We start from the raw sequence: 53,727 nt of genomic DNA on the forward strand, positions 1-53,727 counted from the left end.
CCGTTTCGCGGTGACGACTGATGGGCGGATTGGTCTCGGTGCGGAGTATGCGGGGTTTGCTGAGGCGGTTGAGCGGACTCTTGTTTTGCGTGGGTTCAAGGTGACCATCGACGCGACAGCTCTGTCTCATGATCTGAGTCCTGAGCTTCTCGGCTGGTCCGCGGGGCCTCTTTCGCGGACCACCGCCCATGAACTGACCCTGATGCCGGGTCAGAGTTACATGTTCATCCTTGCCCGGGGTATGGCCGACTTCCATTTCGCAGTGACCACCGACGGACGGATCGCGCTCGATCCGCGGTACTCCCGTTTCGCCGTGGCTTCCTGGCGCACGCTGACCATTTCCGGCTTCGTGGTCACCGTGGACGGGCGGGCTTTGCCACATGATCTGATGCCGGAGTTGTTGGGCTGGTCCGCCGGTGTCCTGTCAGGCAGCGTCGCCCATCAGGTCACGCTCATTCCGGCGGCTGTCTACGTGCTGACGGCGGTCGGAGTGCCGGGCGTTCGCTTCCAGTTCAGTCTCGGTGTCGACGGGGTGATCGCACGGCTCGACGGGCCTGACGCATTGATTCTTTCCCTGGCGGTGCCACTGGCGCCCCGGGGCAGCCCTTTCGCACTGCGCCGCGCGCTCGACGTGGCTCGCCTGGAGCACGACATCAAGGTGATCGACGTGGATGCCAGGGAGGTGACGCTGGGCAGGATTCACGAGTGGCAGCGCATGGGGGCCCCGACGCATCATCCGAACTTCGGTGGCACGATCCACGGTTTCGTGCGCGGGGCCGAGAAGAACCAGGACCGGCGGCGCGAAGAACTCGCCGTCCTGCGCACCCGGCTCGACGGCGCCGCTCAACAGCTCACCACCGCGCTCGACGCTGAGGCTCCACTGTTCGGCGAGCGGACCAACGTGCCGATCGCGCTCCTGCCCGTGCGCATCGAGACGAAGTGGGCCGCCGACAAACGCAGCATCAAAGTGCGGGTCTACCCTGACGACATCCATGTCGACGCGTTCGAGCCGGCTCTGACTCCCCACGAGCTCGAAGGGGCCCGCGCCTACTGGGCCGATCCGGGCGACCGGGCGTGGCAGACACTGCTCCGGACGGTGGCCGCACCGCGCGCGGCATGGGCCACGCGTGCCACACGCCCGGGCGCGCCCGCCCCTCGGTTGAGGGATCCGGCACGCAGGCAGGCTCCTGAGGTGTCCACGCTGCCCACGCAGTGGCGCTTCCTCGGGTTTGTCGGCGGGCAGGCGGTCGTCGACCAGACCGGCATGGCCATCCCCGACCCGCTGCCGCTCGGCCTGCTCGCCGCCGACGAGTCCGCGCCCGATCACGAGCATGCGCAGTGGGCGATCGACTTTGACGCCGCGGTGGCCGCCGGGATGGGGGCCGTACTGGCCCTGCCCGCGGGATGCGACCACCTGGACGAGCTCTTCGTCATCGGGGTCAGCGACCTGCCACCGGAAGCCGGGGCGGAAAGGCTGCGCCGAAACCTGCACGGGCACGCGTTCACCGACGGACTGGGCTTCCTCCCGCCCGGCAGGCCGACGAACAACACGCCGGAGACCCGCTCCGCGTGGTCTTCCCGTCCGGTACCGATGCCGCCAGGCCCGCTGCCCGCGCCGACGGACCGTACCGACGCCGCCCGACTGGCACGGGCACTCGGACTGGGTCCCGCAAGCGGAGCTGGACCGGGGCCGGAAACCGGCGACGCGGCGTTCCTCGCGGAGTGCCCGGGTGCCGGGCATGACGGCGACGGCCCCATCGCCGCGCTGTCGCAGCTGAGCTGGTGGGCGCTGGCATTCGCGTTCCAGATCGAATCGCTCATGCTCGACAGCGGCAGCCCGCTGTCGGAAGAGGAGCGCAAGCAGGTCAACGCCCGGTGGCAGAAGGTGCGGGCTCATCTGGCCGAGCACGTCCGCAGCCGCGGGCCGCTGCCGACCGTCCGGCTCGGGCGGCAACCGTACGGGTTCCTCCCGGTGACGGCCGTCGACGAGTGGGTTCCGGACCGGGCGAACGACGCCGACGCGCTGATCCTGCCCTGGCTGCAGCGGCTGCGCCATCACTGGAGAGGCGCGCTCGCGCCGGGCTGGATCCCGCGCGTGACCGACGGCACGCCGGCCGACCGGATCGCCGCGGACATCCTGTCGAGGCTTCCGGTGTCGAACGACTTCGTGATCCGTCGCGAAACGACGTCCCGGGGCGGACACGAGAAGTGGGACGGCGTCAGCAAACGCGCACCCAGTCCCACCGTGGCGGTTGCCGGCGTCCGGACGGGAGTGCGATGGACCATTCCGTCCGAGCTGATCAGCAACCTGTCCTGGACTTCCGACACCACGGAACCGGACTACTCCCTCGTACCGAAACGCCTTGCACCGAACGCCGACAAATATCCAGACCTCTTCGACGCCAGCCACCGGCATCTCGCTGACGCCGTGGCGGTACTCCGTGACCAGCTCACGGACGAACAGTACGTGGAACGTTGGCCGTTGACCGGTGAGGGCTTGCCTTCCCCCGACCGCAAGCCGACCGTCTTCGGGCACTTCCGCTTCAGCACGGCGGCGCAGAAGCCCAGCGACTTCGTTCCACTGATGCTGAACGGCGACAGCCGGGATGTCTTCCACACCCATAGCGGCGGCTTCTTCGGCGACGAGACGGACATCGCCTTCACGATCCCCCAGGCCGTCGACCGGCTGGTCTTCACACGACGGCAGGGTGGGCCGACGGCCGAGGCCGACGCGGCCACGATCACCGTCTCCGTACAACCGGGACTGCCGGCGGCCGATGCGATGGTGGCAGGCATGAAAGCCCTCGCTGCAACGGCCCCGCATGAATTCCTGCCGCTGGCCCATGAGTTGCTCGACGTCTACTCGCACCGCTGGGACGCGTGGGCGACCTCCTTGGCCACCAAGAGGCTCAGCGAGACCCGGGCGGCCGGCACCGCCGGCATCCGCCTCGGCGGCTACGGCTGGGTGGAGAACCTCTACCCCGGTTCGGCGAAGCCGTCCGACGGGTACGTGCACGCCCCCTCGCTGCACCACGCGGCCACCGCGGCCGTACTCCGGTCCGGCTATCTGGCTCATCGCGACGAGGCTCCGCCGCCCGTCGACGGGCAGCCCCAGCCCCCGGCCGACGGCGCGCTCTCGCCGCTCGCCGTCGACCTGACCTCCCGGCGGGCCAGGACCGCCCGCTGGCTGCTCGGCGGGGTCCGGCGCGGTCAGAACCTGGGCGCGCTGCTCGGGTACCGCTTCGAGCGGGCCTTGCACGATGCGGATCTGGACCGGGAGAAGGACAAGTTCCGGCAGACGTTCCCCGCACCGGTCGCCCCCGAGCCCGCAACCGGGCAGCCCGACCCCGAGCTCTGGGCGCGCAGTTCCGAGGCGATCGCCGCCCGGAACGTCGTCGACGGCATCGCGCTCGCGCGGGCCCACGCGGCCGGCACGGTGGACACGCTGCTGATCGCGCGCGGGCGGCCGGCCGCCGACCCGCTGGTCCTTCCCCTGCTGAACGATCTGGTCGACGCGCTCGACGCGGTGAGCGACCTGCTGCTCGCCGAGAGCGTGCACCAGCTCGTCGGCGGGAATCCCATGCGGGCAGGCCTGGCCGCGGACACCCTGGGCAGCGGTCAGCACGTACCTGATCGGTTCGACGTACTGCGCACCCCGCACCGGGGGCGGGCCGTCACCCATCGCATCGCGGCTGTGCTGCCCGCCGCCCCATCGCGTCCTGCCGGGTGGGGTGCGGACCTGTTCTCCGAACTCGAACCGCGGGTGGACGCCTGGGCGGCGGGTCTCCTCGGGCCTGCCGCCGCATGGAAGCTGGCCGGTACGGTCAAGGAAGGACCGGTGTCGAGGCCGTTCGACGTCACGCTCGAACGGATCGGGTTCAGCGCGCTGGGACTGGTGCTGGATGCCGCCGGCAGCACGCACCGCAGGCTGTACGCCAGACTAGGCCTTCTGTCCCAGATCTCCGCGACGGAGGTCGAGTTCACCCGGGGCTGGGAGGAGCTACGCGCAGTCGCCGGCCGGATCCAGGGCCTGCTGGCGGGGGCCGGCCCCCTGCTGCCGGCACACGTCTTCGACGACCAGCCCGATCTGCCGGCCCCCGACAACGAGGAAGTACGGCGGCGGGTCGCAGGCTTCGTCGCCGGCCTCGCTGACGCCGGGCTGCGGAACAACCTCGGCATCGAGGGCGACCTGACCCGCCTCAAGGCACTTGCCGCGGACGCAACCGCTCCCGGCTGGCTGGGAAACGTGACCCGCGTCTTGGGCGAGCTGCTCGGCACCGCCGTTCCGCTCACCGCGCTGCTGCCGGGCGCCGCGCTGCCCGCTTCCGCGACGGGCACGTCCGGCGCGGCCGTGGCCGACTGGGTGCGCCGCTTCGGCACGGTCCGGCCGGCGGTCCGGACCTGGCACGAGACGATGCTGCTGGCGGGCGCCCGTGCCGGAAGGCCCTGCCGGCTGTCCGCGTCGCAGCTGCCCCGGGGCGGCGCATGGATCGGCGGGACCTTCGACCCCCTGAAGCGGCCCCCGGCCCGTCGGCACCTGGTCTGCCACACACCGGCCGATCTGCCCGCCGACAAGCCGATCGCGGGGATCGTCTTCGACGAGTGGGCCGAGGTGCTGCCCGGAGCCGATGCATTGGCCGCGACGAAGACGGGCCAGGACCCGGTCCCGGTGGAATCGGAGATGACCGGAGTGGCGTTCCACTTCGACCGGCCCGACGCGAAGGCGCCGCAGGCCGTCCTGATCGCCGTGCCACCCAATCCCGTACGCGGCTGGACCGCGGACGGACTTGCACTCGCGGTGCGCGACACCCTGGAGCTGGTCAAGATGCGCGCGGTCGACCTTGCCGATCTTCCGCTGATCGACGACATACTCCCCGCCTGCCGGGTGGGTGACTTCGGCAGCACGGCGCTGGCGTCGATGCTGGAGGACTTCTGGATCGAGCTGGCAGAGGAGTAGCCGATGCCCCGCACAGCGTTTGAGCACAGCGGATTCTTCCGGTTCCGGCTGGAGCCGCTCTCGCGTACCCATGAGGTGGCCTCCGGGCTCGCGGCCCGCGTCCACGATCCGGCATGGGCTCTCGTCCGGCAGTGGCAGTTCGGCGAATTCGCCGGCCAAGACGCCGGCTCGCCCGTGCTCGCACAGATCGACGGACATAGCACCCGCATTTCCGCTTGGCGGCCGGCAGGCCAGGGGGATCCGCCGACACCGGAGGGTCTCAGGCCCTGGGTGACGTACGACCCGACGACCGGTCCGCTCGATGCGCTCGTCGAGTCGGAGGACGGCGGCGGGCCGGACGAATACCTGCGGGTGGAAGGCGGCGCGCATTTCGTCCGGCTGCTGGACGAGGCGGGACTGACGGCCAAACTCCCGCAGGTCATGGCCGTATACGCGTTTGAGCCGATGCCGGCGGAGCCGGTGAGTCTCGTCACGCTGCTCGCGCCCGACGTCCCCGATGCGGCCTCACTGGCCAAGGATCTGGACGGCGACGGGCTGCGCGTGCCGGGGCTGGCCGCCGTCGGCGAACAGTGGATCGGCTGGTGGCACGGGGTCGCGTCCGTGACAGCGCCCTCCGGACCCGGTACGCCCGATGCGCTCGACACCTTCGATCCGCACCGCTTCGAGCACAGCGCGGACTTCTCGTTCGGCGACCGGGTCTTCCATGCCGAGGAGTACCTCGGTGACGGCCTGGACTGGTTCAGTGTGGATATCGACCCGGCCGCCTCACCGGCACCGGTCGCGCCCTCCGCTCCCGTCAGGTCGTTCCATCACGAGGTGGTCCCCTCGACCGTACGCTTCGGCGGAATCCCTGCCGACCGCTTCTGGGAGATGGAGGACGCCCAACTGGACTTCGGGTCGACGGACGTCTCCGCACTGGACACCGGCCGCCTGCTGATGATCGCGTTCGCCGAGGTCTACGGCAACGACTGGTTCCTGGTCCCGCTGGAAGTGCCGGCCGGTTCGCTGACGACGCTGAAGCCGATCGTCGTCACCGACTCGTTCGGCGCCACGCACACCGTCGAACGCGCCGGGCGCGACAACCCCCACTGGAACCTGTTCACGGTCACCGGCGCCGACGACGGACTGCTGCTCCTGCCGTCCGGACAGGGCGCCGTCGGCGAGCGGCTCGAATCGGTGATGCTCGCGCGCGACGAACTGGCCAATCTCGCGTGGGCCGTGGAGACGTCCTTCACCGATGCCCGGGGCGAGCTCGTCGACCGCAGGGCGCGCTGGCTGCACCCGCAGGGGCCGCCGCCCAACCCGGTCGGTTCGTACGCGGTGCAGACGATCGTGCCCGACTACTGGCTGCCGCTCGTGCCGCACGCGATGACGGCGGCGTCGATCCGGTTCGCCCTCGTGCCACTGCTGCAGCCCGGCGCGGACTCGAAGCCGCTCGGCAGTCTGCTGCACACCGGCCACTGGGTGCACGAGGAGGAGGTGCCGAGGGAGGGGGCGCTGGTCACCCGCCGCCCGGTGCTCGCGCGGTGGTTCGACGGCTCCTGGCACGTGTGGGTCCGCCGCGAGAAGAACCCCAGCGGCGGTGAGAGTTCCAGCGGACTGCACTTCGATGTGGTCCGGCCGTCCGAGACATGGCCGTAGGCGGTACGAACCACAGCCGCGATGCAACGGTTACGTCACGCAGGCGGTTCGCCCACCATCGCGGATTACGTCACGCAGGCGGTTCGCCCACCATCGCGGATTACGTCACGCAGGCGGTTCGCCGACCATCGCGCTCGCCGAGAAGGCCAGTTGGAACGGACGCTGGAAGAGGATCCGCGCGAAATCCGAAGCGTCCAGGCCTTCCCACCCGGGAGGGTCCTGGCCGGGGGCGAGGGCGGGCGGGCGTCCGCCGGTCACCCTCGGTACGACGAATCCGTTCACGGTCGGGACCTCGTCCCAGGTGAGGTTGGGCCAGGAGTCGAACGGCGGGGACTGGGGCGTCCGTACGTCGAAGCCGAACTGGGCGCCGCGCATGGGTTCGCGCATCACGAACATCCAGTGTTCGGCGACGGCCTGTGTGGCGGTCAGGTCGGCGAACCCGTACAGGTTGGTGCGTTCGTCCACGGGCAGTACGAACCTGGGTTCCTTCCAGGTGACGTCCGGGCCTTCCACCTTGCGGTCCACGGACTTGGCGGCGAGGACGACGGTGCCCGGATACCGCTGCAGTACCTCGCCGCGGATCAGGACGAAGAGAAGGCTCGTGTCCCGGTCGGGGTCGTGGTCGCCCAGTTTGTCGTTCAGCCCCCAGCGGGCGATCTCGCCGTAGCCGGGGGCGGCGCCGCCCGGCGGCCAGAAGCGGGAGAACGGTGTGCCCGCCTCGTCCGTCGGATACTCGCGCCACCGGAGCTCGCGATTGAACTCCTGGTTCAGTCCGACCAGCATCGCCTCCACGAAGGCCGGGTTGGGTTCGAGGAGCGTCGAAGAGTTGTCAGGGAAGGCCGAGATGCCCGGTACGGCCCATTCGGGCCAGCGGGTCAGCAGCTCCGCCCCGACCGGGAACCCGAACTCCGGGTGGGTCATGATCGGGCGCAGCGGGCGGGCGTCCTGGTCGGTGCGTTCGCCCATCACCACCTGGCCGAGACGTGACGTCATGTGTCCCATAGCCTGCGGGACCGGGCGGATAGTGCTCCGGATGCGCGTGACGAGTGTGCCGGACGTCATGCCCAGACCGGCTGCGGCCAGTAGGGGTGTGGCTCGCTCCTCGGCGCTGATCTTCCGACGGATCCCGCGCAGGGCCCCCTGCCGCGCCGGCGGCCGCGCCGCCGCACGAGGCTCACCCGGCTGTTCCTGTTCCTGCTTCATGACGAAGAGGGCTTCGAGCTCCTGTCTCGGGTTGCCGAACTCGGGGAACATCGGGCTTGCGATGCCTTCCTCGCAGAAGTCGACGGCGACCATCCACAGCCCGAACAGCACGTCGTTGAGGGTTTGGGATGCGAAGGCGGCCGACGGGTCGCCGGCACGGGCTTCCGATGCGGCCATCGGCCCGTGTACGACTTCGCCGGCCGGCGGGATCGCGGAGCCGTCGACCCCGGCAAGCCAGGTCGACGGCAAGGAGAGCTTCGAGGCGTCCAGGGCCCGGCTGAGGAAGGGCGCGGCGGCCGGCGCGCTCTCGTCACTCGTCGGGACCGCTCCTGGCGCTGGCGCCGTGGCCGCCGCCACCTGCATGGCCCGGCTGCTGCGGCGGCGGAGCGCGCCGCCGGGGCGGGTCAGCCGGACGAAGGCCGTCGTGGCGACGCCGTCCGGGACGGCTGAATGGCGCAGCAGGCTCGCGACGGGCTGTCCGCCCGTGCCCTCCTCCTCGGTCTCGACGACGTCACGATAGAGCGAGGACAGTTCGGTGAGCGGGGCGGTCCGCATGGGGTCGAGGTGTTTGGCCTGTGCCGCCCGGGCGGCCTCGGCGGCGAGTTCCGTTGCCGCGATGGCCTGGTTCGCCTCGTTGACCTCCCCGACCTGCTCCCAGGCGCGGGCCATCAGGAATTCCTGTTCCAGCTGGACGTAGCGGGCGCCGATCGCGGCCGCGATGCGATATTTCACCTGTGTGTTCAGCTCGTTCATCCAGCCGTCCGCGGGAACCTGCTGCGCGCCGGTGTGGTGGCTTCCGTAGAGGGGTGCGGCGACGGCTTTCTCGTCGCGGTCCGGCGGCATCCCCACCCGGTCGGGCTGCCGCCTGGCCGCCGGCGCGTCCAGGTGGTCGGTGATCAGCTCACGGAACTTCTCCATGCTGGCCGTGTCGCTCCACACGTCTTTCGCGGTGTCGGTGTGCGGCAGCCGCAGGGCGCCGTGGACGGGCACGGTGACCTGCGCGGGTGCCACGCCCTGCAGCACGTCCTCGTCCTTGAGCGGCCACGGGTGGCGTACGTCCACGGTGCGGGAGCCGAAGCCGTCGAGGCTGTCTCCCTCGACCGGTGCGACCTTGCGGGCGAGTTCTTCGAACGATCCTTTCGGCCCGGTGCGAAAGCGCCACGAGTGATAGACGGGCAGCCGGGCATGCGGCTGTCCGGGCGACCATGCCGGGGCGGTGCCGTCCGGCGGCGGTGTGTCGCCGAGACCGGCGGCGACGCCCGCTTTGGTGGCCGGGACCACGCACGCCAGCCAGCCTTGGTCCGGATCGAGCGCGCGCGGGCAGATCAGCCGGGCGACGACGTCGTCGACGCCGCTGCGTACATCCCGGGTGACGGCGCCGTCGGGGGTCTCGCCGTCCTCCACCCGCGCCTCGGCGTGTACCCACGCCCAGGCGTCGCCCAGGTCGGGCAGTGCGGTCGCGGGGGCTTCGACTACGGGCAGCGGGACACCCTGCTTCAGGTCGCCCTCGTCTTCGCGCAGGACGAGCAGGGCCAGCCATGGCACCTTCCGGGCGGCTGGGAAGCTGAGCAGCCACGGGAGGCTCGCGTCCGAGAACTCCACATGGGCGAGGTAGTTGGCCGGGCTGTTCGGGCATCCCGGCGGCGGTTCCTCCCGTACGACCACCGCGCGGTCGAAGCCGATGGTGTCGCCGGGGCCGAGGAGCTGGAGGGCTGGGCCGGGGCGGTCGGGGAAGGTCTCGTCCTCCATGCCTTTGATCGCCCGGGTGATACGGACGGCGGGGCTGAACGACGGCCTGGAGCCCGTCACCGATGTCGCGTCGGCTGCGGCGCCGACCTCTGCGGACGAGATGAACCAACGGCGGGTCATCGCAGGATCTCCACCTTCATCGTGTCGATCGGTCGTTGCGCGGCCCGCCACCGGTCGGCCCTCTCGGCCGCGCGCACAGGGCGGGCGAAGCCTTCGAGGACGAACGCTCCGGTGCCGGCCAGGGCTTGGCCGTTCTGCGGCGGTGGCCCGGTGAACCAGCCCGGCTCGACCTTGTAGCCGGTCTCGTAGCTCTCGTCGACGAGGTGCCGTGAGCCGATCCGGACGTCGGTGTCGGAGAGCCGGACGCCGCTCGTACAGTCTTCGAAGGCAGGGCGGGACAACTGCTCTTCGTCGTTCATCGCGAAGAATTCGCCGGGTACGAAAGGCTCCGTGAGCGGTCCGAAGGTATCCATCGGTTCGTCAGTCGCACGCTCGACAGGGGTGATCCGCCACGACTGCTCGGGCACACCCACCCGGTGGAACCGGGTGATCGGCTTTTCGAGCGGAACGACCTTCTCGCTCACGCGGAAGGTGGCATCCGGCGCTGCCACTTCGCCGCGGGCCAACAAACCGTTGGCCACCTCGGTGTACCGCAGGCCACTGCGGTCCGCCAGGCTGCGCTCGGCCGTCCAGGCGTCCGGTTTCGCCAGGGCGTCGCGCAACAGTGGGAGGATGTCCTCGGCCCGGACAGCCGACGCCGGGAGTTCGCCCCACCGCTCGTCGAAGTCCAAGGACACGTCCCAGAACAGCACGGAGATGGTTCCCGTGCCGAACGCGTGCCAGGGCGCGGGCCCTTCCAGGGTGAAGTCGAGCCCTACGGAAGCCAGTCGTTCGCCGAATGCAAGGACGGCGACCCCGGCGTACACGTGCACGGCGAAGGACAGCGTCGGCTCCCACACGAAGAGCGCGTCGAGGCCGAGGTAGCCCTCCACACCGCATCCGGCGATCACCGCGTCGAGGTGCAGCTTCGCGCCGAACTGCAGCGAGTTCGAGGTCAGCGCCAGGTATGCCTCCGCGCGCAGGCTGATGACTCCGTTACCCAAGTCCATGGACAGCCGCTGCAGTTGGGGTACGCGGGGTGGGCGGGCGTAGCGCGGGTGGAAGCCGCCGGCGGACACGACGAACACCGCCTCGCGTCCACCGCGCAGCAGCAGGAAGAACTCACCGGCGACGGGCAGGCCGACGATGCGCGACCCGGTGAGGGTCGCCAGCAGCTCGACCGACGGCACACCGGGATCGATCTTGCCGAAGACGTTGGCCTGGAGCCGGATCAGCGGCACGACGGGATCCGGCAGGGCGATCGTCAGCCGGCCGACCAGGAAGGCCCGTACCGGGTCGGGCATGTCCAGGATGAGCGCGGCGGACAGGGAGACGATCCGGCCTCCCCAGGTGATGCGCACCATCGGGCCGATGACGAACCGGCTCCTCGCGACCGGGAAACAGGCTTCCAGGGAGCCCGCTATCTCGTCGGCACGGGCGACGGCGTTGCCCGGGAACAGGATTCGGTCGGCGTTGCCGTCGAGGACCAGCCCGCGCAGACGCTCCTCGTCAACCCGCCGGTTGACGCCGACCAGGCCGCCGACCGCGTCGAGCGCGAAGCCGAAGCTGAGCTGGATCCCCGGGTACCCGAACTCCGCACCGAGCAGTACCAGGAACGACAACTGCTTTTCATTGACGGGGAGTTGCAGCAGTCCGATCGCCTGTACGCGAACCACGCCGAGGTCGACGTCCAGGACGCCCGCGTACGCACCGCTGCCGGCTTCACCGCGCTGCTGCACCGCCCCGCCGCCGTCGACCGGGCCCGCAGCGAGCCCGATGCCCATTCCGGTGGGGAAGTTCGCCGAGATGCGCAGTGGGTCGACACCGATCCGGTCGGCGTCGAAGCTGACGGGCAGGCTGAGCCCCAGGCCGTCGAGGTCGGCGCTCAGCGGGAGGGCGGCCGGCTTCGCGAACAGGGACAGCGTCGGTCTGAGGACGACTCCGGTGCCGTCGTCGTCGAGTTCCAGTGCGAAGCGCCGGGCGGTTGCGCCCGGAAGGTTCAGGCTGACGGGGAGTTCGAGGCGGGCGCCGCCGTCCTCGAACCGCAGGCCGTCCGCGCGGCTCGCCCGGATGGCGAAGTCGGACTTGCGAGTGGTCGTGGCGCCGCTGTCGCCCAGGAAGGACGAGAGCGCGGGCGGCAGTACGGCTGCTTGGAAGCCCAGCACGCCGAGTTCGACGGTGAAGGGGACCTGGGGCGACGCTGTCGCCGTGAGGTGGAGGGCGTCCATCGAGATGTGCGGCCCGTCGGCCGGGCCGCAGGTGATCTGAGCACGATGGGCCAGGGTGATCGTCGCGGTCCCCGCCGGTGTCACGGACGCGCCGCCGGGAGAGAAGGACGCGGTCCAGGCGTCCTGGGACTGCGCCTCGGCGGTGACGCTCCAGAGGCCGTCGGGGTGTGCGCGGCTGAACGTCACGCCCGGGGTGACGACGACATCGACGGTCGGGCCGGTGTCGTCCGGCCCCGGTGACACGGCGAGCACCGCGCGGGAGCCGCCGTCGGTCAGCACCAGGGCCAGACCGCGTGCCGCTCCAGGTGCGCGTTCCCATCCATGGGCGCGGACGGGCGATCCGGCGTCGGTGACGTCGCCGAGTGCGTCGCGCAGCAGCCGGAGCAGGGAGTGGCTGTCAGGGAGGGCGGCCAGCGGCTCCAGGAGCCTGTCCTGCAGTGCCGGGTGCTCGCCGGTGAGCACCTGAAGGCCTGCCAGCGGGTCCCGTAGGGTACGGGCCGCGTCGTCGGCCAGCTTCCAGAACAGCGCCGAAACTGTCTTCAAGAGGGTGTTCGGATCCATCGCCGCTCGCCTTCCCAGCGGAACCGCGGGAAACGCCGTGCTCTTTCGACAGTAGGTCCCCCGCCCGACCACGGCGAGTCCACGGCCGGCGGTCGCGGATCGTGGCCGGTCCGCGACCGCCGGCGAGCAGCACGGGAAGTCGCGCTTCCGGGGGTTCAGAGAGGGATTTCACGAAGTCAGCCCGACGTTGCACGCCTCCAACGGCAGCTCGGCGCAGAGACCCGTGCTCATGCACGAACCACGACCCGCGGTGCCCCCACACAAAGGCGGCCACGAGTGGGGAGACGGGGACGCGGTGGGAGTTCCCCCGCCGCTACCTGCCCGAGGGAAGCATGGACCAGCTCTACCCCGCCGAGCGCCCCGGCTGGTCGGCGCGCAGCAGATTTTCGTGAACGGCGCCGCCTCCGGCGCGCTGGTCTGCTGGTTCCGTGTGGACCGTACGTCCCTCGTGCGACTGGTGAACGTACGGTTCCCGCTCGTCGAGCGAGTCTGTCGCGCCTGACTCAGTAGGGCACGATGACGACATGGTTCACATCGCGTTGTTCCACTCCGTTCTCGGTCTGCGTCAGTCCGAACTTCTCGCCGCCGAGCGGCTGCGCAGGGCCGGGCATGAGGTCGTGACGCCGGACCTCTTCGGCGGCGAGAAGGGGGCGACGCTCGACCAGGGATTTCAGCTGCTCGACACGGTCGGTTGGCAAGTCGTGGTCGATCGCGCTCGGCGGGCCCTCAGGGATATGCCGGACAACACCGTGCTCGTCGGTGTCTCCATGGGGGTAGGTGTCGTCGCCGATGTCTGGCCCGAGCGCACAGCCGCCGCCGTGGTTCTCCTGCATGCATCTGCCGATCTTCCTCCATCGATCCGCCCGGGCACGAGGGTGCAGTTGCATGCCGCTGAGCCGGACGACTTCGCGCCGCCCCAGCACGTTGCCGCGCTCCGCCAGGCGGCGCTGGAAAGGGATGTCGACCTGGAGATCTTCCGCTATCCGGGTGTCGGCCACTTCTACACCGACGGTGAGCTTCTCGACCATGACCCGGCTGCAGCCGAGCTGACCTGGCGCCGAGTGCTGGACTTCCTCTCTGAGGTGTCAGGCCGCGAGTGATCTTGATTGCAGATGCGGACGGACTCTACGCGGGTTGAGCGCCGCCGCTCACGGGAGACCGTCAAGCGGTCCACCCCGGCCGGATGGGCGCCGAGTTGGTGGTGAACGCCCTGGCGCGGGCGGGCTGGCTGGCGTCGGCTGCACGGCATCGTGAGAGCCTGGCCGCGGACCGGGTCGATTCCGGAGTCCAGCGGGACGTACTTCCGCGGCACCGAACCCAGCCGCTCTACCGCTTCTTCGAGGTGGGTCTCATCCCTCGGCGAGGAAGGCTGCCTTGATGTCACTGCGGGCTCGTCTCGGGCCGAGCTTGACCTTGAGTGCGCTGGTGAAGAATATTTCTTCGATGAAACGAGTCCTGGTCGCCGGGAGCACGGGCGCAGGAAAGACCACGCTGGCCCGCGCGATCGCCGGGCGCTTCGCTATCCCTTTTCACGAGATGGATGCACTGGCCATCGTCGGCCCCCACTGGGAGGAGAACCCACGCCTGCTTGAGGAGGTCTCGCGGATCAGGTCCGGCTCCTCTTGGATCTTCGACTCCTTCGGCTACCCGCAAGTCCGAGACCTTTTGTGGTCCCGAGCCGACACGGTTGTCTGGCTCGACTACTCCCGCCCGGTGATCATGCGCCGCATATTGCGCCGGTCAGCGGCCCGGACCCTGCTCCGCCGCCGGATCTTCGGCGGGAACATCGAAACCTTGGGCGACTGGTTCAAGGCCGATCACCCCGCTTGGTGGGCCTGGTCGCAACACGCGCATCGCAGGGTCGATATCGCTGTCCGCTGCGCTGCCCCCCGGTTCGCCCCCCTCGACGTCATACACCTCGCTACCCCGCAGGAGGCACGGTTGTGGCTCAACGACACCACAGCAACTGGTGACAGGGCGAACGGCGAATCCGGCGACAGCGAGAGGTAGTTGCCTCGTCGGTGACAGTGGATTGCTTCAAGGTTGATGCGCGGATACCAGGTCAGCTCACCCCATGGGTGACATCGCCCATCCTGCGGCTCAGCTCCCTCACGAGCTTGAAGCGGCAGCTATTGCGATCCGGTGCTGAGCGGCCCGCCTTGGGGCACGGGGTGAACTTGCCGCGGCCGCTGGTGCGATGACGTTCGCTGGCCTCGTTCGGCGGATACATGAACGTGCTCAGCTGCGTACGAATGATGTGCCCTCAGCACTTGACGTGCTGAGGGTTGCTGCTGGGCAGCCTGCTGCTGGCGCCTGTTCGGGGTATCGGGGCGTCTCACCGGGGTCTTTGATCCGCAGCGATGGAGGAGCTTCGGCGACTTCGCGGGCTGTTCGAGTCCGAAGCAATGAGCTTGTCCGAGATTACGAAGAAGACGGGACTCAACCGCCGCACGGTCCGCAAATAGCTGACCGCCGAGGCCCCGATCTCTCCGCCTCGACGGCCATCGACCTGGCACGCTCGTGTACGGATGGTCGACGAGGTTGCCCCACTGATCGACGCGATGCTTCGCTCGGAGATCCTGATCAAGGGGGCCGTAGTCCACGAGAGGCTGGTGGCGGAATATGGCATCACCGGCAACTACCAGCGGGTGATGCTCCCAGTCCCACCGCCATCCTCGACCGCCTCCTGCGCCATTGTGACGTCATCTCCATCAACGGCCCCAGCTAAGGCAAGCCGACTCGCCGCCATCGAGCGTGACGCCGAGGCAGCCTGATCAGGGCCGGGACTGCCTCAGCGAGCCTGCACGGAACCCGCTGGTCCCAAACGCGTCCAGCGGGGCGGCAGAGCCGCTCGAAAGCCTTTGGTCTTGGGGAAGGACGGTGCGCGAGGCCGGCCGGGCGATCGACGCCGAGCGGCTGCGTGGAGCGAGTCAGCGGCACCAGCCCAGGTGAAGGGACGGTGTTCCAACCATGCCGTATTTTGCCGGTGGTGCCAAGGTGCCAGCAGTGCGACGGGGCAGAGAAAAGCCCGCCTCGGATTGGTGAGGCAGGCACGGTCGCGGTCTGAACCATGAACCCGTCATCGCCGCCCGGTGTCGATGGTCCCGCAGAATCGTGCGGGACCATCGAACACGGTTAAACTTACTTCGAATTATCTGGGTCCCCCAGCAGGTAGAAGTCCCATCCCTGGGCGTTGTGCCCACCCCCGACTTGCGGAGCGCCGTTACAGATCCCCTTCTGGGGGTATCCGTTGAAGAAGAGACTGAAACACTGATTGCAGAAACGCCAGTCGTTCTGAGTGGTGTTTACGGCGTCAGGAATTTGAACGGCCATACTTCCTCCTATTGATGAAAGCAGATCCGGCGAGTTATTTGCTCACTCAAGCCGCTTCTTGCCCGCATCCGCCCGGGAGTTCTCCCCGCAGGCCAGACGCGATTTGTGCAGGCGCGAACAGCATTGCTGCCGATCCCTTGTGCAGACGGGCGCGCCACTACGTCGTGCGGACTAGCGCAGGTTTTCTGGGTCGGTGACTAGGAAGAAATCCCAGCCCGCTGCCTTGTGTCCCTCGCCCTCGAAGTGCCCACCAGCGCAATTCCCCTTGCTCTCATAGCCATCGAAGTAGATGACGAAGCACTCCTTGCAGAAGCGCCAACTGGACTGAGTGGTATTCGCGGCATCCGGGATGGTTACAGCCATTGTTCCGCCGATCGACGTGAGGGGGTGGGCGATTCAACGTAACGCAGTTTTTCTTGCAGATCCGCAACTGGCCTTCGACTTCATTGAATTCACGCCTACGGCTCACATCTGCGCGCAGTTCGCTTTTGGTAATCATTTTCAATATCGTGCCGTACAGGTGGAATGGATTGCTAAAGCTTCGCGTGGCATCGGTTGGTTCCTGGCCGACCGCCCGATGGGCGGGCAAGGCTTATCGAGAAGACCGACGCGAGGTGCGGCGCTCCGGGCCGCCGGGGGCTGGATGGTAGTGCCTCAGCTGCTCGCAGCATCCGACGCGGGCGCACACCTCGGCACGAGGTCTCCGATACGACCTTCCTGAACGGAGCACGCTTCCTCGAAGGCGTGCACGTCGTCCAGTGCCAGGCGTCGGCGAGGGTCTCGACGAGGGCGTGGAGGAAGTGCACGGCGAAGCCGCCGTGCACGCAGATGTCGTCGCCGGCGTGGCGGACGATATGGACGAAGGTCCCGCCCAGGCGCAGGACGCGGCGGATGCCGCCGAGCCGGTACGCGGTCTTCCAGGACGTCCAGCTCCGCATCGGTCAGGCTCGACACCGCCTGGAGGATCGTGTTGAGGAGCTGTCCTTACACAAGGAGATCCTGCTCCGATCCAAGGTGTCCGGCTTCGGCTTCAGCTTCGTCCCTCAGTCACACTGAACTCACGGCGGACGTACAGGTATGAACCGCGTCACCAGCCGCGAACGGCGAGGATCTCACCCCGGGACGGGCGTGCAATTACCACGGCTGAGCTGGCGAGCCGTCAGCCTCCAGCCCGAATCGCCTCCACCGTTTCGCGCCGTCGGTGTCTCCGGCCCGCTCGCGTGCCCGCGCCAGCCGTACGAGGGCATCCCGGCCGCCGATGTCGGCGGCGCGTCGGGCGAGTCGTTGTGCGCCGTCGAGATCCCCAGCCTCCTCGCGCCGCCGTGCGAGCCGCACCAGGCGTTGATGTTTCCCGCATCGGCGGCGCGTTGGGCGAGTCTTTCTGCGCCGTCGAGGTCCCCAGCTTCCCCGCGCCGCCACGCCAGCTCCACCAGGGGGCCAGTATCTCCGGCGTCGGCGGCGCGTTGGGCGAGTGGTTCCGCGCCGTCGAGATCCCCGGTCCGCCCGCGCAGCTGCGCCAGCTGCGCCAGGGCGCCCGTGTCTCCGGCGTCGATGGCTCGCTGGTACAGATGCTCCGCGCCGTCGAGATTTCCGGCACGCCCGCGCCGCCAGGCCAGCTCCGCCAGGGCGCCCGTGCCCCCGGCGGCGGCGGACCTCTGGTACAGGTCTGCCGCGATGCGGTAACGACCCCGCCGATCGGCTGCTTCTGCCAGGGCTTCCAGGTCTGATGTGCCGGCTGCGTGGTCCCGAGCCGCAGCCCAGAAGGAGTCCGGCGGGAAGGTATGGAAGCGGATGGTGCGTGCGTGGTGGTCGAGGTAGTCGCTCAGGCGGTGGATGTCCGGGACGGCGAGCACACCACCAGGGCTGGGGACCGTGACCAGCCCAAACGCGGCGATGTCCGTGCACGTGGCCGGGGTATGCGGCGGCAGGCAGCCCTCGCGGTCATGCGCTCCGCGCGGGGCCGGCCAGACCGTCCGGGATGACGGCCACGTCATCGCACTGGAGCGGGCGGTGCTGGCCCGTTCACCGACCGGGCCCCTTGCAACCACGGTCAGCGGAGGGGCGAATCAGCCGCCTTGGGAATGTTGTGAGAAGTAGGAACGCTCGGGTGGCTCGCGTGGATTTGCTGGCTAGGGCAGCCCGACTGGGGCGGCCCTCAGCGGCTGACCGTTCAGTTCGAAGCAGTTCTCTTCGTCCCACCACGTCCCGCCTTGCGTGGTGAGGTAGGGATGCAGGCCGCGGACGCCTCCGCCTTCAGCCAGTGCTTGAGCCACCGCGTGGAGAAGGCTCGACAGATCAGGCCAGGAATCGGTGAAGTCGCCACCGCCGCTGTGACCTGCCCAGCCGAGACGCCCGGCCTCTGGGCCAGGACGCAGGTCGATCACCTGGGTCGCGCCATCGGCGCTCTCAGCCCAGGGAACCCAGAGTGGATGCCACCAAGGCTCGTCGTCCCATGGGCGAGCGGTCAGGCCATCGTTCTCCGCCGCGACGGTCATGCAGGTCTGCCAATGTTCCACGATGCCGCTGACTGCGAGCGGGGACTGCTCCGGTAGGACGGATGTCCAGGCGCTTACGCCGTTGTGGCATCGCAGAGACTCAGCGAGATCACCGGGCAGTCGGGCGCCAAGAATCCGTTCCGCGTGGCGGATCTCGTCCGAGGTCGCTGGTGGATTGAGGAGCGCGAAATCGGCGGCCACGTGTGTCGCCAGCCAGGCGTCGATCAGGCGCCAGGATTCCGACGGGGGCAAGATCTGCTGTGCCATGGCGCCATCCTGCCCCACACATCTGACAAGTGGGATCGAGACCCCTGCCGGCCGATGCAAGGTGAGCCAGTGACCTGCTGTTCGGCTCGGGAGAGGGGGGCTCGATGCGGTGAGGGATTCGCACTCGTCTGCCACTCCCGTGCTGCCGAGGCCCCTCACCGTAGACTCCTCTGCCAGCAGGGGAGACTGACAGCGTGAGAACCGAAGAGGACACGCCGCGCACCGAACGGGTGCTTCTCGTTGAGAGCCGCGCCAGTAAGGAAGCCCTGGCGGCCTTTGGCCAAGGTTTCATCCAAAGGTCTGCGAACGAGGAAGCGCTCTTCATTTCGTTCAACTACGCGGACGTTCCCGTGGGCAGACAGTTCGATCGCTGTTTTGGGCGTGCAGACCAGAGCGACGTTGTCGGGCTGACAGTCACCGTCGTCGCCGTCACTCAGCAGTTTGGGGCCGGCTGGGACAAGATTCCACACGGCTGGAAGACTCTCACTCTTCTGAGGTTTGAGCCGGAAATACCCTCGCTGATCAGACACTTGCCAGAGGCTTCCAGCTGGTATGAGCAACCCGTCTCTGTCTATATCTCGGACAGGGCTACTTGGGAAGCGCGAACCGCGAACGAGTAACGAGGGCGATGAACTGTTCGGAGAGCGGATCGAGGGAGATGTCGTGGGTGTCCTGCTGGACTGAGTCGGCCCATGGGTAGTCCTGGCCTTTGAACGGCTTGCTGCGGACAAGGCCGAAAGCAATTCTCCAGTGGCTGACCTGCGACGACAACTCCGTTTACGTCCCGCAATTCCGCCGCGATGTGCTGGCTACGGCCTCCTGGCTGCGTTCGGGCGCAGGCTCTCCCATGCCGTTCGCCGGCATGGCGGCCGAAGCGACGCACCGGCGTCTCATGCACCGTGCGAGAGATCACGATGTGGCCGAGGCCGACTACGGGCTGCGTAGCGAATTCCAGACCCTGCTCTGGGGGCCCACCACCGACAACGTGACGGCCCACTTGTTCCGTGACGAGGGCCGTTTGGTGATCACGCTGGAGTTCTGGCGTCAGGAACACTTGCTCAACCATCCCGAGGATGCGGGCGTGGTCTTCGTGGCGGAGATCCCGACTGAGGAGTTCGTCGGAATCCTTGAGGACGTGGTCGCCTTCCTCGACGTCGCGGGCTGAGGAGTTACGCAGAACAGAGCTGGGGGAACGAGTATGCACCGGCGCCCTGCTCAAGGCCCTGTGCGCCCGCGTCCGTTGGCCCGGCGAGAAGGTGTCCATCGTCCTGGGCGACTTCTCCCCGTACAAGCACGCCAACGTGTGGGCCTGGGCCACGGCCCACGACATCGAACTGATTGTCCTGCCGACCTACGACTCGTGGCTGAACTGAATCGAGTCTGAGTTCGCTGCCCTGCGCTACTTCGTCCTCAACGGCACCACCACCGCATCCACTGCGACCAGAACGCCGCAATCGCCGCCTACGTGCGCTGGCAATGCCTGGTCCGGGGCGGAGGCCGACTTCGCTCCGGACTCGTCCATCCGTACCTGGACCGAGTAATCGGCCAAGGCCGCCTGAAGAGCCGTTACTCCTCAGGCAGTTCCACGATCACCAACGTGCCCCGGCTTCCGGGGCGGACCGCGTGTGCCGTTCCTGCCTCCACCATGAACAGCTCGCCGGCCCGCACCGACACCGGCATGCCGTCCACCTCCAGTTCCAGCCTGCCGTCCAGGACCAGTAGAGCCTCGGCGGCCCCATGGCTCTCTTCCTCGACCGGCAGGTCGTCCATGCGCAGTACCTTCACGCAGGCCGCCCCCACCATGCCAAGCCTGCGAGAACTCCACGCCTCCGGAAGACCGGCCGCCGTCCCCGCAAGATCGACCACACCCATGGCATACCCCTCCTGACGGACCGGTCGGTCATGCCTGAACGGGCCCGCACACATGATCAACGGATGCCCTGAAAGCTACCTGACCAGGAAAAACAAGTGGCTGACCGTTTGGTAAAGCCTGCCGACGGGCCCAGACCGTAGGTCAACTCCGGCCCACGCCAGAGGCTCATCCGTCGCCGATCAGCGATCCTGGACCAGCCGCTTGCGATGATGTGCTTCGCGCGGCGGCCGGCCAGGGGCGAGTGAGGTTGTTGCGGGTGGTGTGGGTCCGCCTGTCCGGTGAGGTCCGTGGCCAGTGGGAAGCGAGCTGACCGGTACAGGCGACAGGGGGCTTGTCTATGGATGGGTTCTCGCTTCTGTCGCCAGCAGCGCGCGCGTGGACATCATCCGGGTTGCGGGTGTGAGGGACTCCCGGAGGTAAGCGGCCGGCGGTCGCGTTCGGGTCCCGGGTCCCGGGCCCCCGGGGCCGCTGTCAGGCGGTCAGAGCTTCCTCGAAGCGGGCGTATGCCTCCGCATCGAAGAGCACGAACCGGACCTCGGTGATCCCAGCAGGCGCGGTGTCGCGGACGGTGCCGATGGCGATCCGGGCCCCGTCGTCGAGCGGCCAGCCGTAGATGCCCGTGGAGATCGCAGGGAAGGCAACCGTACGGGCTCCTAGTTCCGAGGCCACGCGCAGGGATTCGCGATAGCAGGAGGCCAGCAACGCCGATCGGTCCTGTGTACCGGACCAGACCGGGCCCACCGTGTGGACGACGTGCTGTGCATGCAACCGGCCGGCCGTTGTCGCCACTGCCTGCCCGGTTGGCAGTCCCTTGCCGTAGTGCGAGGCCCGCAGGTCGCGGCAGGCGGCAAGGATCTCGGGTCCACCGCGCCGGTGGATCGCGCCGTCCACTCCGCCACCGCCGAGGAGCGAGGAGTTGGCGGCGTTGACCAGGACGTCGGCGTGCTGATCCGTGATGTCTCCGCGTACGAGGGTGATCGTCGGTCGTGTCGTCATGCGGCCATCCTGCCGTCGGATACATCGTCGGTTCCAGCCTCAAGGCCGTATGGGAGCAGGGCGTGTTCACGACCGAGGTGGACGTCGTCGGTCTGCACGCGGTGATCAGCTCTTTCTGCTTCTTCCGGGGTCTCCACCCGGCATACTTTCCGCACGCTCTTCGGCCGTGACCTCACTGAGGCGCGTACCGGCTGCTGTCCGGCCACGGCCTACTCCTGACCGGTGGGCTTCCCCCGCCGACGTGTCCATGCGCACTGGAGCGCCCACGCCGCCGGCCAGCCCTCCCCTTCCACGGGCGATGCCCCCTGAGCCCAACTGTGGCGCGCTGCGCCAGTGCCGGCAGGTGGGAGCGGGGGCGAAGGTGGTGCGGGCTTCCGGACAAATGCAGTCGGGGTGAATTCGGCGTGAAACAACCAGCCGCATCCGGGCACGGGAACTGGAGCAGTTCCCGTGCCCGGATGCGGGATCCCTGGCCGACCACCGTGAGCATCTGGAGTCGGCGAGTATGGACCGCGCCATGGGCCACCTCTGTCCTGATGTTTTCGGCTGTGAGAAGTCGGCTCGATCGGTTTGAGTTCGACTCATGGGAGGTGGTTGTACCTCAAGGCGTGGCTGCCGTTTCCGGCCTTTCGCTCTGCGTCCTCAATGCGTCGATTCCGGTTTGGAATACGTCGTTCGCGAAGAGGGCCCTCAGGCGGGGGCCGTCGGCGGGGTCATCCGGCTCGAACGTCGCCGTCCAGGTGACCTGGCAGGAGCCAGGGATTTCCGTTTCGGAGACCTCCACGGTGGCACGGTAGTCACTGACGGGAAACGGGCTGTTCAGAAACGTGTAGGTGAGCCTGCGTGCAGCAGGGTCGCATGCGACGAGCTCCTCGCGGATGGCTGCCGCGTCGTGGGTCGTGAGAGCCCTCACGATTCCCCCACCAGGGCCGGGTGCGTCTTCAAGGGAGCTGCGTGCAATCAACGGATGCCATTGCGCAATGTCGCCGAACGCCATGAACCGGCCCCAGGTGACAGAAGCCGGGCCCGCGACAATCCCTTGCGCCGCGACCTTCATGCGAATACCTCATTCTCACATTATTTGATTCCGGGCTGCATTTTGCTGTGGGTGACTTCTCTCCGGTACAACGGATCAAGATTCAACGCCCAACAGAGCGAGAATTCAAATAGTGATCACCCGACATCCGGACTACCCCGGGCCGCGGCCCGCAGATGGCCTTTCCTCCTTTGCCGCGACCACGGTCGACGTGACCGCCGCCCCCGAGGACGCTGCCCACCTGCTGTACCGCGCGGGCCGGCGGCTGTGCGACGCCGCCGGGCCGCATGCGGTCCTGGGGCAGGCCGCAGGCGAACTGACCGCACACCTTGAACCTGGGCTGCACGCTCGGATGTTCGTCTCCACCGAGATGCGCAGGGACACCGCCGAAACGTCCCCGCTGCGCCTGAACCTGCGACTGACCACCGACACAGGCGCACTGCCGACTGCTTCACTCGACCGGTGGGCGGAGGTCTGGCACCGCCAGCCCTTCACCACGCAGGAAGCGGAGCGGGTGGCGGGCGAGCTGCCGCTGATGAGTGCCGCCGTCGACCGGCTACGCGACGGCAAGCCGCTCGCGGGCTTCGCGGTCACCGTCACCGGCCACTTCCTGACCGACCTCGTCCACCTCGTCCACTGCCTCGGCGAACTGGGCGCTCCTTTGGACGCCATGACGGTCCTGCGCAAGGACTACGCCTATCAATGGCGCCATCGCGTTCACGGACACCTTGATGAGCTGGGCGTACGCATCTGCGATTCCACGGATCCGGATGCTGTTCCCGGGCACACCGCCCGGGCGCGCCGACGGGGCCTGCGCTGCCTCGCCCTGGACGACGGTGGGTACATCGCTCCCGTGCTGCTGGGCCGGGCCCGCGAAGATGTTCCGGGTCGGGCAGAGAGTCTGGCCGGCGTGTGGGCAGGGGTGGTTGAGCAGACCATGTCCGGGATCTACAAGCTCCAGGGCCGCGAACAGGAGCTGCCGTTCCCGGTGTTCTCCGTCGCGCAGTCCCGGCTCAAGGGGCGCATCGAGTCGTACTGGATCGCCGAGAAGGCGGTCTGCACAGCCCTGGACCTGCTGCCCGCCCTGAAGATCGAGGGCCAGCCCGCGCTGGTCACCGGCTACGGCAACGTAGGCGCACAGATCGCCGCGCTCCTGACCCAGCGGCGCATGCGCGTCGCGGTCCACGACGTCGATATCCTCCACCTCATCGATGCCCACGAGAGCGGATACACCACCGCGCGCGAACTCGATGCGCTTCTCACCCGGCATGCGCCCCTGCTCGTCTTCGGGGCCACAGGACGTACCAGCATGTCCACCCGCGAGTTTGAAGCCCTTGTGCGACCCGCCTATCTCGCCAGTGTCAGCAGCCGCGACATCGAGTTCGATCTCCCCGCCCTCGCAGCGCTCGTGCCCCAGGACGGACCGGTCCACGCCGCGACACCCCACGCCTCCCGAACCCACCGTCTCCCGGGGGGCGTGGATGTCACGGTCCTGGCCGGGGGCCGACCCGTGAACTTCCACGAGACGGACAGCATCAGCAACCTCCACTCCGACCTCGTGTACGCGGGCATGCTCACCGGCGCATGTGCTGTCGCCACCCGCGCCACCTCCACGGGGCTCGATCCCGCCTGGGCCGACACCGTCCTGGAGGAGTCCGGACTCCTCCAGGACTACTACGAGCGCTGCGGCCCACCCGCCACCGTACCGACCCGAGGCCACTACCGATGAACCCCCGTCCCGAGACCGCTCGCACCCTCCACCTTGAACCCCACCCCGAAGGGGGCTGGTACCGCAGGACCTACACCTCGCGCGTCACCGTCCCCCACCCTGCCGGCCGCGGTGAGCGGCCGTCGGTCACCCTCATCCACTATCTGCTCGCAGCGGAGGAACAGTCCCGGTGGCACACCGTGGCCAGTGACGAGATGTGGCTCTGGCAAGGCGGCGGCCCTCTCCTTGTCTCCATCAGCCCGCCCGGGCCGGCCCCGACCACGGTCACCGAGCACCTTCTGGGACCGCACCGACTCGCCGGTACCGAGCTGCAAGTCCTCGTGCCTGCCGGTCACTGGCAAAGTGCCCGCCCTGCAGGCGACGATGAGGCCTTGGTGAGCTGCCTGGTGACCCCCGGATTCGACTTCGCCGACTTCACTCTCCTCGAACCGGCGTAAGACTCCTGCCCATGCCGGGCCGTAGGTCAGCGAGCGGCATGGCGTCTGCGGTGAACGGGATGACTGGCTCCCTCTGGTCACTGGCTCCCTCGGGTCACAGGCCGCGAGCCCATCAGGACCGGTGGCCGGTGGCACGCGGCGCGACCGCCGCGAAGCGCGCTGGGTCGGGCCCGGTCGGGCCCTGGGCCCGTGCCGACCGGGGGACAGGTCCACCACGCAGCCCTTGGCGCGGATCTCAAGGGCCGGGTGACGAGGAGGCGCTTAAGGAGCCGTGATGGATGCTCCCTCCTTTCACGCTGCTCCTGAACCCATTTGAGTACGACGGCGGCTGCGCGCCCTGATCGGGCGGGTCGAGGGCACGTGGGCCCGGATACCTCGCGTAGCCTCCACCGACGCCCGCTGGTGCCGCCTGCTTTCGAAGCATCGTTTGCCTGGTCAGAGAGGAGGGTGTGACGGTCTTTGTCGATCAAGTCCGGGTACGGACCTCGCGTCTCCGTGATCTGGCGTGATCGGTGGCTACGGAACGCAGGGCGGGCCGTGGCCCAAGTGGCTCTCTTGACGAGTCCATGCCATCGCTGGACCATGCGTCGCACGGGAAACCCCTCGTACCCCCCACACAGGAGACAGCATGCGACCTCGCATACGCGGCAGAAGGTCCGCCACCCTCACGGCCTTACTGGCGCTCGCCGTCGCGGTACCGCTCACCGCCACCGCGACCTCCCCGAGCGCCCCCGCCGTACCCGTCACCACACCGGTCGCCGCCGGCGAGGAGGTCATCCGGCAGTACGAGATCCACGGCCCGGACACCGCCGCCGAACGGACCGCCCTCACCGCCACGGGAGTCTCCGTGGATGAGGCGGACGGCCACTTGGTCGTCGTCAGCGCCAACGCCGAGCAGGCCGCCCGCCTGCGGGCGCTCGGCCACACCCTGAAGGCGCTTCCCGCCCCGCCCGACCGGACCGGCGGACGGGCCGTGCAGCCGATGGATTTCCCCTCGGCCGACTCCCGTTACCACAACTACGCGGAGATGAACACGGAGATCAATCAGCGGCTCCAGCAGTACCCGGGCATCATGAGCAAGCGGGTTATCGGCAAGACGTACCAGGGCCGGGACATCGTCGCCATCAAGGTCAGTGACAACGTGACCACCGACGAGAGCGAGCCCGAGGTCCTCTTCACGCACCACCAGCACGCACGCGAGCACCTCACCGTCGAGATGGCCCTGTACCTGCTGCGCGAGCTGGGCGCGGGTTACGGCTCCGACTCCCGGATCACCAACGCCGTCAACGGCCGTGAGCTCTGGATCGTGCCGGACCTCAATCCGGACGGCGGCGAGTATGACGTCGCCTCCGGCTCCTACCGCAGCTGGCGCAAGAACCGGCAGCCGAACGCCGGGTCGTCGTACGTCGGCACGGACATGAACCGCAACTGGAACTTCAAGTGGGGCTGCTGCGGCGGCTCCTCGGGCTCGACGAGCTCGGAGACCTACCGTGGCCCGTCGGCCGAGTCGGCTCCCGAGGTCAAGGTCGTCGCCGACTTCGTGCGCTCCCGGGTGATCGGCGGCAAGCAGCAGATCCGGGCGGGCATCGACTTCCACACGTACAGCGAGCTGATCCTCTGGCCGTTCGGCTACACCGGAGCCGACACGGCGCCGGGCCTGACCCAGGACGACCGCGACGCCTTCGCGACCGTCGGCCGGAAGATGGCCGCCAGCAACGGCTACACGCCGGAGCAGTCGAGTGACCTGTACATCACCGATGGGTCGATCGATGACTGGCTGTGGGGCAACCAGAAGATCTTCGGCTACACCTTCGAGATGTACCCCGGTGGCTCCAGCGGGGGCGGCTTCTACCCGCCCGACGAGGTCATCGAGCGCGAGACCAGCCGCAACCGCGACGCGGTGCTCCAACTGATCGAGAACGCGGACTGCATGTATCGCTCGATCGGCAAACAGCAGCAGTACTGCGCCTGACGCCGGCCGCCGCTGCTTGGCTTCCACCGGCGTCTCAGGGGTACAGGAATGTCCCAGGGCAGTCATGAATCTTCAATGTAGTTCCGGCCCTGACAGACCCCGGGCCGGAGTGCGGCTCACAGCAGCTCCGGCTCGTGCGCGAAGTACCAGAGCTGCCAACGCCCCCTTCCTGACCAGGTTTCACCTGGTCAGGAAGGGGGCGCCTGCCTTTGCCGATCAAGTGCCGCGGAGGAGACCAGCGAGGCTCGTGACCTGCGGTCGAAAGCCTCAGGGGGATCCCGAGGGCTATGGCTGAACTTTGGTGCGCAGTTGGTGGAACAACTGTCATCTGGCTACCCGGAGCCGCGGCGTCCGGAGGAGTCGACTGGCGACGAGGACGCTGGGCGGCGGCGCTGGACGAGATCACGTACGCGACCGGTGCCCCGGCCACGTGCCCGGTGCACGCACAGGGCAGGATCGTTTTCCGGGCGCCGCCGCGGGCGCCCTCCGGGCCAGGCCTGGCCCGCCCATGCCCAGGAGAACACATGCCCCTCGACGTCCCCGCGCTCCGCGCGCAGATCCCGGCCCTGACGGCTGGTTCGGCACGTTTCGACGCGCCCGGTGGTACCCAGACCCCGCAGGCGGTGATCGACGCGGTCGTCGAGGCTTTGTCCCGGCCTCTGGCCGTGCGGGGGACTCAGAACGAGGGCGAGCGGAACGCGGAGGCGATCGTGGCCGGGGCGCGGTCGGCGCTCGCGGACCTGCTGGGCGCGGAGCCGCGCGGCATCGTGTTCGGGCGCAGCTCCACCCAGCTCACCTACGACCTGGCGCGGACCCTGGCCAAGGACTGGGGGCCGGGCGACGAAGTGGTGGTCAGCCGCCTCGACCACGACGCCAACATCCGCCCGTGGACGCAGGCCGCCGAGGCCGTCGGTGCGACGGTCCGGTGGGTCGACTTCGAGCCGGACAGCGGGGAACTGCCGCTCGCCCGATTCGCCGAGGCGGTGTCCGCGCGGACCAGGCTGGTGGCGGTCACCGGGGCGTCCAACCTCATCGGCACCCGCCCCGACGTGCCCGCGATCGCGGAGCTGGTCCACCGGGCGGGCGCCCTGCTGCACGTGGACGCCGTCCACCTGGCGGCCCACGCGCCCGTCGGACTGGAGGCGCTGGGAGCCGACTCCCTCGTCTGCTCGCCCTACAAGTTCCTCGGCCCGCACATGGGCGTGCTGGCGAGCCGCCCCGAGCTCCTGGAGACCCTGCGGCCCGACAAGCTGCTGCCGTCCACCGACGCGATCCCGGAGCGACTGGAACTGGGCACCCTGCCGTACGAGTTCCTGGCCGCGGCCCGGGCCGCGGTGGACTTCCTCGCCTCGCTCGCCCCGGGCGCCGGTGGCACCCGCCGGGAGCGGCTGGCCGCGGCGTTCGAGGAGATCGAGGCGCACGAGGACGCGCTGCGGAACCGTATCGAGAAGGGATTGTCCGCGCTCGACGGTGTCACCGTGCACTCCCGCGCGGCCCTGCGCACACCGACGTTGCTGGTCACCTTCCCGGCCCGGTCGGCGGCGGACGCCTCGCGGTTCCTGGCGGAGAGAGGGGTGGACGCGCCCGCCGGCTCGTTCTACGCGCTGGAGGCCTCGCGCCACCTGGGGCTCGGCGACGCGGGCGGGCTGCGGATCGGCCTGGCCCCGTACAGCAGCGAGGAGGACGTCGACAGGCTGCTGGAGGGTCTGGGTGCCTTCCTCGCGCAGACCCCGCGCGGCTGACCGGGGCCCCGCCCGTCCGTCGCGGTCGTCGAAGGCCGCGACGGACGGGCAGGGTGAGGGGCGGTGGTGAAGTTCAGCCGCCGATGGTGCTCTGCGGTCCGGCGTACTGCTTGAGCAGGGCGGGCACGTCCTGCGCCGGGTCGAGGGTGTAGGAGTAGTAGCCGGCCGGGTCGAACGTCGTCCCGTTGGTCACCTGCTTGCCCGTGCAGCCGACCATGACGCTGCCCGACTGCGTCAGGGACGCCGCCGAGGTGTCGACGTTGAACGGGTTGGCGACGTTCTCGAAGTAGCTGTTCTGGACGACGGTCTTCGAGGCGCCTCGCGACAGGTTCCCGTAGGAAGTGACGTTCTGCAGGTAGTTGTTGTAGAGGTGGGCGAGCGCGACGTTGTCGATGCTGGGGTTGCGCTGGTTGGTGTCGTGGATCCAGTTGTGGTGGATGGTCATCCGGGCCGTGACGTTGTCCGTCCAGCCGATGCCGAGCGCCTTGTTCTCGGACCCCATGACGTTCCAGGAGATGGTGAGGTAGCTGGTGTCCTTGCGGCTGTCGATGAGGCCGTCGTTCATCCGCTCGATGCGGTTGTGGTCGATCCAGATATGGTCGGCGGTGTCCATCTGGATGCCGTCGTAGTCGTAGACCTTGTCGTCCGGGTCGTCGTCGGTCATCTGGGCGTCGCGGATGGTGAGGTTGCGGATGATGACGTTGTGGACGCCGGTGCCGAGGAAGAAGCCACCGTGCACGATCTCGCCCTTGGTGCCGACGCCGACGATCGTCTTGTCGGACTTCACGGGTATCTCGTGCCCGTACGGGCTGACCGTGACGGCCGCTGCGACCTTGATGACATAGGGGGCGTCGGCGGTGGCGTACTTGACCAGGTCGCTGTAGGTGGTCACGGTGACGGTGCTGCCGGCCGCCCCACCCGTGGTGCCGCCGCCGGTGGAGGCGAACCCGTCGGCCTTGTCGGACCAGACCCGTCCGGTTCCGATGGGCTTGAAGGCCCATTGTTTGTTGCTGTTGGCGGTGCAGGTCTCCTGGATGATCGCTGTGCCGTTGGTCGTGGAGGCGTTCTCGTCGCTGATGCACAGGCCGCTGTTGACGTTGATGATCTGGTAGGTGTTCGAACCGCTGGCGGTGAGCTTCCACATCTGGTTGGTCTGTCCCGCACAGCTGTATTGCTGGAGGCGGGTGCCGCTGGCCGTGGAGAAGTCCGGGACGTCCACGCACTTGCCGCTGCGTACGTTGACCAGCCGGTACGTACCCGAACCCGTCGAGGTCAGCGTGAACTGCTGCCAGGGCGAGTCGGCCGTGCAGCCCCATTGCTGCAACAGCGCACCGTTCGCCGTCGAGGCGGCCGGTACGTCGATGCACTTGCCGCTCTTCGTCACCGCCAACTGGTACACCCCACCCGGTGCCGGCAATGTCGCCGCGGCCGCGGGAGACACCGCACCACCGGCCAGCACCCCCCACACCCCCAGCACGAACGCCACCACCACCGCACCGAAACCGGTCGCTCTGTGCTGTGCCATGTTCTTCTCCTTCTTCTCGGGTGTCGGGAAAGCCGAAGTCGGGGTCATCGGACGGGGTTCCAGCCGTCGGCGCCCGCGAGGTACTTCTGCGGGGTGTACGAGGCTGCCTGGGCGTCGGCGAGCTGCGGGCGATTGCCGTTGACGGTCGCACCGGCGCCGGTGTTGCGGTACTCGCGGAACCGGGCGTTCTGCCAGGTGCTCGTGGACATGTTCGTCCACGGCTGGCCGGTGGCCACGGCCGCGGACAGGGTGCACTCGCGGTACAGGACCTGGGCGTCCTGGCGCCACGGCCGGCCGAGTTGGGTGGTCCCCGCGACGGCTCCGGTGATCGACGACCGGTAGAACAGGAAACCGTAGGCGCGCTCGGCCGGGGTGCTGGCCGCGGTGATCGGGCCGCCAGTTGTCCGCTTCTCGTGGATCCGGCTGTTGTGGAAGACGGCGATCCCGCCGCCGTAGATGAAGTCCACAGTGCCTTCGACGTACGAATTCCACACGTAGGCGCGGGCGTTGTTGTTCACGAGGAAGGTGTCCTGGTCGCCGAGGAGCCGTACGTCGTCCAGGACCGCGCGGTCGGCGTCGAGATACAGTGCGAGGGCCTGGTCACCGGAGTCCGAACTGTTCTCGTCGAAGTCGTTGGACATGGTGAGGTTGGTCGCGGTGAAGTCGTGGCCGAGTGCCATGACGGTTGCGCTGCCCGCGGTGCCGTAGTCCCCCGCGTTGCGGTTCCCGACGAGCACGACGTCGTCGGGGGAGTCGCCGGAGCCCTGGAGAGTGATGAACGGCTTGTCGGCCGGGATCTTCACCGGCTGCCGATAGACGCCCGGCTTGATGGTGATGACCACCCGGCCGGCGTTGCCGGAGCTCACGGCGTCCACCGCTGCCTGCACGGTGCTGTACGTCCCCGTGCCGTCGGCCGCGACCGTGTCCCGTCCGGTTCCGATGGGCTTGAAGGCCCATTGTTTGTTGCTGTTGGCGGTGCAGGTCTCCTGGATGATCGCTGTGCCGTTGGTCGTGGAGGCGTTCTCGTCGCTGATGCACAGGCCGCTGTTGACGTTGATGATCTGGTAGGTGTTCGAACCGCTGGCGGTGAGCTTCCACATCTGGTTGGTCTGTCCCGCACAGCTGTATTGCTGGAGGCGGGTGCCGCTGGCCGTGGAGAAGTCCGGGACGTCCACGCACTTGCCGCTGCGTACGTTGACCAGCCGGTACGTACCCGAACCCGTCGAGGTCAGCGTGAACTGCTGCCAGGGCGAGTCGGCCGTGCAGCCCCATTGCTGCAACAGCGCACCGTTCGCCGTCGAGGCGGCCGGTACGTCGATGCACTTGCCGCTCTTCGTCACCGCCAACTGGTACACCCCACCCGGTGCTGGCAATGTCGCCGCGGCCGCGGGAGACACCGCACCACCGGCCAGCACCCCCCACACCCCCAGCACGAACGCCACCACCACCGCACCGAAACCGTTCGTCCTCCTCCGATGCCGGGGCCTCTCCTCGGGGCCGGGCCGGTTCTCCTGTTCTCGCCACATCTGATGCTCCTTCGGACAGCGGGTACGGCCACGGGCGTCGTCGCCCGTCACCGGTCGCGGCAGGACAGGCCGCGGTGCCCTGGTAGATGCGTGGGGCGGAAGGGGATAACGGAAATCTCCGAGGAATCTTCCGGAAAGAGCGGACGGGTCAGGGGATGCCGGGCCGGCCGCTTCCGGCGGTCCCGGGCCCCGGCGGGCGTGCGGCTCTCCGTAGCGCCGCGTTGTGCCCGTCCGACTGGGCTACAGAGAAGGAGAGTTCAACGTGATTGACCACCGATGGGGCGGTGTAACGAGATCTTTACAGTCCCCCGGCGCTGTGCCACGATGCGGTCCCTCGGCATGATTGATCGGATGAATGACCGGTTGGGCGGAAACCATGGCGGAGCGTCGTACCGATGCGCGGGAGGACATCACCGCGCTGGTGCTCGCGGCGAAGAGCGGTGATTCCGGGGCGATGGAGCGGCTCGTCACCCTGCACGTGGATCTGCTCTACGGGATCGTGGGCCGGGCGCTCGACGGGCATACCGACGTGGACGACCTGGTCCAGGAGACGATGCTGCGGATCGTCCGGGGGCTGCCGAAGCTCCGCGAGCCCGAACGGTTCAGGTCCTGGGCCGTGACCATCGCCTACCGTGAGATCCAGCAGTACCAGCGGCGCGGGACCGGCCGGGTGTCCTTCCGCCGGGACGTGGAGAACGTGGCGGATCCGCTTCCCGACTTCGCCGAGCGCACCGTCGCCGAGCTGGCCCTGACCGGTCAGCGGCGGTATCTCGCCCTTGCTACCCGGTGGCTGGAGCCCGACGACCGCCGTCTGCTGGCCCTGTACTGGGAGGAGGCGGCGGGTCGCCTCACCCGGTCCGAGGTCGCCGGGGCCCTCAGCCTCGACCGTAACCACACGGCGGTTCGGCTCCAGCGGATGAAGGAGCGGCTCGACGCCGCGCGCACCCTGGTGCACGCCCTGTCGGCGGCGCCCCGCTGCTCCCGGCTCGTCTCCGAGGCGCGGGACTGGGACGGCACGAGCACCCCGCTGTGGCGCAAGCGCCTCACCCGACACATACGGAGCTGCGAGGCGTGCGGCGCCCACGGGCGCGGCCTTGTCGCGCCGGAGAACTTGCTGCCCGGCATCGGGCTGGTCGCGGTACCCGCGGTGCTGCTCGCCGGGCTCCGGCACGCGGCGGCCTCCGCAGGGCCCGCCGGGTCCTTCGTTCCCCTGCTGCTCGACCGGGTGCGCGAGGCGCTGCACCCCGTTGCCGCGAAGGCGGCCGTGGCGACGGCGGGCGTCCTGGCGGCCGGGGGGTTCGGCCTCCTGCTGTGGCAGTCGCCGGCCGCCCCGCCCGATGCGGCTCCGGCACCCAGGGCCACCGCACCCGCGCGGCCCGGTGCGGGGGCGCCGTCGGCCGGGAACGACGTCGCCGCCCAGGGTCTGTACGTGGCTCCGGACGGTTCGGACGCAGGCGACGGCAGCATCGACCGGCCGTTCGCCACCTTGGGCGCGGCGGTCTCCCGGGTGCGGCCGGGACAGACCGTCTACCTTCGCGGCGGCGCCCACCGGCTCACCGAGCCGGTGGAGATCTCCACCGCGGGCACCGCGCGGCAGCGCATCACCCTCACCAACTATCCGGGCGAACGGCCGGTGCTGGACGCCTCCGCCCTGCCCGCCTCGTCCTGGGCCATCACCCAGACGGCGAGCTGGTGGAACGTACGGGGCCTGGAGATCCGCGGCTCCGCCAGTCATGCCTACGTCTGCATCGGGTGCGCGCACATGGTGTTCGAGCGGCTGTCCCTGCACGACAACGCCGAGTCCGGACTGACGCTGCGGGGCGGCGGCACGGTGGCCAACTCCGTGCTGGACAGCGACTTCTACGCCAACCGGGGCACCGAGGACCACGGTCGCAGCGGGGTCGGTCTGGCGATCAAGTTCGGCTCGGGAACGGGCAACGTGGTGCGGGGATGCCGTACGTACGACAACGCCAACGACGGTCTGGACCTGGGAGGATTCACCAGCCCGGTGACCGTGGAGAGCAACTGGTCCTTCGGCAACGGGGTGAACCGGTGGCAGGACACCGACTGGCAGGGGAACGGCAACGGGTTCACCCTCGGCGGGGGCGGCACCCGGGCCGTCGTGGCGCACGTCGTACGGAACAACGCCGCCTGGGACAACACCGGCCTCGGCTTCAACGACGAGGGGAATCCGGGCCGGATCGCGCTGACCCGGAATACGGCGTACCGCAACGGGGTCGACGGCTTCCACCTCCCCACCGCGGCCGCGGTCGCACACGCCAACGTGGCGGTAGGCAACGGCCGTGACGCGGTACTGGGTCGCGGTGTCCGCTCGACAGAGAACACCTGGGACAGCGGCGGGAACACGGGGCTGTTCGTCTCGACCGATCCCGCAGGGTCCCGGTCCGCACGGCCGCCGGGAGGCGGTCTGCCCCCGACCGCCTTCCTCCGGCCGCGGGACCCGATCGGCGCCGGGCTCGGGGCGACGATGACGGTTCCCTGACGGCGGCGGACGCCCGGTGCGGTCCGGGGTCCCTCGGGCGTTCGGCGGAGGATCAGGGTGAGGAATCCGGAGCTGTCGCGGTAGCCGTGCGGGCACTCCGACCGGCGGTGGTGGCGGCGAGTGCCTCGGCACTGTCGGGCTCGTTCGGGTGGCCCAGCGCCCACGTCGTCAGGTATCCGATGGGGAAGGCTGGGCCTGCCCGAACCGCCGGGGCCCCTCCGGCCCCGGGGCAAGTTGGTGCGTCGTACACCCACCCTCCTGACGGCGTCGCGCCCTCGGACGAGGGGGAGACCGAGGGGGAGACCTCCCGTACTCCGCCAGGTGGGAAGCGGACGGCACCACCCAGCCGGCCACGACCTGTTACGGGACAAGAGCCGCCGGGCCCACGGCCGCAGCCCCGAACCGAAGGTGGGGGCTCGTGGCTGATGTCGTAATCTCACGCGGCCCTGTCGTACCGATGTCGTATACGACATCGACATCACCGCGAAACCAGCGCGTGAGTGCTGCTGCTCAGCGCCTCGTCTCGTACCTGGTCAGGACCACGCCGCCGGGGAACGTCCGCGTTTCCACCAGGTTCAGATTTACCCAGCTGTCCAGCGAGGTGAAGAACGGCGTGCCGCTGCCCACCAGGACCGGATAGGCGGCGATCGCGTACTCGTCGATCAGCCCGGCACGCATGGCCGCCCCGGCGAGCGTCGCGCCGCCGATGTTCATCGGGCCGCCGTCCTCGGCCTTGAGCCGCGTGATCTCGGCGATCGCGTCGCCGGTGACCAGGCGGGTGTTCCAGTCGACCTTGTCGATTGTCGAGGAGAACACCACCTTCGGCGTGTCCCGCCAGTTCCGCGCGAACTCGATCTGCGCCGGGGTGGCGTCGGGCTGCTGGTCGCCGGTCGGCCAGTAGGAGCTCATCGTCTCCCACAGCTTGCGCCCGTACAGCGACAGGCCACTCGCCTGCTCGTGGTCGAGCCACCACTGGAACAGCTCGTCGCTCGGCGGTCCGCTCCAGCCGATGTCGTCGCCGGGCGCGGCGATGTAGCCGTCCAGGGTCAGGTTCATGCCGTAGATCAGTTTTCGCATGGCCCAGCCTTCCGTCAGTGGGTGTCCGATGTATAGACCGGCGCGGAGCGGGAGAATCATCGGTGCGCGATCTGGGATCGCCGGGTAGTCCTCGTGCTCGGGGCTCAGCGTGGTGTACTCGGCCGAATCGGACAAGCCGCTTGATCTCGCCCTCGCCCTCGCCCTCGACCTCGCCCTCGACCTCGCGAGGGAATGCCATGGATCTGAGACTGATCATGGGTGACAAGGCCGTGAGGGATCCAAGAACGCCCAGGTCACGCAAGACCGACATGTCACGAGCGGCGAGACCCGCAACCGGCTGCAGTCGTAGTCGACGCGCGGAGCGTGAAGACCTCGGCTCAGGCGGTCCGTCGTGCCTTGGCGAGGTTGGCGATGAGTTCGTCGCGGGTCTGGTGCTCGTGTGCGTTCCACGCGGGCTGACCGGGGCCACTGCGCCATGACTCGTTGAGCGGGCTGTTGTCGACGGTGTCGAACCCGAACTGGTCGTACAGGCGCCTCACGAGCTCCACGGCTTCGGGAAAGTCGCTGGAGGCCGACAGCGCAAGTCGGCCGGGCGTGCCCGCCGCTCTGCCCGCCGTGGTGATGCGGGGGGCTTGGATATGGGTGAAAGCCTTGACGACCTTGGATCGCGGCAGGTGTTCCTGGCGGAGCTCGTGAACGGTCTTCTCTCCCGAGTCGATGGCCGGGATGTGGCCGTCGCGCCAGATCATGTAGTTGTTCGTGTCCAGCACGATCTTGCCTGCCAGTTGCTGTACGGGCATGTCGTTGATCACCTTGAGTGGGACCGCCACGACAGCGAACTCTCCGGCGGCGGCGGCGCCGGAGGCAGTTGCGGCGTGCGCTGACGGACCGAGCTCGTCGATGAGATCCTTCAAGGTCTCGGGGCCTCGTGAATTGGCGATCACGACGTCATAGCCGTTCACGATCGCCGCACGCGCGATCTGACTGCCGACTTCGCCTGCACCGATGATGCCGATCACTGTCATGGTCCTCGTCCTGTGTCTGATGGGGTTGCGTGGCTTGCTCGTGGGCCGTGTACGCCGGGCGAGGCTCCGTCTGCCGGGCGCACGCCGCAGTCCGCTGGGCCACCCTGATCGCGGCCCGGCCGACCGCCCGGACCTCTTCGGTGTGCTGACGTGCCGCCCGGCCGAGCCGGACTGTTCGTGTCGCCGCTCTGGCGACGGGACTTCGTGCGCCTGGCCGGTTCGGGGTCCTCTGGCTTGCCCGCTGGAGCCGGCCCGGCCCGGCCCGGCCGGGCGCAGCTGTTCTCGAGCTCAGATCTGGTTCAGGCCGCCGTCGACGTACAGGCTCGAACCGGTGATGAAGCTGCTCTGCTCGGAGGCGAGGAAAGCCACGGCGGCGGCGATCTCCTCCGGGCGCGCGAGCCGGCCCAGCGGAACTTGCGCCGCCAGGTGCTGCCGCAGCCCGGCGGCCTGCTCCGCATCGGGAGCGAGTCCTGACAGGCCAGGTGTGTCGGTCGGGCCGGGCGTGACGGCGTTGACCCGGATCCCGCGGCCCTTGAGCTCATTGGCCCAGGTCCGAGCGAAGGACCGGGTGGCGGCCTTGGAAGCCGCGTACACGCCGAACGCCTCCGCACCGACGTCCACGTTGGTGGAACCGTTCAGGATCACCGAGGCGCCGTCGTTGAGCAGGGGCAGCGCCTTCTGGACGGTGAACAGCGTGCCCCGGACGTTGATCCCGAAGAGGGTGTCGAAGTGCTCCTCCGTGATCTGCTCCAACGGGACGAACGCCGCAACGGAGGCGTTCGCGAACAGGACGTCCAGACCCTGCCCGCGGTCGTGGACCGCCTCGAAGAGCCGGTCCAGATCGGCAAGGTCCGCGATGTCGCCGATCACAGCGGTTGCCGAGCCGATCGTTTCGACGGCCGCGTCGAGTTCTTGCTTACGCCGGCCGGTGATGAACACATGCGCCCCCTCGGCCGCCAGCCGCACAGCGCTGGCCAGGCCGATACCAGTGCTGCCCCCGGTGACGAGAGCGGTCTTTCCTTCCAACAGTCCCACGGCAATTACCTCCCCAAGATTCCGCATCGATCGATGCGGAAGTCGAACGTAGCACTTCTGTATCGCTCGATGCGGAAGGGGGTAGCCTGTGGGGGTGGGTACCAAACAGAGCCGCTCCGTCGGCCGACCGCGGGGATTCGACACCGAGGAAGCACTTGAGCGCGCCATGCTGGTCTTCTGGGAACACGGGTACGAAGGCGCCAGCCTGGCCACCCTCACCCAAGCGATGGGCATCTCCACCACCAGCATGTACGCGGCCTTCGGCAACAAGGAGGAACTCTTCCGCAAAGCCCTGGAGCGCTACACCGAAGGCCCGAGCGCGTACCTGGACCGAGCCCTCGGAGAACCGACCGCCCTGGGCGCCGTCACCGCGATCCTGACCGGCACCATCCGGACCACCACAAGCCCGGCCCACCCCCGCGGCTGCATGGGAGTCCAGAGCGCCCTGGCCGCCGGCGACTCCGGACGGACAGTCCGGGACCTCCTCGCCGCCTGGCGAAACAACGGCTGCTCCCGTCTACGCCAGCGGTTCGAGCAAGCCGTCGACGACGGCGACCTGCCCCCGCAGGCAGATCCAGCACTCCTGGCCCGCTACGTCACCACCCTGGCCTTCGGCATCGCCGTGCAAGCCGCGAGCGGCGTCAGTCGCGCAGAGCTCCAGGCGATGGCTGACGCCGCGCTAAGCAACTGGCCACTCTGCTGAGACCCGCCAGACATCGGAGACGGAACGCCTCCGAAGACAACGCCTGCCGGGCGCCGGACCACCTGGCCCGCGCATAGCAACACCGGGATCCCTGCGGCCCTCGGCTGCGACCGAGCGGCCGCGGAGCCGTGGGTGCGCTCGGCCCTGAGTGACCGGCTGGCGGGCAGCCGCGTACGAGCCGCAGTCGGGTGTCATGGTGTGCTTCTGTGCCGGGCGCGTCAGGCCTGGTGTGGTGTGCGTCGGCCGCGAGCTGCATGCGCAGACAGACCGCACGACGGCGTCGGGGACGGTCCCGAGGAAGTGGTGGCCGGTCGGCTCCGGAGTTCCGGGCGGCCGGCAGCCCGGAAGTGCGCGGCTGCGTGGCCGGGTCGGTCGGACGGGCTCTTCAGTCAGGGCCCGCTCCAGTCGAAGGGGAAGTGCTTGCTCGACTTCCCGGTGCGTTCCCAGGAGAAGCCGAACGCGTCGGCGCGGTCGACGGTGGCCCGCCCCCACGTGGCGATCTGGCCAGGCCCCACCTCGGAGCCCGGGGAGTTGAGGACCTGGACGCGTGCGCCGTCGGGCGTGGTCGGGCCGGTGAGCGCCTCGGCGGTCGCCGTGACACGCCCCGGGATCTCGGCTCGCCACGTGGCGAGATCCTCGTCGATCTCCACGTGGATCGGGGCGACGTCCATGCCCCGCATCTCGGGGTGGAACATCGCCCCGAACTCCGCCGGCCATCCGCCCGCCTCACCGCCGAAGACGGTCCCGAGCGCGGCCCGCTGCTGGTCGTCGGCGCGCTCGTCCAGGAAGACCGCGGCGTACGGCTTGGTATGCGTGCCCGCCCACGGGTTGCCCTCGAATGACCCGAGCATCAGGACATTGAGATCGTCGAGCCGTACGTCCCCGAAGTTGCCTTCCCGGATGTGCCAGACCAAGACGCCTTCGCAGTCGCCGTAGGTCGGGGGCTGCGCGAACGTGCACGGGCACGGAATCGCGCACTTGCATACGTCGAACCAGTCGCCGGTCAGATGCCAGCGCGTGCCAGTGGTGGCTTGCTGTGTCATGTCACTTCCTCCAGCCGAGCTCCGACGAGCTCACTCGGAGTAGCGGGACCGCGCATCCCGAGCCCGCGCCGGGATCGGAGGCCGGTCTCACCTTCCAGCTTGCACCTCATGCCCCGGGCGGGAAACCGGCCGACGTCTACGCGGACCACGGCGCCGAGCCCTACACGAAGGGTCGGGTGGCGGCGCCTCGACCCACCGAGTGGGAGGCAGGTCCCTGGGCCACCCTCCGGCGTACCGCTGTCCGAAGGAATCGACCAGGTCCGCGCAGAAGATCACATGCCGCTCATTGACGGCATCGAGCCCTCCAAACCTGGCAGCATCCAGTCCTGGAACGGTGCGAGCACCGCCAGGACGAGGAAGGCGACGCCCACGACACCGCTGAGGAGGACACCCCGGGACCACAGCTTCTCCACGAAGATCACCAACGCCAGTCCTGCCATGGCCGCCACGTTCATCACGCCGAGGGGAACGAAGACGAGCATCAGCCCGGCACAGCAGCCGACGCAGTACGCGCCGTGGTGGACGCCCACTCGCAGATCGCGGGCCGGTCGCCGGAAGCCGGCGTAACGCACCAGATGACTCAGCGGGTCGCGACAGTGCCGCAGGCAGACGTTCTTGAGAGGACCGAGCTGGTACAGGCCGGCGAGCAGGAAGGCGACCGCACCGATCCAGCGTCCGGCGGTGGGATGGTCGTCCACCAGGCCGCCGGTGAAGGTCAGGGCCGCATAGGCGAGCAGTCCGAAGGCGGTCCACACCAGCAGGTATCCGCCCACGAACTCGACGGTGCGGGCCGTCCGGGTCCAGCCGGAGGACTGGCGGCCGATACCACGTACCCAGGTGATGGCCACCGGCGCCATGGACGGCAGCATCATGGCTGCCATCATCGTCACCCAGAGCAGCAGGAACAGGGGCATCGCCATCCCCATCGTGCCGGGCTCGACGCCCATGTCACGGGCCTGACCGATCGTCAGCACCCAGGCGGGCACCGCGATCAGAACGACGAGGATCCAGGCGGCCGCCAGAGTCCGTGTGGGCTGCAACCCCCCGCTGGCTCCGGTCGGGGCGGTCGACCTGGCGGGTGCGAAGGCGGAAATCCGGCTGCGACGCATCGGTGTGCCTTCCTGCGACTGCTTCCAGAACAGCACACGTCCCCCTGCGATGCGACCGGGTCGGCGAACGCGAAGAAACGCGAGGATCAGAGCGCTGGCTCGATGCGCCTCCATCCCCACCGTCCTCCGGGTCGACCGGACCGGAACTTAGCCCTGCTCGGCTCAGCGACGCCGGTAGGCCCGAGCTGTCCACGAGCGTCGCCGTGGTCCGGCGCCGGCCATCACCCCCTCGAACCGGCGTGGGGGTGGCCGAGCACCCATCTGGACAGCCGCGCGAGCCCGGCGCGGTACGCAATGCGCGCACAGTGGTGGAAGCGTGGGGTGACCGGACCGCGAAGCTGTCCGGACACCGACTGCGGAGCCGCCAGGGCGTGGCTGAGGTTCGTCGGCTGCCAGCACGGCCGGGCGGGCAGCTCTGCCTCGCCGTGCTCGGGGGTCCGTCCGCCCGCACGTCGAAATCCTGGACGGAGGGCGTCGGCGTGGTGCTTCAGCTGGGCGAAGAGCCCTTGAGGCGACCGGCGCTGCATCCTGCGGGGTGGAGAGGGGGAAGGAGAGCACGGGGCTCGACACCGCGGTCACTACGGCCTCGGGCGTCTCCTCGGTAGCCTGCCGCTATGGCAGACATCTTTGAGCTCTCAATCGCCCTGAACCTGCGGGGCAGTCTGTTGGACGAAGAGGTCACAGAGCTTCGGTGGCATCTCGGGCTGGGCGACAAGCCGGAGACTCTCCGTATTGTGACCGCGTTTCCGATCGTGGTGGAGGACGACTCCGGCGAGTTCGTCACAGAGGACCATCCTGTGCCTCTGCTGGGCCGACACGGCGAGGCCTGGAAGGTGGACGGCGCACTCGTCGCGGTGCTGCTGCGCACTGAGGGCGGGGCATGGGCCCTGACCGCTCGGCAGGAGATCCACCCTGATGAATTCGACCGCACTGGGGAGTTGCTCAGCTGGCTGGCCGCCAGAGCCGATGACCGACACCGTTCGTCGACCCATGTGGTCCGCCTGGGCTGGACCAGGTTCTGCGAGTCCAACCGGTTCGAGCCCCTGGTCGTTCAAGACGGTGAGGTCCTTTGGCCGTAGAGTCCCCGCTTGGCCTCCTCCGTAGCAAGCGGACCGGGAAGCGATCGCGGCAGACTTCGTACCCCGGAGCACTGCATTTCGTCGGCAGCCAGGTATGAGCACTGCGGCAGGTAGATGGTCCAGTCGCGGCGGTGGCGGGCGATGCGGTTACGCCTGGTGCCCCTGCGGCGGCGTCGCGTACGAGGGCGACGGCGGCTTTGGGTGCGTATTCGAACTGGTGGCCGTTTCGAGATCAGGTAAGCCTCGGTGGGGTGCCAGGCGAAGGCCTCGCCCGAGTGCTCGAGGCAGGGGAGAGCCGCCAGGGTCTGGAGCAGGGCGGCGGCTTCGAGTTGCCCGGAGCCAGTAGATGTCGCGATCGATGGCGCTGCCGTTCACCCAGGCAACGGCAGCGTACAGCGGTCCGGGGTTGTCGACCTGAGGGTCGAATGCCGAGCCCGTGTACGGGCTACGGCGCCGGCGCAGGGCTGGTCGCTGGCCAGCAAACATACTGATCCCACCCGAAGGCCAGGCTGAACACGTCTACCGCCTCCACCCGACACCAGGCACCCTGCTCGCGTAGGCCCGCGGCCTTGCCTGCGAAGCCATCAGCATCCCCGGCTACGCTCGCAGCCCAGCCCAGCCCAGCCCAGCCCAGCCCAGCCCCGCCCTGACCAGGGACGCCACTCTGCCGCTGGCCGACGATGACGAGGCGCAGGTGGGGACCGCGCAGGATCTCTTCGTTCGCCACCGGCCTGCCACGGCCGCCTCCAGGAGGTCGGGAGCAACTGCCTGTTTTCGCGGTCCGGGGGGCCTTGCGGTTCACCGGCGGGCAGACTGTCCTTTGTGACGACACTGAGCAAGGGCGCCAACATGCCGGTGGCGGTGTCCGCCGTCAGAGCTGTACTCGGTTGGTCGGCCGGACCTGGCGTGCCGGATGTGGACGCTTCCGCGCTGCTGCTGACCGGTAGCGGGCGGGTCCGCTCCGATGGCGATTTCGTTTTCTACAACCAGCCGCAGCATCCTTCCGGCGCCGTGCGTCACCTCGGCAAGCAGCCGGGAGCGGACTCGCTGGAAGTCGATCTGGCCGCACTGGGACGGGAAATCGAGCGGGTCGCCTTGTGCGCTTCAGCCGGCGATGGCACGTTCGGGCAGGTGCCGGGACTTCATCTGCGGCTGTTCGACACCGCGTCCGGTGCTGAACTGGCCCGCTTCGACATGGAGGCCGGCACGGAGACCGCCTATGTGAGTGGTGAGCTCTACCGGCGCGGGGACGGATGGAAGTTCCGCGCTGTCGGCCAGGGGTATGCGAGCGGGCTTGCGGGACTGGCAAGGGACTTCGGAATCAGCGTCGACGAGGACCAGGCCGCGGCTGCTCCCGTTCCGGCCCCCGCCCGGATGTCGCCGCCCTCCGCTCGACGGGCCCCTGGTGTCTCGTCTCCCTCGACGGCCCGGTCCGTTGCCGGCCAAGGCAAGCCTTCCATCCGGTTCACCAAGGGCGAGGAAAATCTGCCTGTCGACATGCGTAAGCGCCTGTCGCTGCGTAAGGAGCAGGTCGCGGTCAGCCTGCGCAAGCAGGGCCTGACGGACCTGACTGCGCGCGTGATCCTCGTCCTCGATGCGTCGGGGTCGATGGGCGGTCTCTACACACGCGGCACTGTGGCAGGTGTCACCGAGCGGATGGCGGCGGTGGCGGCGCAGGTCGATGATGACGGTGAGATGCAGGCATGGACTTTCGCGTCCAATCCGGCCCGGCTGCCGGATCTTGTGGTCGGTGACCTGCCCGAGTGGCTGCGGCTGCATGTGCGCGTCGGGCAACTCAGTCTCTTCGGTCGCAAGAAGCCGCCAAAAGGGCTCCTCCCCGGTCAGGTCGACATGCGAGCGGTCGGCATCCAGAACGAGGAGCAGAAGGTCATTGCCGAAGTGCGCGCTTTCGTGCGTGATCACCCGGTGCCTGACCCGACGCTGGTCCTGTTCTTCTCGGACGGCGGCGTGTACCGCAATGATGAGATTGAGCGGGAACTGCGTGCGGCTGTGGAAGAGCCGGTGTTCTGGCAGTTCATCGGACTCGGCCGGTCGCAGTACGGTGTGCTGGAACGCTTCGACACCTTGCCTGGCCGTCGGGTCGACAACGTCGGATTCTTCGCCGTCGACGATATCGAGAAGGTCTCTGACCCGGAGCTGTACGACCGGCTCCTGTCGGAGTTCCCGTCCTGGCTGCGAGCCGCCCGCCAGGCCGGCATCCTGCGCTGAACCGTCTGCGGAGACGTTCGACTGCCGCGCGATTGACCGGCGACATGGCCTGCCCGGTCGCCGTCCCGCCTGCAAGAGCTGACCTGCCACGTTGGTGGACATGATCGCCGCATACGGGCACCCGCGGTTGCCGGCCGTTGGCGTAGCCCGGCTTCGAAGCCGTCCTCGGGACGACAACGCGGCGGCACATCGGAACGAAAACCCGCGCTGGCCCTCGCGGGCGCCGGAGAGGCGTTGACCTGTGCTTCTGGTTCGGCGGAGCCTTCGGCAGTTGTTGTTGATCGACTGTCTGGAGGGCCGGCGTGGCGGTTGAGCTTCTGACGGATGAGCAGGCCGCGGGGTTTCCGGCGTTTCATTGGGGCGCCGTTGAGCACGGAGATGAAGCGCTTCTTCTTCATGGACGACGCGGACCTGGAGCTGATCGAGCCGAAGCGGCATGCCCGTAACCGGCTGGGCTTCGCGGTACTGCTGACCAGCGCCCGCAATCTCGAGGTTGTCCTGGACGACCAGACCGAGGCCCAATCGCAGACCACACGTCTGCCCTTTACTTTATGGACACGGAATGCAGTGCCCTCAGCCGAGGAGTGCGGCGAGCAGTACAAGAGCGCGTTGTCCCACACCTGGAAGGAAGAGAATGATGCGCCCCATGAAATACACCGTCTCCATCGAGATCGCCCTGCCGCGGGAGAAGGTGGTCCCTCTGCTCGCCGACCCGGCACACCTGCCGAAATGGCTGCGGGGCCTGGTGCTGCACGAGCCGCTGAGCGGGGAGCACGGGCAGGTCGGCACCAAGTCGCGGGTCGTGATGCAGATGGGCCGGCGGAAGATCGAGTGCACCGAGACCATCACACGCCGGGAACCGGCAGACCTGCGCGAGGTCCCGAAGACGAGCGTCGTCCACTTCGACCGCGAGATCGTCGGCGAAGGCATGTGGAGCGCCGTGCGCGACCGGCTGACCGAAACGGGCCCGGAAACGACGCTCTGGGAGAGCGAGAACGAATACCGGTTCAGCGGCTTTCTGATGAAGCTGGTGGGACTCCTCATGCCCGGCGCCTTCCGCAAGCAGTCGCAACAGCACATGCAGGACTTCAAGGCGTTCGCCGAGCAGGGAAAGGACGTCCGCGAAGCGACGGACTGAACTGCCTCACTGGCCAGGCGCCTGACTGCGTGGTGTGTTGATCTTCCCTTCGTTCGTAGATGACCGCTGGGGGAAGCGCCAAGGGCGCGCTGTCCGGAGATGGCCGTTGCCGCAGGCGGCGAGGCCGGCGCTGCGGCGCGGAAACGCTCCGTAGCCAGTGACGGTCACCTCGCACCGTCGGCCAGAGAGAGGACGCCGAGGCCGAGAAGTGCCACCTCGCGGGGCCGCGTGGGCGCGTCGCATCCAAGTAGGCAAGGCCAGGATCGGGCGGACCGTACGCATGGCGGACGTGAGGACTTCGCCGCCGCGCGGGCGCGTGCCCGCCTGGCATCGCTCCACGGCATCGGTCGTCGTCGTACCGCTGTCCGTGAGGTCTCAGGTGCCGCACCAGGGCGGCGGGGCGACCCGACGGCTTCCACGCCGATCAGGTCCCGCACCGCGGCGCCGACCGGGGGCCGATGCTGACTGCCTCCGGGCTCGCGCTCGACGGCGAGCGCACCATCGCCGTCGACGGTCGGCACGGGTCCTGTGCCGCGAAGACCTCGCCGTACGCACCGAGCGCACGGTCCGGGCCGTCCGCCGCCCCGCCACACCCGGGCTGGCTGTTGTCAGCCGGGCGGCGCCTGTGCTCGCTCTCGGTGACGACGCCACGGGGCCGGCCCCGGCTCCAGATGTTCTGGGCGCCGGGGCCGTCGCACGTCCGGTCGTTCAGTGCCGGGCGGTCACAGCGCTCGGGAGCCACAGGTCGCACATGTGGTCCTCGGGGAACGTCGTCGATGCCGTGATCGCCTCGGGCGCGAGCACCTGCACCTTCGGGTACTGGGTCCAGCGTGGGGCGTCGGCCGCGTACGGGATGCCCGTGTGGGCGAAGTTGGTCCAGTATCCGAGCATCTTGGCGGCCAGGGCGTTCTGGGCGGGGGTGCCCGAGACGCCACCGAAGACGTACCGGATCTCGGAGCCGTGCGGGGCGCCTATGGGGAAGCTGACCGGGAGGTCGAGGTAGTCCACGGCGCCGCGGTCGGCGAACTCGTACTGGTAGGACCGGGTGTGCCCGGCCATCAGCCGCGCCGTGCGGGACTGGAGGCAGGCGAACTGCGAGTCGGTGAGGATCGCGCCGAGTGCCTCGGCGGGGGAGCCGTGGTCCGACAGCGGGTAGCGGGCCAGGATCGCGTCGGCACGTTCGCCGTACAGGGCGCGGACGGCCACCGGGTATCCGGCCGGGGTCAGCTGACGGCCGGCCAGGTCGTAGGTGGATGCCACGGTGAGCAGGCCCTCGTCGGCGGTGGTGCCCTGGAGGACGGGCACGCGGTGGAACCTGCCACTCTCCAGGGCCTCGGCGATCTGGAGCGGGACGTGCCGGCCGTCGACGTTCGGGACCCAGCGGGCGGTGGGGTTCGTCGAGGCCGTGAGCAGCTCGCCGGCGGTCTTGCCGCGCAGGCAGGCGACATCGGCGCAGCCCAGGGAGCCGGCCCAGGTCGCACCGGTGCGCTGCTGCGACTCGTGCGTGGGCAGCGGGAAGCCGCAGCCCGACTGGGCGATGGCACGGTCGAAGAGGCCGGTCGCGCGGGGGGAGACGAGGTGCTGGCAGACACTGCCGCCGCCCGCCGACTCGCCGAAGACCGTGACGTTGCCGGGGTCGCCGCCGAAGGCGGCGATGTTCTGACGCACCCAGCGCAGGGCCGCTTGCTGGTCGAGGAGGCCGTAGTTGCCGGAGATGCCGTCCGCCGACTCTCCCGCCAGGTCCGGATGGGCGAGGTAACCGAAGGCGCCGAGACGGTAGTTGAGGGTGACGACGACCACGTCGCCCCGGGCGGCCAATTCTCCGCCGTCGTAGAAGGTCCCGGAACCGATGGTGAAGCCGCCGCCGTGGATCCAGACCATCACGGGCCGGTCGCGCAGGGAGCGCTGGGCGGGCGTGTGGACGTTGAGGTAGAGGCAGTCCTCGCTGGGGGTGCCCGGTCCGGCCAGATCGCCCCAAGGGGTCGACGAGCCCGTCTGCATACAGGGGTTGCCGGAGGCCGTGGCGTCCCGGACGCCCGTCCAGCGCGCGGGTGCGGCGGGCGGCTTCCAGCGCAGGCCGCCGACGGGCGGTGCGGCGTAGGGGATGCCGAGGTAGTCGTCTGCTCTCTCGCCCGCCGTTCCCCGCACCTGCCCGTAACCGGTGGTGACGGTCGTGTCGTCGGCCGCCGGAGTGGCCGCGGCGGGCGCGGCGCCCAGCCCGGTCGCCGACAGCAGGAGCGCGCTCGCCAGCACGCCCCGTAAGCGGCGCCTCCACGACGGCGATCGTCGCGCCGTCCTTGCCTTGTGCCTCGTGTACGGATCGGGCATCGGTACCTCCGTGCGGGGGGCTGGTGGTGACAGGTTGCACCGCAGTCTCGACGCCCGCACGCGCCTCTCGCATCGCGCGAATCACCAGTCACGCCCACGGGCGGCCCGGCACGGGGCGGCATTCTCACCGAGTGTGCGCGGGCGGCCCCGCAACCGTAGGCGAGGCGGAGCTGGGACGACCCTGCGTGATGGCGAGGCCAGAACCTGCCGGCGGCGGCGGATGCCGACGGGGCGCCGACCACGACCGTGTGCCTCGTCCCACACCGGCCACGAGGTTCGGCAGCCGAGCGCTTTCGAACGAGCCGCCGAAGAAGGGTCTTTGGGGCTTTGGTCGTTCCAGCGCTCTTCGAGGGGTATTGATGCCGTGGAAGTCCGTAAAATGGACGACGCGTTCACTCTCGGGCTGCGGGCGGCCTACGCGACCGAGTGGGGCCGTGCCCTGCGGGCAACTCGACCGCGATGCCCCGGGGACCGAGGGGCGGAGGGCTGGAGTGTCTGGAGCGCTCCACACCCAAGGTCATTCAGCGGGCTTTACGGTGCGAGGCCGGTAACGGAACTCCTGGCATCGGCAGGTATCACCGTACTTTTGCTGGCTGTTGCCGTAGCTGTCGTTGTTCCAGGTGTGGTGCCCGTAATCGTGATGGCAGCGGGTGTCCTCTCCCCGGGAGTGCTCAGGCCGTGCGTGCCCACACGTGTCGCACAACGGGTATATGACCCTGGTGCGCAGGATGGATCCGCTCCGCAGAATCACCACACCGGCCACTACGCTCGCGATGATCACGGCGATACCGGCGAGGCCTACGACGTGCTCCGCACTCATGTTCCCGCCCCCGTCGTCAGTGCCGGTCAGCCCGGCGATCGGCCCGCGTTTTCCACGGTACGCGACCGGACTGAAGGAGCCGAAGGGTTCGGCGACGCCCGACTCGCACACCCCAACTTCCAGCTCCTGTGGGACCAGAACTTGCCGCGCTCGCCAAGCAGGGCATCCCCGAGACAAGATCTTCAGCGAGAAGATCAGCACCCCCATCAAGGTCCACTACGGCGACCGCCCGGTTGCCACGCTCATCGCCAGCAACCCCGAGACCGCCGACGACCTGACCTCCCAAATCCTCGTCAGGCTGCTCGACTTGGCCCGAGAAGAACGCGAGGCTCTTTTCGCCACCGCCAGGGCATGGTTCGCCACTGGCTCGACAACTGCTGCGGCCAGGGCGCTGTTCTGTCCCCGCAATTCGGTCAACTACCGCCTCGGCAAACTGCAGGAGTTGACCGGCCGTTCCGTCCGTCACCCGACCGAGGTAGCCGAGCTCTTCTTCGTACTGGAAACCGTCAGCCCCAAGGCATGTGACGTTCGGACGGCCCGCCGGGCACGCCGCAGGCAGGTTGGCCGGGCCACCAGCAACCGGCTTCGACAACGAACGCTACAAGAAGCGCAACACCGTCGAAGGCACCTCAACCCCCTCAATGGCTTCCGCGCCGTCGCCGCCGCTACGAGAAACGCCTGCATCTGTCTCGGCACCAACACTCTCGCAGCCCTGGCCATGTAGCTCCGAGCATGATCCGAGCGGTGCTTAGGAATCCGTGGCCGACGCCCCTGACCTCCCCGTCACGGCGCCGTCCTCGTGGGCGAGCCGGTGCGGCCACCAGACCTTCGGGCCGATGTCCAGGAACAGGGACGTGACGAGGATGGACCGCACGACGAAGGTGTCCAGCAGCACGCCCAGCGCCACCGCGAAGCCGATCTCCGCGAGGCCCACGATGGGCAGGGTTCCGAGCGCCGCGAAGGTGCCCGCCAGGACGAGCCCCGCCGAGGTGATCACCGCCCCGGTGGCCGCGAGGCCGGTCACCACTCCGGCCCGCGTGCCCTGATGGAAGGCTTCCTCGCGGATACGGGTGGAGAGGAAGATGTTGTAGTCGATCCCCAGTGCCACCAGGAACACGAACACGAACAGCGGGAAGTCCGTCGACTCGCCCGCGTAGTCGAAGACGTACCGGAAGAAGAGCGCGCTGATGCCGAGCGCCGCGGCGAAGGACAGCACCACCGTCGCGATCAGCAGCAGGGGAGCCACCACCGCGCGCAGCACCAGTGCGAGGACGCACAGCACCACCAGCAGCACCAGAGGGATGATCAGGATGTTGTCGTGCCGCGTGGCGGTGTCCATGTCCAGCAGGGCCGCCGTGCCACCCCCGACCTGCGCGTCGGCGCCCGGCACCGCATGCACGGCGTCCCGTACGCGCTCCACGGTGTCCTTCGCCGCATCGCTGTCCGGTGGGTCGGTCATCGTCGCCTCGAAGAGCACCTGGCCGTCGTGCACCGGCTTCGTGCCGAGAGGTACGCCGATGGATCCGGGCACCACGCCCTGGGTCGACGCGACCGTCCTGCGCACCTGGGCGTTGCGGTCCGCGTTGGCGATGATCACCAGCGGGTTGCCGCTTCCGGCCGGGAAGTAGCGGTCCTGGACCTCCTGGCCGACGATCGAGTCCGGCTTGTCGGTGAAGGAGTCGGCGTTGCTCAGCCCCGCGGCACGCAGTTGCGTCAGTCCCAGGGACAGGGCGGCGAGCACCAGCGCGGTGGCCACCCAGATCGCGCGGGGACGGTGCGCGATCCGAGCCCCCAGCCGTGCCCAGACGCCGTGCTCGGTGGGCTCGGCGGAACCGAAGTGGGGGACGGCCGGCCAGAAGATCCAGCGGTCGAAGATGACCAGAAGGGCCGGCAGGAGGGTGATCATGGCGACCAGGGCAACGGCCACGCCGATCGCGGCGACGGGGCCCAGGCCCTTCGTTGAGTTCATCTCGGCGGTCAGCAGGACGAGCATGCCGAGCACCACGGTCCCGCTGCTCGCCAGGATGGCGGGGCCGGCGCGGTGCAGCGCCCGGGCCATGGCCTCGTGACGGTTCTCGTGCCGGCGCAACTCCTCGCGGTAGCGGGCCACCAGGAGCAGGGCGTAGTCGGTGCCCGCGCCGAAGACGAGGACCGTGAGGATGCCGGCGCTCTGACCGTTGACGGTCAGACCGGTGTGCGTCGCGAGCAGATAGATGACGGCCTGCGCGCTGAAGAGCGCGGCGACGGCCGCGAGCACCGGCAGGATGAGCAGGGTCGGGCTGCGGTAGGTGATCAGGAGCATCACGACCACTACGCCGAGCGCGGCGAACAGCAAGGTCGAGTCGATGCCCTCGAAGGCGTCGGCGGAGTCGGCCGTGATACCGCCGGGCCCGGTGATGTGGACGGCGAGGCCGTTGCCGCCGGTGCCCACGACGTCCCGGATGGAGTCGATGGCGGACCCGATGCGCTCCCACCCTTCCTCGTCCATGGTGACGGGAACGAAGACCTGGGCCGCCTGGGGCGGGATGGTCCTGTTGTAGACAGGGCCCCGGGTCTCCCAGCCTCTGACGCCGTCCGCCCGCAGCGTCTTCAGCTGCACGGTGTCCGCCGCGATCTGTGCGCGGTCCTTAGTGGTCAGCCCGTCCTCACGGGCGTACACGATGATCGCCGTGATGATCTCGGGCCGGAAACCCTTCGAGGTCTCCAGTACCTGGGTGGACTCGGCGCTGCTCGGCAGCCAGGAGGTGGCGTCGTTGTCCTGTGCGCCGGTGAGCTTCTGGGCGAGGGGCGCCGCGACGACGAAGACGATCAGCCACAGGGCCACGACCAGCCACTTGGTGCGTGGGCCGCAGATCAGCCAGGCCACGCCGTTCTGTCGAGGCCGCTGTACGTCCGGCATGCCATTCCCCATCGCTTCGTCATGAGTGGCATGGCAGCCCTCGGGACGGCGGCCGTCGAAGTCCCCCGCGCGCGGCAGCGAAAAGCCCCGGCCGCCCGCGGGCCCGGCCCGTGCGGAGACAGTAAGTGGCGCTGTGCCAGGCGGCCCCGCGACATGCCGTCCGCGCCGCCCGGGCCCCCGGGTTGGGCTATTCGGGGCCCGGGGCCCGAGGATCCGGTTACCGGTCCGTGCTCCTCCTCCCGCTCCGCCGCCTCCGAGACGCGCTTGATGGTCGCCAGTCGCCAGTCGCCAGTCGCCAGTCGCCAGTCGCCAGTCGCCAGCCGCCAGTCGCCAGTCCGAGGCGAGCGTCGAGCGCGGCCATCCACCGGGAGGTCGCGTCGAGCGCCGCGGGCCGTACGGTGTACCGCATCTCGCGCCCCATCCGGCTGCCGGACACCGGTGTCCGGCAGCGTCCAGGACAGCGAGGTGCACGCAGGTCCCGCACAACAGGCCACGACCACACCTCGGCGGACCTGGGCCCGACAGCGCTGACCTCCCGCAACGTGTCTGGACAATCCGCCTTCGAGAAGAGAAGCGAACGCCTACCGTGGCGCGTCATGAAGTCGACGCCGTCCCCGTTGTCTGACCCCGCGCCCCACCGTCTCGGTCACCAGCGTTCATACGCGGCGAACGGCCGGCCCGGTCCGTCGGTGTCGTAGCGGGAGACGATCAGCAGGCCGTCGCGGTCGAAGAGGCCGGCCAGCCAGCCGTCGTCACGGTCGATGTCGACGGAGAAGTTGCGGTCATCCAGCTCCTCGCCGGTGGCACCGTCCAGCACGTACAGCGTTTCGGTGAAGCTGCCCCGGTCCTGGTGCAGGACGGTGACCTTGCCGTCGTGGACGGCGAGTGCCACCGTGTCACCCCGGCCGGAGTCCGCCTCCCAGGCGAGGCGGCCGGTCGTGAGGTCGATGGCGACGACCCGGGAACTGGTGGAGGACTTACCGAAATCGGCGACCGCGTAGAGGTGCTCGCCATCGATGGCGACCTTGGAGGGCTTGTCGGCGACGATCTTCCCGTGCTCGCCGGAGATCTCGATCCGGGACTGCCGCCGACCATCGGCGCCGAAGGAGAAGAAGGCGTCGGTGCCGGGCTCGGTGTCATACGCGGGACGGACGGACACCACCAGCGGGTCGATGGACAGGAGTGCCGTCCGGACCGCGGACGACGACGAGAACGAGGCGACCGGACGGCGCGCGTCCAACGGCTCGTTGTGGAGCAGCGAGCCGGTCGCCGGGTCGAAGACGGCGGCCGTAAGCTCCGACCGGTTTTCCTTCCCACAGCTGAGGACCGCGACGACCCTGCGCTTCGCGGCTCCGACGTCGAACGGCCGGCAGTCCTTCGGAACGGTGGCCGTCCAACGGCGTTCGCCAGTTCGCAGATCGACGGCGCGAATCGCCTTCCGGCCATCGGCGACCACCTCACCGAGCCCGTCCGTCCAGGTGTCGAGGACGACGGCGAGTCCGCCGCCCGCGGCCACGGTGCCGTTCACCGGACCACCGATGGTGCCGGCGGCGACGCCGGCGGTGGCCTTCGCGGAGGCCTTGCGGGAGCCGCTCCACAGCTCCTTTCCGGTTTTCAGGTCGAGCGCCGTGATGCCGGCGCAGCCCTCGCCGTCGGCCTCGGCGGCGGTGACGTTCTCCCCGTGCACCAGGAGTAGCACCGAGTCCTCGGGAGTGGACGTGGAGCAGATCTCGGACCGGCCCGGCAGCACGTACTCCCAGTGCTGTTTCCCGGTCCGCACGCCGTAACCGGTGACCTCGTCGAAGCGGCTGCGGACCAGGACATCGCCGACCAGCCAGCTGCCGTTGCCGTGCTCGGCAGCCGCCGAATCGGCCGGCGTCTCCCAGGCGCTGTCCATCGAGTCGCCGGGCATGTTCCCGGTGATCATCAGGAAGACGGAGACGAGCCCACCGACCAGCGCGAGCACGGCCGCGACCGCGGCCGCCACCCAGCCGATCCGCCGACCCCGGCCGGGCCGCGCGCCCGGTCTCGTCACATTTCCTGCCTGCACGTCCGTCGTCCCCATCCCCGGTCCCCCCGTCTTCCCTGGTTTCCCAGGCCCCTGCGGAGTACTCCCCGGCTCCGACGGCGGTCAAAGAGATCAACGCGTTCTCATGTCATGTGCGTTCATGAACCTGACGGGCTGTTCACAGGCTCTGGCACCGGGCCGTGGGGCACCCCGAAGACGGGTAGGGCACCCAGGAACAGCCACGGGGGAGAGGCGCTGATGGGCAGTTTCATCGTCCGTCTCGCCGTCGGCCGACCAGTTGCTCCGCGCTGTCCCCGTTCCACATCTGTGACGACGTCGACACCGTCCCCACCAAGCAGGGCGAGCAAGCCGCCCAGGAGCCCAGCTCCGGCGACCGCGGCGGGTGCTGGCGCAGGTGTGAAGAGGTGCAGGAATGCTGGAGGTGCGTGTGGCAGCCGTAGGCGCCGTTGTCGGCTGCCGGGCCGAGGGCCAGCGCGTGCGTGGGGGTGCGCCGGACGCGATGCGTCATCGCAGGGCCGGTGACCACCGCCGCGTCGGGCAGGAGAGTTCGATCGGGTGGTGTGCCCAGGTAGTGGGTCTCGCTGCCGACGGACGGCGGGAACGCGTCGGAGGTGAGTACCAGGCAGCGCCCGCTCGCGCGACCCCCGGACGACCGGCTCGTTGAATGGGCATGATTCGATCACTCCGCACCCTTGCCGTGGGCGTCACCGCCGCTGCCCTTGTCGCTTCGATGGAGGCACCCGCCCAGGCCGCCGCCTCTGCCTGTACGCATCACCTGTCCGGCCCGCAGGTCTGCATCTCCACCACCGGAGAGTCGGGCAGCGCCAATCCCGGCACGGTGTGGACCTCCTGGACCAACCCGCCAAGGGACCGCACACACGCCACCGTGCACATCACCGAGCCCGACGGCTTCACCTACACACTCACCGCCCGCCGCCACAACGGTCAGCTCGTCGCCTCAGTCGTCCCCGGCCGACTGATGGACAACGGTAAACTGTGCGCCCGCTTTCAGGGCAGCTCCCGTACGGCCTGTGCGCAGATCATCAACCGCAACTGACCTGACACACCGGGCGGGGCTGCCGGCTACGCCGGCAGCCCCGCCCATCGGCGCCTCAGCCCACGGGTCTCCGCATGAGCGGTCTCGTAGAAGACCGTCGTGGTCGGGCACTCCGCGGCAAGGCCGAGCAGTGCCTCACGCTCGGCCTCCTCGGAGGCCAGGTCCCCGTCCGGCTAAAGCGTGTTGCAGAACGCTCGGAACTGGGCATTTCCTGTGTATGCGTGGGGTGTTGAGGGTTGAGGCGTTGTGGGTTGAGGCGTTCACGGGTCTGCGGATGGGCCAGTTCGAGCGGCTGTTGCGGGTGGTGCGTGAGCGTGGTGGTG

General features: G+C 69.0%; 34 protein-coding genes and 6 pseudogenes. 22 read left to right on the forward strand and 18 right to left on the reverse strand.

Translation table 11 applies throughout. The features are described from left to right. Nucleotides 1-262: 262 nt before the first annotated feature. Both AB0C82_RS32820 and AB0C82_RS32825 read left to right on the forward strand, forming a co-directional pair. Nucleotides 263-4,957: a hypothetical protein gene (locus tag AB0C82_RS32820; RefSeq protein WP_362849404.1), complete on the forward strand. Its 4,695-nt coding sequence runs from the start codon at nucleotides 263-265 to the stop codon at nucleotides 4,955-4,957. A gap of 3 nt (nucleotides 4,958-4,960) precedes the next feature. Continuing rightward, the gene (locus AB0C82_RS32825; RefSeq protein WP_362849407.1) at nucleotides 4,961-6,598 is read left to right on the forward strand and encodes a hypothetical protein; all 1,638 of its coding nucleotides are present in this window, start codon (nucleotides 4,961-4,963) and stop codon (nucleotides 6,596-6,598) included. A gap of 105 nt (nucleotides 6,599-6,703) precedes the next feature. Here AB0C82_RS32825 and AB0C82_RS32830 read toward each other — a convergent pair whose 3' ends face one another. Next, complete coding sequence (locus tag AB0C82_RS32830) at nucleotides 6,704-9,670, reverse strand: hypothetical protein (RefSeq protein ID WP_362849409.1); 2,967 nt, start codon at nucleotides 9,668-9,670, stop codon at nucleotides 6,704-6,706. Continuing rightward, nucleotides 9,667-12,420 (reverse strand): DUF6603 domain-containing protein, encoded by a 2,754-nt coding sequence (locus tag AB0C82_RS32835; RefSeq protein ID WP_362849412.1) that lies wholly within the window; start codon nucleotides 12,418-12,420, stop codon nucleotides 9,667-9,669. The genes AB0C82_RS32830 and AB0C82_RS32835 overlap by 4 nt, the downstream gene beginning before the upstream one ends. A gap of 542 nt (nucleotides 12,421-12,962) precedes the next feature. Here AB0C82_RS32835 and AB0C82_RS32840 point away from each other — a divergent pair. The 4 genes and pseudogenes from AB0C82_RS32840 to AB0C82_RS32855 form a co-directional block, all read left to right on the forward strand. Beyond that, nucleotides 12,963-13,538, forward strand: a complete 576-nt coding sequence (locus AB0C82_RS32840; protein WP_362849415.1) for a dienelactone hydrolase family protein — start codon at nucleotides 12,963-12,965, stop codon at nucleotides 13,536-13,538. Between the two features lie 325 nt (nucleotides 13,539-13,863). Further along, complete coding sequence (locus tag AB0C82_RS32845) at nucleotides 13,864-14,448, forward strand: AAA family ATPase (protein ID WP_362849417.1); 585 nt, start codon at nucleotides 13,864-13,866, stop codon at nucleotides 14,446-14,448. A 303-nt stretch (nucleotides 14,449-14,751) separates the two neighbouring features. Continuing rightward, nucleotides 14,752-15,095: pseudogene (locus tag AB0C82_RS32850) on the forward strand (IS21 family transposase); the annotation flags it as partial. An 8-nt stretch (nucleotides 15,096-15,103) separates the two neighbouring features. Beyond that, nucleotides 15,104-15,212: pseudogene (locus AB0C82_RS32855) on the forward strand (AAA family ATPase); the annotation flags it as partial. Between the two features lie 1,671 nt (nucleotides 15,213-16,883). Here the strand turns inward: AB0C82_RS32855 and AB0C82_RS32860 are convergent. Then, nucleotides 16,884-17,765: a hypothetical protein gene (locus AB0C82_RS32860; protein WP_362849419.1), complete on the reverse strand. Its 882-nt coding sequence runs from the start codon at nucleotides 17,763-17,765 to the stop codon at nucleotides 16,884-16,886. Nucleotides 17,766-17,900: 135 nt separating this feature from the next. Then, entirely contained in the window at nucleotides 17,901-18,533 is a 633-nt protein-coding gene (locus AB0C82_RS32865) for an SMI1/KNR4 family protein (protein ID WP_362849422.1), read from the reverse strand. Between the two features lie 194 nt (nucleotides 18,534-18,727). Here AB0C82_RS32865 and AB0C82_RS32870 point away from each other — a divergent pair, with 194 nt between their 5' ends. Next, the gene (locus tag AB0C82_RS32870) at nucleotides 18,728-19,153 is read left to right on the forward strand and encodes a hypothetical protein (RefSeq protein WP_362849424.1); all 426 of its coding nucleotides are present in this window, start codon (nucleotides 18,728-18,730) and stop codon (nucleotides 19,151-19,153) included. A gap of 89 nt (nucleotides 19,154-19,242) precedes the next feature. Then, on the forward strand, nucleotides 19,243-19,698 hold the full coding sequence (locus AB0C82_RS32875) for a hypothetical protein (RefSeq protein WP_362849426.1): 456 nt from the start codon (nucleotides 19,243-19,245) through the stop codon (nucleotides 19,696-19,698). 401 nt (nucleotides 19,699-20,099) lie between these two features. Here AB0C82_RS32875 and AB0C82_RS32880 read toward each other — a convergent pair whose 3' ends face one another. Beyond that, nucleotides 20,100-20,405: a cupin domain-containing protein gene (locus AB0C82_RS32880; RefSeq protein WP_362849428.1), complete on the reverse strand. Its 306-nt coding sequence runs from the start codon at nucleotides 20,403-20,405 to the stop codon at nucleotides 20,100-20,102. A gap of 472 nt (nucleotides 20,406-20,877) precedes the next feature. Continuing rightward, the gene (locus AB0C82_RS32885; RefSeq protein WP_362849430.1) at nucleotides 20,878-21,402 is read right to left on the reverse strand and encodes an O-acetyl-ADP-ribose deacetylase; all 525 of its coding nucleotides are present in this window, start codon (nucleotides 21,400-21,402) and stop codon (nucleotides 20,878-20,880) included. A gap of 53 nt (nucleotides 21,403-21,455) precedes the next feature. Here AB0C82_RS32885 and AB0C82_RS32890 point away from each other — a divergent pair. Beyond that, nucleotides 21,456-21,582 (forward strand): annotated as a pseudogene (locus AB0C82_RS32890) (TetR/AcrR family transcriptional regulator); the annotation flags it as partial. Nucleotides 21,583-22,003: 421 nt separating this feature from the next. Here AB0C82_RS32890 and AB0C82_RS32895 read toward each other — a convergent pair. Further along, nucleotides 22,004-22,459 carry an SRPBCC family protein gene (locus AB0C82_RS32895; RefSeq protein ID WP_362849433.1) on the reverse strand — a complete coding sequence of 152 codons (456 nt, stop codon included), beginning with the start codon at nucleotides 22,457-22,459 and terminating at the stop codon, nucleotides 22,004-22,006. 190 nt (nucleotides 22,460-22,649) lie between these two features. Here AB0C82_RS32895 and AB0C82_RS32900 point away from each other — a divergent pair, with 190 nt between their 5' ends. The 4 genes from AB0C82_RS32900 to AB0C82_RS32915 all read left to right on the forward strand — a co-directional run bounded on the left by AB0C82_RS32900 (nucleotide 22,650) and on the right by AB0C82_RS32915 (nucleotide 28,318). Then, complete coding sequence (locus AB0C82_RS32900; RefSeq protein ID WP_362849436.1) at nucleotides 22,650-24,167, forward strand: hypothetical protein; 1,518 nt, start codon at nucleotides 22,650-22,652, stop codon at nucleotides 24,165-24,167. Continuing rightward, entirely contained in the window at nucleotides 24,164-24,604 is a 441-nt protein-coding gene (locus tag AB0C82_RS32905; protein ID WP_362849438.1) for a cupin domain-containing protein, read from the forward strand. The genes AB0C82_RS32900 and AB0C82_RS32905 overlap by 4 nt, the downstream gene beginning before the upstream one ends. Before the next feature lie 628 nt (nucleotides 24,605-25,232). Then, a complete protein-coding gene (locus AB0C82_RS32910; RefSeq protein WP_362849441.1) occupies nucleotides 25,233-26,576 on the forward strand; it encodes a M14 family metallopeptidase in 1,344 nt (447 codons plus the stop codon). A gap of 524 nt (nucleotides 26,577-27,100) precedes the next feature. Then, entirely contained in the window at nucleotides 27,101-28,318 is a 1,218-nt protein-coding gene (locus AB0C82_RS32915; protein WP_362849443.1) for a cysteine desulfurase-like protein, read from the forward strand. 73 nt (nucleotides 28,319-28,391) lie between these two features. Here the strand turns inward: AB0C82_RS32915 and AB0C82_RS32920 are convergent, their stop codons facing one another. Both AB0C82_RS32920 and AB0C82_RS32925 read right to left on the reverse strand, forming a co-directional pair. Next, nucleotides 28,392-29,843 (reverse strand): RICIN domain-containing protein, encoded by a 1,452-nt coding sequence (locus AB0C82_RS32920; protein ID WP_362849446.1) that lies wholly within the window; start codon nucleotides 29,841-29,843, stop codon nucleotides 28,392-28,394. Nucleotides 29,844-29,887: 44 nt separating this feature from the next. Then, a complete protein-coding gene (locus AB0C82_RS32925; RefSeq protein ID WP_362849449.1) occupies nucleotides 29,888-31,369 on the reverse strand; it encodes a pectinesterase family protein in 1,482 nt (493 codons plus the stop codon). Between the two features lie 376 nt (nucleotides 31,370-31,745). Between AB0C82_RS32925 and AB0C82_RS32930 the strand changes: the two genes are divergently transcribed. Continuing rightward, nucleotides 31,746-33,872, forward strand: a complete 2,127-nt coding sequence (locus tag AB0C82_RS32930) for a sigma-70 family RNA polymerase sigma factor (RefSeq protein ID WP_362849451.1) — start codon at nucleotides 31,746-31,748, stop codon at nucleotides 33,870-33,872. Nucleotides 33,873-34,382: 510 nt separating this feature from the next. On the opposite strand, the gene AB0C82_RS32935 is transcribed toward AB0C82_RS32930, so the two are convergent. The 3 genes from AB0C82_RS32935 to AB0C82_RS32945 all read right to left on the reverse strand — a co-directional run bounded on the left by AB0C82_RS32935 (nucleotide 34,383) and on the right by AB0C82_RS32945 (nucleotide 36,970). Next, entirely contained in the window at nucleotides 34,383-34,949 is a 567-nt protein-coding gene (locus AB0C82_RS32935) for a dihydrofolate reductase family protein (protein ID WP_362849454.1), read from the reverse strand. Nucleotides 34,950-35,287: 338 nt separating this feature from the next. After that, nucleotides 35,288-35,935, reverse strand: a complete 648-nt coding sequence (locus tag AB0C82_RS32940; protein ID WP_362849456.1) for an NAD(P)-binding domain-containing protein — start codon at nucleotides 35,933-35,935, stop codon at nucleotides 35,288-35,290. A gap of 288 nt (nucleotides 35,936-36,223) precedes the next feature. After that, complete coding sequence (locus AB0C82_RS32945; RefSeq protein ID WP_362849503.1) at nucleotides 36,224-36,970, reverse strand: SDR family oxidoreductase; 747 nt, start codon at nucleotides 36,968-36,970, stop codon at nucleotides 36,224-36,226. Nucleotides 36,971-37,064: 94 nt separating this feature from the next. Between AB0C82_RS32945 and AB0C82_RS32950 the strand changes: the two genes are divergently transcribed. Next, complete coding sequence (locus tag AB0C82_RS32950; RefSeq protein WP_362849458.1) at nucleotides 37,065-37,673, forward strand: TetR/AcrR family transcriptional regulator; 609 nt, start codon at nucleotides 37,065-37,067, stop codon at nucleotides 37,671-37,673. A 389-nt stretch (nucleotides 37,674-38,062) separates the two neighbouring features. Here the strand turns inward: AB0C82_RS32950 and AB0C82_RS32955 are convergent, their stop codons facing one another. Then, the gene (locus AB0C82_RS32955) at nucleotides 38,063-38,716 is read right to left on the reverse strand and encodes a DUF1326 domain-containing protein (RefSeq protein WP_362849461.1); all 654 of its coding nucleotides are present in this window, start codon (nucleotides 38,714-38,716) and stop codon (nucleotides 38,063-38,065) included. A 272-nt stretch (nucleotides 38,717-38,988) separates the two neighbouring features. Then, nucleotides 38,989-39,825 (reverse strand): DUF2182 domain-containing protein, encoded by an 837-nt coding sequence (locus AB0C82_RS32960; protein ID WP_362849463.1) that lies wholly within the window; start codon nucleotides 39,823-39,825, stop codon nucleotides 38,989-38,991. 614 nt (nucleotides 39,826-40,439) lie between these two features. Here AB0C82_RS32960 and AB0C82_RS32965 point away from each other — a divergent pair. Continuing rightward, entirely contained in the window at nucleotides 40,440-40,904 is a 465-nt protein-coding gene (locus tag AB0C82_RS32965; protein ID WP_362849466.1) for a hypothetical protein, read from the forward strand. 116 nt (nucleotides 40,905-41,020) lie between these two features. On the opposite strand, the pseudogene AB0C82_RS32970 reads toward AB0C82_RS32965, so the two are convergent. Then, a pseudogene (locus tag AB0C82_RS32970) lies at nucleotides 41,021-41,366 on the reverse strand (hypothetical protein); the annotation flags it as partial. A 360-nt stretch (nucleotides 41,367-41,726) separates the two neighbouring features. Between AB0C82_RS32970 and AB0C82_RS32975 the strand changes: the two are divergent. From AB0C82_RS32975 to AB0C82_RS32985, 3 genes and pseudogenes are all read left to right on the forward strand, one after another. Further along, entirely contained in the window at nucleotides 41,727-43,133 is a 1,407-nt protein-coding gene (locus AB0C82_RS32975) for a VWA domain-containing protein (protein ID WP_362849468.1), read from the forward strand. A gap of 396 nt (nucleotides 43,134-43,529) precedes the next feature. Then, nucleotides 43,530-43,592, forward strand: a pseudogene (locus AB0C82_RS32980) (hypothetical protein); the annotation flags it as partial. Nucleotides 43,593-43,779: 187 nt separating this feature from the next. Next, nucleotides 43,780-44,271 (forward strand): SRPBCC family protein, encoded by a 492-nt coding sequence (locus AB0C82_RS32985; protein ID WP_362849471.1) that lies wholly within the window; start codon nucleotides 43,780-43,782, stop codon nucleotides 44,269-44,271. 708 nt (nucleotides 44,272-44,979) lie between these two features. Here AB0C82_RS32985 and AB0C82_RS32990 read toward each other — a convergent pair. After that, nucleotides 44,980-46,524: a carboxylesterase/lipase family protein gene (locus AB0C82_RS32990; RefSeq protein WP_362849473.1), complete on the reverse strand. Its 1,545-nt coding sequence runs from the start codon at nucleotides 46,522-46,524 to the stop codon at nucleotides 44,980-44,982. A gap of 785 nt (nucleotides 46,525-47,309) precedes the next feature. Between AB0C82_RS32990 and AB0C82_RS32995 the strand changes: the two genes are divergently transcribed. Beyond that, nucleotides 47,310-48,143 carry a helix-turn-helix domain-containing protein gene (locus AB0C82_RS32995; RefSeq protein WP_362849475.1) on the forward strand — a complete coding sequence of 278 codons (834 nt, stop codon included), beginning with the start codon at nucleotides 47,310-47,312 and terminating at the stop codon, nucleotides 48,141-48,143. Between the two features lie 24 nt (nucleotides 48,144-48,167). Here AB0C82_RS32995 and AB0C82_RS33000 read toward each other — a convergent pair whose 3' ends face one another. Further along, the gene (locus AB0C82_RS33000; protein WP_362849478.1) at nucleotides 48,168-50,318 is read right to left on the reverse strand and encodes an MMPL family transporter; all 2,151 of its coding nucleotides are present in this window, start codon (nucleotides 50,316-50,318) and stop codon (nucleotides 48,168-48,170) included. A 646-nt stretch (nucleotides 50,319-50,964) separates the two neighbouring features. Further along, nucleotides 50,965-52,383 (reverse strand): PQQ-binding-like beta-propeller repeat protein, encoded by a 1,419-nt coding sequence (locus tag AB0C82_RS33005; RefSeq protein ID WP_362849481.1) that lies wholly within the window; start codon nucleotides 52,381-52,383, stop codon nucleotides 50,965-50,967. 634 nt (nucleotides 52,384-53,017) lie between these two features. Between AB0C82_RS33005 and AB0C82_RS33010 the strand changes: the two genes are divergently transcribed. Then, nucleotides 53,018-53,404: a hypothetical protein gene (locus AB0C82_RS33010; protein ID WP_362849484.1), complete on the forward strand. Its 387-nt coding sequence runs from the start codon at nucleotides 53,018-53,020 to the stop codon at nucleotides 53,402-53,404. 217 nt (nucleotides 53,405-53,621) lie between these two features. Beyond that, nucleotides 53,622-53,727: pseudogene (locus AB0C82_RS33015) on the forward strand (IS5/IS1182 family transposase); the annotation flags it as partial.

This window comes from Streptomyces sp. NPDC048560, assembly GCF_040650955.1.
Lineage (GTDB): Bacteria > Actinomycetota > Actinomycetes > Streptomycetales > Streptomycetaceae > Streptomyces.

Bases quoted from the DNA above. Each gene is read 5' to 3' on its own strand.
- AB0C82_RS32825 (WP_362849407.1), top strand. From the start codon at position 4,961: ATGCCCCGCACAGCGTTTGAGCACAGCGGATTCTTCCGGTTCCGGCTG.
- AB0C82_RS32830 (WP_362849409.1), bottom strand. From the start codon at position 9,670: ATGACCCGCCGTTGGTTCATCTCGTCCGCAGAGGTCGGCGCCGCAGCC.
- AB0C82_RS32840 (WP_362849415.1), top strand. From the start codon at position 12,963: ATGGTTCACATCGCGTTGTTCCACTCCGTTCTCGGTCTGCGTCAGTCC.
- AB0C82_RS32860 (WP_362849419.1), bottom strand. From the start codon at position 17,765: ATGACGTGGCCGTCATCCCGGACGGTCTGGCCGGCCCCGCGCGGAGCG.
- AB0C82_RS32865 (WP_362849422.1), bottom strand. From the start codon at position 18,533: ATGGCACAGCAGATCTTGCCCCCGTCGGAATCCTGGCGCCTGATCGAC.
- AB0C82_RS32880 (WP_362849428.1), bottom strand. From the start codon at position 20,405: ATGGGTGTGGTCGATCTTGCGGGGACGGCGGCCGGTCTTCCGGAGGCG.
- AB0C82_RS32885 (WP_362849430.1), bottom strand. From the start codon at position 21,402: ATGACGACACGACCGACGATCACCCTCGTACGCGGAGACATCACGGAT.
- AB0C82_RS32895 (WP_362849433.1), bottom strand. From the start codon at position 22,459: ATGAAGGTCGCGGCGCAAGGGATTGTCGCGGGCCCGGCTTCTGTCACC.
- AB0C82_RS32905 (WP_362849438.1), top strand. From the start codon at position 24,164: ATGAACCCCCGTCCCGAGACCGCTCGCACCCTCCACCTTGAACCCCAC.
- AB0C82_RS32910 (WP_362849441.1), top strand. From the start codon at position 25,233: ATGCGACCTCGCATACGCGGCAGAAGGTCCGCCACCCTCACGGCCTTA.
- AB0C82_RS32915 (WP_362849443.1), top strand. From the start codon at position 27,101: ATGCCCCTCGACGTCCCCGCGCTCCGCGCGCAGATCCCGGCCCTGACG.
- AB0C82_RS32920 (WP_362849446.1), bottom strand. From the start codon at position 29,843: ATGGCACAGCACAGAGCGACCGGTTTCGGTGCGGTGGTGGTGGCGTTC.
- AB0C82_RS32925 (WP_362849449.1), bottom strand. From the start codon at position 31,369: ATGTGGCGAGAACAGGAGAACCGGCCCGGCCCCGAGGAGAGGCCCCGG.
- AB0C82_RS32930 (WP_362849451.1), top strand. From the start codon at position 31,746: ATGGCGGAGCGTCGTACCGATGCGCGGGAGGACATCACCGCGCTGGTG.
- AB0C82_RS32935 (WP_362849454.1), bottom strand. From the start codon at position 34,949: ATGCGAAAACTGATCTACGGCATGAACCTGACCCTGGACGGCTACATC.
- AB0C82_RS32940 (WP_362849456.1), bottom strand. From the start codon at position 35,935: ATGACAGTGATCGGCATCATCGGTGCAGGCGAAGTCGGCAGTCAGATC.
- AB0C82_RS32955 (WP_362849461.1), bottom strand. From the start codon at position 38,716: ATGACACAGCAAGCCACCACTGGCACGCGCTGGCATCTGACCGGCGAC.
- AB0C82_RS32960 (WP_362849463.1), bottom strand. From the start codon at position 39,825: ATGCGTCGCAGCCGGATTTCCGCCTTCGCACCCGCCAGGTCGACCGCC.
- AB0C82_RS32965 (WP_362849466.1), top strand. From the start codon at position 40,440: ATGGCAGACATCTTTGAGCTCTCAATCGCCCTGAACCTGCGGGGCAGT.
- AB0C82_RS32985 (WP_362849471.1), top strand. From the start codon at position 43,780: ATGAAATACACCGTCTCCATCGAGATCGCCCTGCCGCGGGAGAAGGTG.
- AB0C82_RS32995 (WP_362849475.1), top strand. From the start codon at position 47,310: ATGACCCTGGTGCGCAGGATGGATCCGCTCCGCAGAATCACCACACCG.
- AB0C82_RS33000 (WP_362849478.1), bottom strand. From the start codon at position 50,318: ATGCCGGACGTACAGCGGCCTCGACAGAACGGCGTGGCCTGGCTGATC.
- AB0C82_RS33005 (WP_362849481.1), bottom strand. From the start codon at position 52,383: ATGGGGACGACGGACGTGCAGGCAGGAAATGTGACGAGACCGGGCGCG.
- AB0C82_RS33010 (WP_362849484.1), top strand. From the start codon at position 53,018: ATGATTCGATCACTCCGCACCCTTGCCGTGGGCGTCACCGCCGCTGCC.